Here is a 47046-nt window from a genome sequence, read left to right as displayed (position 1 = left end):
TCGCGCCACCGACACACGGTGGTGGACTGTTCGGTCCCCGACCCGACGTGGGCGTGGCCCGCACCGTCATCGAACCCCCGAAGGGCCCCTCGGTGCCGCTGGCGAAGCTGGCCCCTGAGGCGGCACTGCGGCGCCTGGAACTGACGGTGGTGCGACGCCTGGAGGGCTTCCTGCACGGCGACCACCTGGGCCTGCTGCCCGGCCCCGGCTCCGACACCAACGACGCCCGGGTCTACCAGCCCGGACAGGACGACGTCCGCAAGATGGACTGGGCCGTGACCGCCCGCACCACCGAACCGCACGTGCGTGACACCATGGCCGACCGTGAACTCGAGGTGTGGGCCCTGCTGGACGTCACCCCGTCGATGAACTGGGGCACCGAGGGCATCACCAAGCGTGACCTCGGCATCGCTGCCATCGCCACCATCGGTTTCCTCAGCCAGAAGATGGGCGACCGCTTCGGCGGCATGATCATGCGCCAGGACTCGGTGCGCCGACTGCCGGCCCGGTCGGGACGCACCGCCCTCTACGGGTTGCTGCGCAAGATGCTGGACGAACCGATCGTCCCCGACCACGCTCCCGGTGAGATGACCCTGGAGGCGGGCATCGAGCAGTTGACCCGCACCCAGCGCCGCCGCGGCATGCGGGTGGTCGTCTCCGACTTCCTCACCCCCGGCGACTCCGAACTCGATCCCAACGTCGAACCCGACTGGGAACGGGCCCTGCGCCGCCTGGCCGTGCGCAACCAGGTGCTCGCCATCGAGGTCGTCGACGCCCGTGAGCTTGATTTTCCCGATGTCGGAGAGATGCTTATCAAGGACCCGGAATCGGATTTCTCGCGCTACGTGAACACCTCTGATGCCGCGGCCAGGGCCCGCATGAACGCCGCCAGCATGGCGCAGCGTGAACGCATCAAGGTGGCCCTGCGCCGGGCGGGGGTGGGCCACATCCAGTTGCGCACCGACCAGGACTGGGTCCACGCCATTGCCCGGTTCGTCCTCTCGTACCGGCGCACCGCCAGCATGCTGCACACACCGCCGCAGGGAGTCGCCAAATGATGGTCAACGTAGCGATGATCACCTGGCCCGAGTTCCAGTCACCCGACCGCCTGTGGGTGCTGGCGCTGGTGCCGCTGCTGATCATTGCCTACCTGATCGCCCTGCGGCTGCGCAGCAAGTCGGGCATGCGGTTCACCAACACCGGAATCCTCGGCAAGGTGCTGCCCAAGCAGAGCTCGTGGCGTCGCCACGTGGCCGTGGCCATGACGATCTGCTCGTTGCTGGCGCTATCGCTGGCCTGGGCCCGTCCGATGGGCATCGACAAGGTGCCGCGCGAGCGGGCCACCATCGTGCTGGTCATCGACGTGTCCCTGTCGATGAAGGCCACCGACGTCGCCCCCAACCGGCTCGACGCCGCCAAGAAGGCCGCCATCGAGTTCGTCGGCACACTGCCGGACAGCTACAACGTGGCCGTGGTCGCCCTGTCGGGCAACCCGCAGGTGCGGATGCCCCCCAGCGTCGACCGCGGCGCCATCCAGCGCGCCATCGAGACCCTCGACTACCAGGACTCCACCGCCATCGGTGACGGCATCCAGGCGGCGCTGAACGCCCTCAAGATGGCGCCCACCGGTGAGGGCGAGACGCCCGCCCCCGGCGCGATCGTGATGCTGTCGGACGGCCAGAACACCACCGGCCAGTCGCCGGGACAAATGGCCGAGAAGGCCAAGCAGGCCAAGATCAAGATCTACACGATCGCCTACGGCACCCAGACGGGGTGGGTCGACATCGACGGCAAGCGCGAACGGGTGGCCCCCGACGTCGAACTGCTCAAGAACATTGCCACCCAGACCGACGGCAAGGCCTGGACCGCCGACAGCGCCAAGGAGCTGAGCCAGGTCTACAAGGACGTCCGCGGTGAGGTCGGCTACGAAGAGGTCCGCGTCGAGATCACCGCCCAGTGGGCGTTCTACGCGCTCGCCTTCGCGGTGGTGGCCGCACTGGGTGCGGTGTCGATGGCAGCGAGGTGGCCCTCATGAGCCTGGAGTTCCTGATCCCGTCCCGGCTGTGGTGGCTGCTGGTCGTCCCCGCCATCGGGCTGCTCTACCTGTACCTGAGCTCGCTGCGTCCCCGCTCGCGCAAGCGCCTCACCAACCTCGACCGGGTGCTGCCGCGCGACAAGACCTGGAAGCGGCATCTGGCCGTCGGCATGGCACTGCTGGCGATCGCCGCCCTGGTGGTCGCCTACGCCAAGCCCAAGGACTTCACCGAGGTGCCGCGGGAACGGGCCACCGTCGTGGTCGCCATCGACGTGTCCCGCTCGATGATGGCCGAGGATGTCGCACCCAACCGGATGCAGGCGGCCCAGGCCGCGGCCAAGGAGTTCCTGAAGCTGCTGCCACCCCGGTTCAACGTGGCGCTGGTGGCCTTCTCGGGCACCTCGTCGCTGGTGGTGCCCCCCACCACGGACCGCGGCGCAGTCAGCCGGGCCATCGACAACCTGGAACTGGCGCCCTCGACGGCCATCGGGGACGGCATCTACTCCGGTCTGGACGCGCTGAAGCTGGTGCCGCCCGACCCGCAGGACCCCAACAGCACCGCCCCCGCGGCGATCGTGCTGCTCTCCGACGGCGCCACCAACACCGGACGTCCTTCGGTGCAGGCCGCGCGTGACGCCAAGGCTGCCGGTGTGCCGGTCTACACCATCGCCTACGGCACCGCGACCGGTTACGTCGTGGAGAAGGGCGTGCGCCAGCCGGTGCCGGTGAACCACCGCGAACTCAGCGACGTGGCCAAGGAGTCGGGCGGCAAGAAGCTGTCGGCGGCCAACGACAAGGAGTTGGCCGACGCCTACTCCCAGATCGCGCGTTCCATCGGGTACGAGAAGGTCTACATCGAGGTGACCGAACGCTACGCCGGGTGGGCGCTGCTGTTCGGGATCGCGGCCGCCCTGGCGACGATGTCGCTGGCCGCCCGCTGGCCCTGACCGACCGCCCCGCAGGGTCGTTCAGAGCCAGGTCAGGGCCGGCAGGTCGTCCGGGCTGTCCAACTGCCACAACTCGACGTAGAAGGCGTGCTCGGCCAGCAGCGCCCGCCGCCGCGAGTCCACACCACGGAATCCGTGGCCCTCGCCCTCGAACATCACCATCGCCACCGGCTGGCCGGCATCCTTGACCGCCCGGGCCATCGACTCGGCCTGCGCCGGGGGCACCACCTTGTCCTCGGTGCCCTGCAGGATCAGCATGGGCACCGACAGGGCATCCACGTGGTGGATGGGGGATCGCTCGGTGTAGGTCGCCTCGTCGTCCGGCCAGGCCCCCACCAGCCCGTCCAGATAGCGTGACTCGAACTTGTGGGTGTCGCTGGCCAGCAGGGCCAGGTCGCCAATGCCGTAGCGGCTGACACCGGCGGTGTAGACGTCGGTGGTGACCAGCGACTGAAGCGTGGTGTAGCCGCCGGCGCTGCCACCGGTGATCGCGACCCTGCGTCCGTCCACCCGTCCCCGGGCCACCAGGTCCTCGACGACGGCACGACAGTCGTCCACGTCGACGATGCCCCAGTTGCCCCGCAGCCGGTTGCGGTACTCGCGTCCGAACCCGGTCGAGCCGCCGTAGTTCACGTCGACGACCGCGAACCCGCGGCTGGTCCAGTACTGCACCTTGGACGAGTAGCTCGAGTGACTCATGCCGGTGGGCCCGCCGTGGCTGAGCACGACCAGCGGCGGCAGGTCCCCAGCCGGGGCCTGGATGCCCGGTGCCAGCGGCGGGTAGAACCAGGCCTGCACCTGGCCGTGGGGGCCGTCGGCCGTCAGGCTCTGGGGCACGCTGACCAGGTCTGCGTCGGGAGCCCGGCCGGCGCGGGCCAGGGTGGTGACCTGACCGGTCACCGGGTCCAGGCGCACCACCTCGGGCGGTCGGGTGGTGAACGCCAGGACCGCCCAGCACGCCTCCTCGGAGGCGGCCAGCGACTCGACGGCGGCCAGGTCCGGCACGGCAATGGTGGTCTCCCCGGTGCCGGCGAGGGTCGCGGTGACGATCTCGGCCTGCCCCTGGCGGTAGCGCATGCCGACCACCCGGCTGGGGTCCGACGGTGGCCAGACGGCCCAGCTCTGGTTGCCCAGCGTCCACTGGGGCTCGTCGTGGTCATGCGGGCTGGTGGTGATGCTGCGGGTGCCCTCGGGGCTCGCCAGGTACCAGTTCCAGTAGCCCGACTGGTCGCTGACATGCACCAGTCCGGCGGGGGTCCAGCGCGGGTGCAGCGCCGAGGTGCCCTCGCTGACCACGGTGTGGGCGCCCAGTCCGGCGTCCGGGTCGGGCCACGGCGCGCTGACCAGTTCGGTGAGGTCCCACGGCATGTTCGGGTGCTGCCACTGGCACCAGGCCAGCACCCCGTCGTGGACCCCAGCGACGGGACGGGACAGTTCCGGGTCGGAGTAGAAGTCCGCGCCCTCGACCAGCACCCGTGGCGTCGCCGGCTGCGAGGACCCGGCCGCGGGCAGGTCGAAGGCCACGATCCGGGCCACCGGTTCCCCGGCTGCCCGATGGTCCTCCTGGACGGCCAGGAGCAGCCCGCGGTCGGTGTGCAGGCGCAGGTCGCCGTAGCGCACGTCGCCGACCTCGCTGGAGAGCGGCGTCCAGTGGCCCTCGCGCAGCAGCCACAGCCGGCGCGTCCGATCGTCGCAGGCCACCACGACGTCCCGGTCGACGGCCCAGGCGCCGCCCCCGTACTCCCCGTGGCGGGTGCGGACGTCCAGGTCGGGGCTGAGCTCCACCGCTTCGGAGGCGCCGGGGTCGAGGCGCATGATGGTGCTGCGTCCGTTCTCGGCGGGCCGCACCTCGAGCCACAGCACCGACTCGGCGTCGGTGCGGACCTCGGTGAAGCCCACGGCTGCGGCGAGCACCTCGTCCACGCTGATGGGGCTCGGCCAGGCGCCATGGGGGATCGTCGTCATGGGGCCCACCCTAGACATTCGGACGCCGTGCGGTGGCCCGCCCACCCCGAGGGTGGGGTCGAAGGTGCCGCTTCCGGGCAGGGGTGGTGGCGCCCCGCTAGCGTGGCCGGATGGGTACTTCACCTGGCGGCGTCGGCCGCCGGACGCTGCTCGTGGGCACGCTTGCCGCGGGCCTGGCCGGGTGCAGCGGCTACCCCCGCGACCCGGACGACACCTTGACGCGCATCCTTCGGGAGCGGGTGGTGCGCATCGGCGTGGCACCTGCCGAGCCGTGGACCCTGGTGGGCGAGGCGGCGCTGGACGGCGCCGACGCCGTGGCCGACGCCGACGGGGTGCCGCTGGCGGGCATCGAGGTGGGCCTGGCAGCAGCCTTTGCCGAGCATCTCGAGGTGCAGCCGCAGTGGGTCGTCGATGGCGAGAGCGGCCTGGTCGAACGGGTCGAACTGGGCCAGCTCGACCTGCTCGTGGCCGGGCTGACCAGTGACACCCCGTGGTCGAAGAAGATCGGGGTGACCCGGGGCTACGCGCAGGCGCTGGACGGCCACGGCAAGAAGAAGCAGCACGTGATGGGGGTGCCGCTGGGTGAGAACGCGTTCGTGTCCGAGCTGGAACGCTTCCTCGACTCGCGTCCCGACTCCGAGAAGGGTGGCATCTGATGGGCACCGGGAACGGCCGACAGGTCTCGTTCGGCCGGACCAACCTCGACGCCGAGCAGCAGACTGCGCTGCGCAAGGCCCGACGGCTGGAGTGGATCAGCCTGGTGGTCACCGCCGTCTCGGTGGGCATCATCATGGCGGTGATGGGCAATTCGCAGGCCATGAAGGCGGCCTGGATCGAGGACATGCTGGGCTTCCTGCCCGCGATCGCCTTTCTGGCTGCCACCCGGGCGGCGCTGCGCCAGCCCGACCCGAGCCATCCGTACGGCTACCACCGCTCGGTCTCGGTCGGGCATTTGGTCGCTGCCGTGGCGTTGCTGGTGATGGGCGGCTTCCTCATCGTCGACTCGACGATGACGCTGGTCAGCCGGGAGCACCCCACGGTCGGCACCGTGCAGGTGTTCGGCCACACGTTTTGGCAGGGCTGGCTGATGATGGCCGGACTCGTCGTCACCGCGGTGCCGATGCTCATCCTGGGGCGGCTGAAGATGCGCCTGGCCGAGCCCCTGCACGACAAGATCCTGTACTCCGATGCCAAGATGATGAAGGCGGACTGGCTCACCTCCGGCGGGGCGGTGCTCGGGCTCGGGCTGATTGGCTTCGGCCTCTGGTGGGCCGATGCCGCGGTGGCTGCCCTGATCGGCGTCGACATCCTGCACGACGGCATCAGCAACGTCCGCAACGCGGTCAGGGGTGTCACCGATGCCACGGCCACCACCTACGACAATGAGTCGGCGCACCCGCTGGTGGCCGAGGTCACCCGCGCGGCCAGCCTGGAACCGGCGGTGCACGCGGCGAACGTGCGGATGCGTGACCTGGGGCATGTCTTCCACACCGAGGTCTTCGTCGTCCCTGCCCGCGACATTGGCGCCGAGGAGTTGCATGCCATCCGTGGCCGGTTGGTCGACATCGACTGGAAGTTGGAGGACCTGGTCGTCGTCCCGGTGCCGGAACTGCCGGAGGTCAGCAGCCAACTGCTGTGAGCTCAGATGTTGTGGCGCTGCAGGGCCGGGGGCCGCCAGCCCATGATGGACTCGAACATGCGCACCGCGTCGACCGCCGCCGCGACGTCGTGCATGCGCAGGATCCTGGCGCCGGCCATCAGGCACCAGGTGGCGCTGACCACCGACCCGATGACGCGTTCGCCGCGCGGACGATCGAGCGTCTCGCCGATGAAGTCCTTGTTGGAGACCGCCGCCAGCACGGGATGGCCCAGCTGGGTCAGCGCCCCCAGTTCCCGGGTCAGCTGCAGGGTGTGCACCGTCGACTTGTTGAGGTCATGGCCGGGGTCGATGACGATCTGGTCAGGACGAACTCCTGCCGTCAGCGCATCGGTGACCCGGCCCTGCAGCGTCCGGGCCACCTCGGTGGTGACGTCGTCGTAGTGGGGGTGGTCGAGCCTCTCGAAGGGTGCGGCCAGTGAGTGGGTGATGACCAGGGTGGCACCCGACTCGGCCACCACCGTCGCCATCTGCGGGTCGGCCAGGCAGGAAGTGTCGTTGATCACCCCGGCGCCCGCGTCCAGGGCCCGTCGAGCCACCGACGCGCGGGTGGTGTCGACCGAGACGACCACGTCGCTGGAGGCCACGATGGCCTCGATGACCGGCAGCACCCGATCTGCCTCCTGGGTGGACGAGACGGGCGGGGTCAGCGGCGAGAACGGCACCCCGCCGATGTCGACCCAGTCGGCTCCCTCGTCGACGGCACGCCGACAGGCCTCGACGGCGCGGTGCAGGGCGAACGTCGCTCCCTGGTCGTGGAAGGAATCAGGGGTCCGGTTGACCACGGCCATGACGACCGCGTGCCGGTCGAAGTCGACCTCACGGCTGCCGATCAGGCGCCGGGGGTGGTCGATGACCGGGACGACGAGGGGCAGGGCGGCGGGGGATGGGGTGGACACGCTGTCAGCCTATTGGCCCAGAGCCCGCGGCCGGCCACCGCGGACGGGGGCGAGCACCGGTCCGGGCAGGGTTTCGTAACACCATTGTGGTCGGCGCTGACTATCGGTAGTGTCCGCTGCACTGGGCCCTTCGGCGTGGTGCGGCAATGACGCCGCTCGCCGTCCGGTCCGCCCGCGACACCCCCTGTCGTGGCGCCGTTCCCGTCACCGAGAGCAGAGTCCATGTCCCGCAAACCACTCCTCACGTTCGTCGTCGCCACCCTGGTGGCACTGGGTCTGGTCATCGCGTCCGGGCCCCGTGCTGCCGCCGCCGACCCCGCACCCAACCCCGCCTGGCCGTCCTACTGTGGGTTGAAGCTCGGCATCATCCTCGACTTGTCGGGCTCGCTGTCGGATGCCGACGTCCAGCAGTCCAAGGACGCCTCGGTGGCTGCGGTGCAGGCGCTGGCGGGGACCAACTCGTCGGTCGGGCTGCACACCTATTCGTCCGACTCACCCCACGACGGCGCCACCGGCCCCATCGAGTACCTGCCGGTGAGCGTGGCCTCCCGCACCTCGGCGCAGCCGCTGGTGGACTACATCGCGAACTTCGACCGTGGCTTGGGTGGCAGCACCGACTGGGCTGCGGCGTTCAGCCGGGTGACCACGCTGGCCCTGGACTACGACGCCGTGGTGATGGTCACCGACGGCTACCCGAACGCGCTCGACCCGGCCATTGATGCGGCGAACGTCCTGAAGAATGCTGGCACCCGCGTCGTGGGCGTCGGGGTCGGCGCGGGCGTCGACGATACGGCTATCAGGCAGATCTCCAGCGATGATGCCTACTACCCGGTCACCAGCTTCGACGACCTCGTGGACGCGCTGAAGGAGGCCGCGCTGGAGTCGTGCAAGGGGTCGGTGAACATCACCAAGCTGGTGGACCAGGGCGATGGCACCACTCCGGCGGCCGCCCCCGGGTGGACCTTCACCGGATCCGGGTCGGTCGAGGGCATGGCCACCACCACCGGCTCCGGGGTGGCGACGCTGACCTACACCAGTGACCAGACCCTGGTGACGATCACCGAGCAGGCCCAGCCGAACTTCGCCATCAAGCAGCAGGATGGCTTCAACGCCATCTGCACCATCAACGGTGCCGCGGCGACGGTGGCCAACGTCGTCGGCGGTTTCCAGGTCGGACCCTTCACCGCCTCCGACGTGGTGATCTGCACGGTGGTCAATGTGGTCGTCGACACCGGGAACCAGATCAGGTGGACCAAGACCGACCCGACGGGCACCCTGCTCGGCGGCTCCGAATGGTTGCTGAACGGGCCCGGTACCTTCAGCCTCGCGGTCGTCGACAATGGCACCCATGACGCTGACAGCACCGTCGGCGGGCTGTTGGTGGTGGGTCTGCCTGACGGGGACTACACCCTGGTCGAGACCCGGGCCCCGGCGGGATACCTGGCCGGCACGGTGACCGGCACGGTCACGGTCACTCCCAACTCGCCGCAGGGCACCTTCGGTGGCGTGGTGAACACCCCGGTGACGACGCCACCGGTGACGACGCCGCCAGTGACGACGCCGCCAGTGACCAGCCCGCGGGTGACCAGTCCGCCGCCGGTGCGTCCGCGTCCGCTGCCCGACACCGGGCGCTGAGCACCGTCACTGTCGAGGGCCGGTAAACCCGGCCGCGGACCATGTGGGTCCACGGCCGGGTCGGGCGCGACATGGTGGCGCCGAGGGCACGATGTCCGGTCGATCTCGCTGGGTGGGCCGGCCAAAGTGGCGCCCGGGGCACAATGTCCGGTCCATCCGGTCGCGCGGGCTGTCAATGTGACACCCACGGCACGATGTCCGGTCCATCCGGCGATACGGGCGGCCATTGTGGCGCCGATGGCACGATGTCCGGTCCATCTGGCTGGGCGGGCGGTCAAAGTGGCGGCCGGGGCACAATGTCCGGTCCATCCGGCGATACGAGCGGCCATTGTGGCGCCGAGGGCACAATGTCCGGCCGATGGGCCGGGTGGCCGGACCCAGGGGCTTGGCCGAACGACGATCATGGGGCAGACTGGCCACGTCGTCTCACCGACGTCGGGACCGTGCACGAACGAGATTGCTGGGGAAGGCAGATCTGTTCGTGAGGAGGAACCGTGTCGACCCGTGGGATCGTGTGGATTCATTCGTCGCCGTCGGCGCTGCGCTCCCATGTGGAGTGGGCACTCGGGGGCGTACTTGGCGTACCCACCCACCTGGAGTGGTCGCCGCAGCCCGTGGAGCGGGGCAGCTACCGGGCAGAGCTGTCGTGGAGCCACCATCCCGGCACCGCTGCGGCCATCGCCTCGGCCTTCCAGAAGTGGGGGCGGATGCGCTTCGAGGTCACGGAGGAACCCTCACCCGGCCACGACGGACTGCGCTACAGCTACACCCCGGCCCTGGGCATCTTCCAGGCCGGCATCGGCGTCCATGGCGACCTGCTGATCAACGAGACGCGCCTGCAGAATGCCCTGCTGCAGGGCCCCGAGGGTCTGGACGAGCGACTCGCCGACCTGCTCGGGGCACCCTGGGACGAGGAACTCGAAGCGTTCCGCCACGCCGGTGACAGCACCTCGGTGAGGTGGCTGCACCAGGTGGGCTGACTCAGAAGTTGGCGTGCTGGTTCGTGAGCGCGATGCACACGTTGTGACCGCCGAACCCGAACGAGTTGTTCAACCCGGCCAGGTCGCCGGCGGCCAGGTCGGTGACCTGGGTGGCGACCTTGATGGGCAGGTTCGGCTCGAGGTTGTCGACGTTGATGGTGCCCGGGACCTTGCGGGTCTTCAGGGCCATCAGCGTGGCGAACGTCTCCACCGCACCGGCGCCGCCGAGCAGGTGGCCGGTCATCGACTTGGTGCCGGTCACCCAGATGTCATCGACGGCCTCGCCGAGTGCCGCGTGGATCGAGCTGGCCTCGGCGGTGTCGCCCTGGGGCGTCGAGGTGGCGTGGGCATTGACGTGCTTGACGTCGATGGCCTGCAGCTTGGCGTCCTTGAGCGCCTTGACCATGGCCTTGGCCTGACCGGTGCCGCTGGGGTCGGGCTGGACGATGTCGTGGCTGTCGGCGGTGATGCCGGCCCCGGCCAGGGTGCCGTAGATCTTGGCGCCGCGGGCGGTGGCGTGCTCAAGGGTCTCGATGACCAGCATGGCCGAGCCCTCGCCCAGCACGAAGCCGTCACGGTCGGTGTCCCAGGGCCGCGAGGCGGCGGCCGGGTCATCGGTGCGACGCGAGAGCGCCTGCATCTGGCCGAAGGCAGCCAGCGGCAGCGGATGGATGACAGCCTCGGTGCCACCGACGATGGCGACGTCGGCGCGACCCAGACGCAGCATGTCCAGACCGAACGAGATGGCCTCGTTGGACGAGGCGCAGGCCGAGACAGGAGTGTGGATCGCGGCCCGGGCACCGACCTTCAGACCGATCTCGGCGGCGGGCGCGTTGGCCATCAGCATCGGGATGGTGAACGGGCTGACCCGGCGGTGGCCGCGGTCCTTCTGGGTGTCCCACTGGCCCAGCAGGGTCTGCAACCCGCCGATGCCCGAGCCCGAGCACACGCCGAGGCGGTCACGGTCCAGGTCGTGGTCCAGGGTGAAACCGGCGTCGGCCCAGGCTTCCAGGGCGGCCAGCACGGCCAGTTGCGTCGACCGGTCCCAGCGGCGGGCCTGGACGCGCTCGAGTCGCTCCAGCGGGTCGTAGGTGACCTCGGCGGCGAAGTTGGTGGGCAGGGACTCGGCCCAGTCGTAGGGCAGGGTGTGGACACCGCTGCGTCCGTCGAGCAGCCCTTGCCAGGTGGTGGGGGCGTCGGCGCCGAGCGGCGTGATGGCGCCGACGCCAGTGATGACGACCTCAGTCATGGTGTCCTCCGTGAGATTTTCTGCGCGGGTGTGCGGGTGCAGGTGGGACGAGCGGGGTGTGAGCGAGCCGTTCAGGGGCGGAGGAGGACCTCCGCCCCCGGGGCGGGCTCAGCCCTGGGCGCGCTCGATGAACGCGACGGCGTCGCCGACGGTGTTCAGGTTCTTGGCGTCCTCGTCGGGGATCGACACGCCGAACTTCTCTTCGCAGGCGTAGATGATCTCGACCATCGACAGCGAGTCGACGTCCAGGTCGTCGGTGAAGGACTTGTCCAACTGGACGTCCTCGGCGGCGACGCCGGCGACGTCGTTGACGATCTCGGCGAGGTCTGCGCGGATCTCTTCGGTGCTGGCCATCTGGCCCTCCTTTGTGATGTGTCCAACCTGGTGGCTGGGCTGGGTGCTGCTGGGTGGGATCGTGCGGCTTCGGAGGTTACTGCAACTCAGGGGAGTCGCAGCACCTGACCGGCGTAGACCAGGCCGGCGCCGAAACCAATGGTGAGGGCGATGTCACCGGACTTGGCAGTGCCGTCCTCGAGCAGGGCCTCCATCGCCAGCGGCACCGAGGCCGCCGACGAGTTGCCCATGTTGACGATGTCACGGGCCACCACGACGCTCTCGGGGAGCTTCAGGTGGCGCAGCATCGAGTCGGTGATGCGGTTGTTCGCCTGGTGCGGGACGAAGACCTGCAGGTCCTCGGGCTCCAGGCCGGCGGCGGCGAGCGCCTCGTGGGTCTTGTCGGCGATGGCGGTGGTGGCCCACTTGAAGACGGAGCGGCCCTCCATGGTGATCTTGGGGGTGGCGGTCTGGTTCCAGGCAGGGATGTCGATGACAGCGGCCTGGGATCCGTCCGAACCCCACACCGTCGGGCCGATGGCGGGTTCGTCGGAGGCGCCGATCACCACGGCGCCGGCGCCGTCGCTGAACAGGAAGGCGGTGCCGCGGTCGGTCAGGTCGGTGACCCGACTCAGGGTCTCCACGCCGATCAGCAGGACGTTGCGGGCCAGTCCACCGCGGACCAGGGTGTCGGCCTGGCCGACGCCGTAGCAGAAGCCGGCGCAGGCGGCCGAGATGTCCCAGGCGGCGGGGTCGACGATGCCGAGCCCGTGGGCGACCTCGACGGCCAGCGACGGGGTCTGCTTGAAGTGAGAGACCGTCGAGATGATGACCGCGTCAATGTCGGCCGGGGTGAGCCCGGCGCGCTCGATGGCCTTGGCGCCAGCCTCCAGGGACATGCTCAACGGGGTCTGCTCGTCGGTGGCCCAGCGGCGCTCGGCGATCCCGGTGCGCTGACGGATCCACTCGTCGGAGGAGTCGATCATGGTGCACATCTCGTCGTTGTCGACGACGCGGTTGCCGCGCACGCCGGCGACGCTGAGCAGCTTGGAGTAGGCGGGTCCGGTGGCGATCTTGATGGTGGGCACGTCAGTCCTCGTCGGTGGTGGTGGCAGGGTCCTGGCCGCGGAGCGGTCCCTGGGACGCCTCGGGGCCGGCGCCGCCGTGTTCGGCGACGAAGGCTCGGGCATCGTCGAGCTGGTCGGGGGTGTTCAGGCTGAACAGGGCGACACCCTTGAGGTTCCGCTTGGCGATGCCCGTCAGGGTACCGGCCGGCGGCAGCTCAAGCATGCCGGTGATGCCAAGCTCACCCATGGTCTGCATGCACAGGTCCCAGCGCACCGGGTTGGCGACCTGGTTGACCATCCGCTCCAGGTACTCGACCCCGCTGTCGACGACCTGCCCGTCACGGTTGCTGAGGATCGGCAGGCGCGGGTCGTGTGTCGAGACGGCCCTGGCCAAAGTGCTGAGCCGGTCGACGGCGGGCTGCATGTGCCGGGTGTGGAAGGCACCGGCGACGCTGAGCGGGATGAGGCGGGCGCGCTTCGGCGGGTTCTCGGCCAGTACCGCGAGTTCCTCGACGGTGCCGGCAGCCACGATCTGTCCCGAGCCGTTGTTGTTGGCCGGCGTCAGGCCGGCCGTCTGGATCGCGGCGAGCACCTCGTCCCGGTCACCGCCGATCACCGCGGTCATCGACGTGTGGCGCAGCTTCGCGGCCTCGGCCATCAGGGCGCCCCGCTCACGGACCAGGACCATCGCGGCCTCGACGCTCAGAATGCCGGCACCGGCGGCCGCGGTCAGTTCGCCGACGCTGTGGCCAGCCACCAGGTCGATCCGCCCGAAAGCGCTGGACGGATGCGGGAACATCTCCAGCGCCGCCAGGGCACCGGCGGCGACGAGCAGGGGCTGAGCGATGGCGGTGTCACGAATGGTGTCGGCGTCAGCCTCGGTGCCGTAGTGCACCAGGTCCATGCCGGTCACCGTGCCCAGCCAGTCCAGACGGTTGGCGAAGGAGGGCAGTTCCAGCCAGGGGGTCAGGAAACCCGGAGTCTGGGAGCCCTGACCGGGCGCGACGATTGCAAGCACGCCTCCACTCTGCCCTTTCGAGGCGTCCGGGGAGGGCTCCAACAGTACGAAATCTGAGAGCGGCCGGTTGTGGGGTTCCCACAAGACGCCCGTCTGGCTGGTGCGGGGGGTGGTGGCCACGTTCCTCGCGAAACGCACAAAACCGCTGGTGGCGGACGCCACGGGCGACGCTGCGCGAGGGCGGTTTCTCAGGAACGGCCCCTGCTGAGCCGTCCCAGAGTGATGGCCAGACGCAGGACGTAGGCGTCGCGCGGGTCGGCGGGGGAGTAGGTCGTCACGTCCTGGATGCGCTTGAGGCGGTACCGCACGGTGTTGGCGTGGACGAACAGGGCCCGGGCGCTGGCCTCGACCGAACAGCCGTGGTCGAGGAAGCTGGCGCAGGTCTCCAACAGGTCACCACCGGCCGCGGCCAGGGGCTCGTAGATGTCCTGGGCCAGGATGCGCCGGGCGTGGCCGTCGCCGGACAGGGCGCGTTCGGGCAGCAGGTCCATGGCGGTGATGACGTCGGGGCCCTCGGGCCAGGCCGGCGCCACCCGGTGGCCGGACATGGCCGCACGCGCCGAGAGTGAGGCGTCGACCAGGTCATCGACGACGGGACCGACCACGATCGGGCCGCTGCCGAATCGGGCCTTGAAGCGTCGGGCCAGGGTGACGGCACGTTCCGCCGAGCCGGGACCCACCTCCAGGTCCTTGCTGGACAGGATCACCACCAGTCGTTCCCCCTGGACGGCGGTCAGCGCGTTGACCCGGTGGCGGTCGGCGTCGCGGCGCACGTCCTCGGCGGCGCTGGCGGTGTCCTTGGGGGCTGCGCCGACGACCACGGTGACCGGCGTCCGTGACTGCCAGCCCAGGGTCGAGGCCCGTGAGACGACCGTCTCGTCGGTCTCGGCGCGCATGACCGCGTCGACCACCAGCGCCTCCAGGCGGGCGTCCCAGGTGCCACGCTGCTCGGCGGCCCGGGCATAGACCTCGGCGGCGCTGAACGCAGCCTCGCGGGAGTAGTGGATGATCGCGGTCGACAGCACCGCACGGTCGCCGCGGGGCAGGGCGGTCTGGATCTGCTCCTCAACCACCGCGATGGTGGTGCGCACGAGGTCGACGGTCTGCTGCAGGGTGATCTTGCGGGTCAGGGCGCGGGGGGCCGCGTCGAACATCGAGCCGGCGGCGACAGGGGCGTCGGGCTCGGCGCCGAACCAGTCGACGAAGCCGTCAATGCCCGAGCGGGCCACCACGGTGATCCACGACCGTTCCTGGGCGCCGAGTTCGTTGAACCAGGGCAGCCGCTGTTCCATGGCGTCCAGGGCCGCCGTGGTCATCTGCGAGGTCGCGCTGGCCAGCCGCTTCAACAGGCCGACGCGGGCGCGGGCCGAGGGCACCAGGGCATGGGCCGTCCCGGGAATGGGATCTGCCATGCGGGTCCTCCTCGGGTCGAGCCTCCACCGTGGAACCAGAGCATATCGAGGAAGCAGGCAGTCGAACCCCCCCGGCTGCCGGGTCAGCAGTCCTTGGCGCGATAGACCAGCCAGACGTCTGCCTCGGTGGGGGTGGGTCGATGCCCGACCCTGATGGCTGGCATGGTGATCTCGCAATTTGGATCGCTGCCCTGCTGGACGTGGATGGGTGCGCCGACCTTGCCAATCGTGCTGGAGCCGTTCGGCCAAGGCCCATCCCAGACCCGGCGGGCACGATCCTGGATCTCGACGATATTGCAGGGCACCGTTCCGAGTCGCTCCCCAGGCGTGCCGGGCTCGTCCGTCTGGGTGTAGATCTTGCCGTGCCAGTAGAGCATCGCCGTGTAGGCAGGGATCTCGACGAATCCGGGGGTGGATTTCGGCGACGGGCAGCCTGCGGGGAACGAGGTGGGGGAACCTGCTGACCTGTCGGTTGACGTGCTGGGGTGACTGGTCACAAGCCGGCTCCCGGTGGCGCTGGGGGTGGCCGTGGTCGCAAGGACCGCCTGGTCGCGCACCGGCACCAGTTGGGTTGCCACGGTGAAGGCAGCCACCGCCACCACGGCAGCGGCACCGGCGCCGAAGACCCGGTGACGCAGCAGGCGCCGGCGCCCCGCGTTGGCGACCTCGATCGGGTCAATCGGATCGATGTCGGGAACGAGGTCTCTCAGGATGGGCATGGTTCAGTCCTCCAGCAGGTCAGCAAGCTCGGTGTGGGTCCGCAGCCGCGCCAACGCCCGAGAGCACTGGGTGGTGACGGTCTGCTCACTGCAACCCAGGACGGTGGCCGTCTCCCGCACGGACAGGTCGTCAAGGTGTCTCAGCGCCACGACCGCCCGTTGCTGTTGCGGCAAGGTGGCCAGGGCCGCCGCCAGACTGGCGCGTTCGAGGTGGTGGCCATCGATGGTGGGGCGCTCCGGTGGGTGGTCGGCAGGATGCTCGGGTCGCGGACGTCGTCCCCGCCACAGGTTGAGCATGATCGTGCGCAGGTAGGCACGCGGCGAGTCGGCCTTCTCGACCAGGCGTCGCTTCACAAAGCCCCGGACCAGCGTCTCCTGCGCCAGGTCATGGGCCAGATGGGTGTCGCGGGTGAGCGCCCAGGCCAGCCGCAGCAGGCCGGCCTGCTCACTGCGGACCAGTTCGGCGTAGGCCTCGGGCTCCATGTCCACCCCCTTCACTGAGTATGGACGGGTCCGGGCAGCAGTTTCGTCAACACGACCCGGCGACGACGTCAACACGCCCAGCGGCGCGGCCACCACCTAGGCTGCGGTGATGAGCACCACCCCGGCCACCCTGGCCGCCACCGCCGTCGACCACCTGCGCGAGACCGCATTCTGGATGGAGCGCTCCCGGCAGGAGACCCGCCGCGTCGAGGCCTACCGCAAGGCCGCGGACGCCATCGCCGGACTGGACCCCGAGGACCTCGTCCTGCTGCACGAGTCACCCGGTGGGGTCCAGCAGGTGGCCGGCGTGGGCAAGTCGACGGGTGCGGTGATCACGGCGGCGCTGGACGGGGGAGTGGCCGACACGCTGACGGCCCTGCGCAGTGCCGGCGCGATCCCGCTGGCCACGTCCGACCTGTTCGGTCTGCTGAGGGGTGACCTGCACAGCCACACCCTGTGGTCCGACGGCGGTTCACCCCTGGCCGAGATGGTGGCCGTCGCTGAACGCCTGGGCCGCGAGTACCAGGCCATCACCGACCACTCGCCCCGACTGCGGGTCGCCAACGGCCTCAGCCCCGAACGCCTGCAGCAACAGTGGGCCGAGATCGAGCAGGTGCAGGCCACCCGTCAGGTGCGCATCCTGCGGGGCATTGAGGTCGACATCCTCGACGACGGCACGCTGGACCAGACCCCCGAGCTGCTCGACCAGTTGGACGTGGTGGTGGCCTCGGTGCACTCCAAGCTGAAGATGGACCCCGACGCCATGACCCGCCGGATGGTCACTGCCATCGCCCACCCCCGCACCAACGTGCTGGGCCACTGCACCGGGCGTCTGGTCGAGGGCGGACGCGGCACCCGTGACCAGTCCCGGTTCGACGCGGAACTGGTCTTCCAGGCCTGCATCGACTACTCCGTGGCCGTCGAGATCAACTCCCGGCCCGAGCGCTGCGACCCGCCCGACGACCTGCTGGCGCTGGCTGACGAGATGGGCTGCCTGTTCAGCATCGACACCGACGCCCATGCCCCCGGCCAGCTCGACTTCCTGCAGTACGGGGCTGCCCGCGCCGAGGCCCAGGGCATCGACCCCGACCGGATCATCACCACCTGGCCGCTCGACCGTCTGCTCGAGTTCACCTCCCGCTGAGCACCCGCGTGACGCGAAAGGGTTCACAGCGCCTTGCGCATCTCCAACTCGTCCATGGTCGGGTCCAGGGGGTAGGGGCGCCGCTGGCCGGTCAGTCGCCAGCCAGTGCGCTCATAGAACCTGATCGCTCGCTGGTTGTGCTCATTGACCTCGAGGAAGATCTCGTCGTGGCCGCTTTCACGGGTCCAGTCCTCGGCCAGGCCCACCAGCCGCTCGGCAGCACCGCTGCCACGCACCTCGGGTGCCAGGTAGACGGCACCCAGCCACACCCGCACCGGGCGACTGAACACGTTGACCATGGTGGCAGCCTGCCCGCGCCAGCGTCCCTGCCCGTCGACCGCCACGAAGACGGCGGCAGTGCGCGGCATCGCCAGACGCTCCTGGTGCTGGCGTCGCCACACCTCGTCGGGGGTCGCGGCAGCGTCGTCCCACGTCTGCAGGTAGGCAATGGGGGTGTCGGCCAGCATCTCGAGGCGCAGGTCGCGGGCCTGCTCCCACTCCTCGGCGCGGGCCGGGCGGAACTCCATGGTCGACATGGCAATCAGTGTGGCGGTTTCTCGGGGCGTTGGCACCGCAAAGGACCCCACGGGTAGGCTGAACGGCAGTCACGATGAAAGGACTGCGAGCGTGAGGCAACGCGATGAAGTTGGCCCGATCCTGAACGGCCTCCCGACGAACCTGCCGGACACCGATCCGGAGGAGACCCGGGAATGGATGGATTCGCTCGAGGGCGCCATTGAAAGTGGTGGCCGCAACCGTGCGCGCTACCTGATGCTGCGGCTGCTGGAACGCTCCCGCGAGCGCCAGATCGGTGTCCCGTCGCTGACCAGCACCGATTACGTGAACACCATCGCCCCGGGGCAGGAACCCGAGTACCCCGGCGACGAGGACATGGAACTGCAGGTGCGCAGGATGCTGCGCTGGAACGCCGCCATCATGGTGCACCGCGCCCAGCGCCCCCACATCAGCGTCGGCGGCCACATTTCCACCTACGCCTCGGCGGCCACCCTGTACGAGGTGGGCATGAACCACTTCTGGCGCGGCAAGGACCACCCCGGCGGCGGCGACCAGATCTTCTTCCAGGGCCACGCCAGCCCCGGCATGTACGCCCGCGCCTTCCTCGAGGGTCGCCTCGACGAGAAGCGCATGGACGGCTTCCGCCAGGAGTTCTCGGCGCTCAAGGACGGCAAGCCCTACGGCCTGCCCTCCTACCCGCACCCCCGCCAGATGCCCGACTTCTGGGAGTTCCCCACCGTGTCGATGGGCATCGGCCCCATGAACGCGATCTACCAGGCGCAGTTCAACCGCTACCTGCACAACCGCGGCATCAAGGACACCTCACAGCAGAACGTGTGGGCCTTCCTTGGCGACGGCGAGATGGACGAGCCCGAATCGCGCGGCTTCCTGCAGCTGGCGGCCAACGAGGAACTCGACAACCTGAACTTCGTGATCAACTGCAACCTGCAGCGTCTCGACGGTCCGGTCCGTGGCAACGGCAAGATCATCCAGGAGCTCGAGGCATTCTTCCGCGGCGCCGGCTGGAACGTCATCAAGGTCATCTGGGGTCGCGAGTGGGACGAGCTGCTGTCCCAGGACACCGACGGCGCCCTGGTCAACCTGATGAACGCCACCACCGACGGCGACTACCAGACCTACAAGGCCAACGACGGCGCCTACGTGCGCGAGCACTTCTTCAACCGTGACCCCCGGACTGCTGCCATGGTCCGCGACTGGTCCGACGAGCGCATCTGGCGCCTCTCGCGTGGTGGTCACGACTACCAGAAGGTCTACGCGGCCTACAAGAGCGCCACCGAGTTCACCGGTGCCCCCACCGTGATCCTGGCCCAGACCATCAAGGGCTACATGGTGGGCAAGCACTTCGCCGGACGCAACGCAACCCACCAGATGAAGAAGCTGTCGCTGGAGGACCTGAAGAACTTCCGTGACCGGCTGCGCATCCCGATCAGCGACAAGGTGCTGGAGGAGGATCCGTACGCGGCCCCGTACTACCACCCCGGCAACGACGACCCGCGGATCAAGTTCATGAAGGCGCGCCGCGCCGAACTGGGCGGGAGCCTGCCCGAGCGCCGCGAGAAGCCCAAGCCGATCAAGCTGCCCGAGGACAAGTCCTACGCCAGCGTCAAGAAGGGGTCGGGCAACCAGAAGATTGCCACCACGATGGCCTTCGTCCGGCTGCTGAAGGACCTGATGCGGGACAAGGAGTTCGCCCCGCACGTCGTGCCGATCATTCCTGACGAGGCCCGCACCTTCGGCATGGACTCGTTCTTCCCGACGATCAAGATCTACAACCCGCACGGCCAGAACTACACCCCGGTCGACCACGAGCTGATGCTCGCCTACCGTGAGGCCACCAACGGGCAGATCCTGCACACCGGCATCAACGAGGCTGGTTCGGTCGCGGCCTTCACCGCTGCCGGCTCGGCCTACGCCACCCACGGCGTGCCGATGGTGCCGATCTACATCTTCTACTCGATGTTTGGTTTCCAGCGCACCGCCGACTTCATCTGGGCGGCCGCCGACCAGTTGTCGCGCGGCTTCCTGATCGGTGCCACCGCAGGCAAGACCACCCTGACCGGTGAGGGCACCCAGCACATGGACGGCCACTCGCCGCTGATGGCTGCCACCAACCCGGCGGTGCTGGCCTACGACCCGGCCTTCGGCTACGAGATCGCGCACATCATGCAGGACGGCCTGCGCCGGATGTACGGCGAGAACGCCGAGGACGTCATCTACTACCTGACCATGTACAACGAGCCGATGCAGCAGCCCGCCGAGCCGGAGAACCTGGACGTCGAGGGCCTGCTCAAGGGCATGTACCTGTTCAAGGAGGGCAGCTTCGAGGGTGTCGGTGAGGACGCGCGCCGCGCCCAGCTGCTCGCCTCCGGCGTGGGTCTGCCGTGGGCCCTGGAGGCCCAGGAGCTGCTCAAGCAGGACTTCGGGGTGGTCGCCGACGTCTGGTCGGTCACCAGCTGGTCCGAGCTGCGCCGCGAGGCCATGATCTGCGACGAGCAGGCGTTCCTGCACCCCACCGAGGGGAACCGGGTGCCCTACGTCACCCAGGCGCTGCAGGATCGTCCCGGCCCGGTGCTGGCCGTCAGCGACTACATGCGCCAGGTCCAGGACCAGATCGCCCAGTGGGTGCCCGGCGACTTCGCCTCGTTGGGTGCCGACGGCTTCGGCTTCTCCGACACCCGCGCCGCGGCCCGCCGCCACCTGCACATCGACGGTCCGTCGTTGGCGGTGCGCACCCTGCAGTTGCTCGCCAAGCGCGGCGAGGTCCCTGCCGAGTGGGCGCAGCAGGCGGCCGAGAAGTACAAGCTGCTGGACGTGAACGCCGGCACCTCGGGGACCGCCGGCGGCGACGCCTGAGTCGCTCTGCGCCGATCACCACAGGGTCCGCTCCCTCGGGGGCGGGCCCTGTGGCGTCCCACGGGTTGGTCGGCTGGGCGGCTGGGGTGGACCCCGTCTTTCGCGTCGGGTCCGATCTCTGGCAGTCTGGTTCCCACAATGGATGTCCCTGATCAGCGGGGACGACAGCAGCAGGAGGGTTGGGCACAGGTGGTGGCCGCGACAGAGCGGGAACTTGGAGTTCGGACGGCAATGAGTCTGACTGAAGGAATGGCCGTCCAGGAGCTCGGATGGGATGCCGACGTGGACGAAGGACTTCGGACGGCGGTGATGGACGCCATCGACGACGACCTGGTCGAAGAGGCTGTCGAGGCGGTCGACGCCGTGCTGCTGTGGTGGCGCGACGAGGACGGTGACGTCGCCGACGGTCTGGTCGACTCACTGACCGACCTGTCCACGACGGGGGTGATTTGGTTGATGACCCCGAAGGTGGGGCGTCCCGGCCACGTCAACGCCCAGGACATCGCCGAGGGTGTGAACACCGCCGGGATGGCACTGACCACACCGGTCGACGTGTCCGACCACTGGCAGGCGCAGAAGGTCGTCCGGCCCAAGGCCACGACCCGGCGCTGAGCTACTGCTGAGCCGCGTCCTGGTCGGCGACGAACCGTCCGGCCAGGGCACGCCGGCGCCGCAGGTCCCTGCCGCGCAGCACACCGGTGGCCCGCCACAGCAGCCAGGCCAGGGTGACCGCCACCAGTCCCACGGCAGCCAGCCCCAGCATGACCAGCAGGAAGTCCCAGTCGAGCGTGCCCAGAGCGATCAGTGCGGCGACCTTGGCCACCGGCGCGATGAACACTCCGCCGACGCCGAGCAGCACCGCCACCACCCGCAGCAGTGGGACCACGATGACACCGGAGCCGGCGTCGGTCCGCAGGGCGGGGATGCCGCGGCCGAGTTGGCCGGGCCGCTCGACGGCCCACGCGACCAGCACCTTTTCACGGGCGCGGTCGACATGGGCCTCCACCGCCTCCCGCACGGCCCACAGCAGGCAGGCCAGCGCCAGGCAGGCGGCCGAACCGATCACCAGGACCGACGCCGCCCCCGTGAACCGCCAGCGGCCGGTGAACGGGTTGCGCGCCCCGTCCAGCAGACCCAGCACGATGCCCACACCACCCATCAGCAGGAACCCCCACCCGGTGAGCATGAACAGCGTCGTCAGCACCGTGCCCAGCGTCCGCGCCACCGGGGCGGCGGCGGCCGAGGCCTGCTCGGCCTCGCGCAGTTCGGCGGGTTGGGCGGGGTGGTCGCAGTCAAGGTCGGCCCGACGCTCGGCGCGCAGGGCGGCGGCGGCCCGACCGCGGTCGGTGGTGGCGAAGTAGCGCTCGACCTGCTCGTCGCTCAATGCGCCGATGACCAGGTCGGTGTGGCTGGTGGTGTCGGTGGTGGTGCCGGTCATGGGTCCCTTCACGCTCAACGCAGAATGTCGAAGCTCTGCAGTCGTTTGCGGTCGGCCTTGGTGCCCGATTCCTGCAGGGCGAGCAGTTCGGCGTAGATGCCCCCACTGGCCGCCAGCTCGGCGGGGGTGCCGACCTCGTCGATGCGACCCTCACGCAGGGTGATGATCTGGTCGACGGTGGCGATGGTCGACAGGCGGTGGGCGATGATGACGCTGGTCCGGTTGACCATCAGCTGCTCCAGCCCGGCCTGGACGAGCCGCTCCGACTTGGTGTCCAGGGCGCTGGTGGCCTCGTCCAGCACCAGGATCGGGGCGTCCTTCAGCATGGCCCGGGCCACGGCGATGCGCTGCTTCTGGCCGCCCGACAGCTTCAGGCCGCGTTCCCCGATCAGGGTCTGGTAGCCCTCGGGGAAGCGTTCGATGAAGTCGGCGGCGTTGGCCCGCGCCGCGGCCTCGCGGACCTGCTCGTGGCTGGCCTGCGGGGCACCGTAACGGATGTTGTCCTCGATCGTGCCCGAGAACAGTGAGGCATCCTGGAAGACCACCCCGACGCGGCGGCGCAGGGCGTCCAGCCCGTGCTCGACGTGGGGGGCGCCGAAGACCTCGATGCTGCCCGCACGCGGCGGGAACAGGCCCATCAACAAGTTGATCAGGGTGCTCTTGCCGCCACCGGACTCACCCACCAGCGCGATGCGTTGGCCGGGGTGCACGGTCAGGTTGATGTCGCTGAGCACGTCGGGGCCGTCGTCGTAGCCGAAGCTGACCCGGTGGAAGGCGACCGCCGGGGCACCGGGCACGGGGACCGGCAGCGGGGCGACGGCAACCTGGGGGTCCAGGGTGGCGCCTGGCTCGTCGTCCTCCTCCAACACCGCGAAGTAGTCACGGGAGCCGGCGATCGCACGCTGCGCGGTGTCGACCAGGTAGCTCATGTTCGCCACCGGGGCCTTGGCCATGCCCACCAGTTGGATCAGCATCACCATGGTGCCGATGCTGAAATTGCCCTGCATGGTCTGGATCAGGATGAGCACGTTGATGCCGAAGAAGACCAGGGCCAGGCTGGTGCGCCGCAGCAGGTCCATCTGGTGCCACCAGCGCGACTGCGGACGGGTCAGGTCGATCGTCTGCTCGTACTCGTGGTCGAAGCGGTCGAGTTCGCGGCGCTGGGCCACGAAGCTCTTGACCACACGCATCTGGGCGATCACCTCGGCGAAGGCGCCGCCGGCGATGTCGACGTGCTCGTTCTTCTGCTTCTCATAGCGCTGCCAGCGTCCGCTGGTCAGCGCCGTCAGCCAGGTGTAGAGCGGGAAGATCAGCACCAGCAGCACCGCCAGCGGCCAGTAGTGGTAGCCGGTGACCACCAGCGCTGCACCCAGGGTGAGCAGCATCGGCAGGAAGCTGTTGCTCATCGACTGCAGGAAGTTGGTCAGTTCGGTGATCGACCGGGTCAGCCGGGCAATCACGGTGCCCGACAGGGTGTTGTCGAAGTAGCGCTGCGGCAGCCGCAGCAGCTTGGCGTAGTAGCGCGACGACAGGATGGCGCGCATCCGCATCGACATCACGTCGCCCAGGTAGCCGCCCCAGTTGCTCAGCACGGCGTTGGCCAGTTCGGCGACCAGGATGCCGACGGCGAACCACACGACCACCGAGATCGCCGCGTCCTGGCCCTGCAGGCGGGCGACGACGTGGTCGGTGGCCCCCTGCAGCAGGAACGGGGAGGCCAGCGCGGTGGCGGCCATCAGCACCGACGCCAGGGCGATGAACAGGTAGTAGGAGCGCAGTTCGTCGACGTGCCGAAGCACCTTCCACAGCGAGGACATTGTGCCTTTCCGGTCAGCGGGCGACGTTTCCGGTGGGGAGGGAACCGGCCCAGACCACCCACGACTCTAGTCGCTGCGGTGCCGACGCCGTTCCCGGCCGCGGGCCAACCCGACGCCGGCCAGCACCACCGCGAACAACAACCCCTGCACCAGGGCCATGCCGGCGCTGGTGGCGGCGTCCAGGGCGAAACTGATCCAGAACCCGGCCATGGCGCCGCCGGCCGCGACCGCGGCCGTGACGGCGAGCATGGACCCCAGCCGGTGGGTGACCAGGTGTGCGGTCGCGGCGGGGACGACCACCAGCGCCAGCACCAGGATCGCCCCGGCGGCGTGGAAGGAGGCGGTGACCGTCAGCGAGACCAGGAACATGAAGGCGGTGTTCAGCAGTCCGGTGCGCATCCCCAGGGTGGTGGCGAACTGCGGGTCGAAGGTGGCGAGCTTCAGGCGTCGGTAGGTGAGCCCGATGAAGCCCACCACCAGGGCCAGCACGGCGAGCATCACGTACAGGTAGCGCGGCCCGATGGAGACGCCGTCGACGTAGACCTGGGCGAAGGCGGCCAGGTTCAGGTCGCCCACCAGCACCGCGTGGGTGTCGAGGTGGATGCCGGCGAAGTCGAGGCTGACCAGGATCACCCCGGCACTGAACAGCGCCGGGAAGACCAGGCCCTGCGGGGCGTCACCGGCGAGCAGGCGGGTGCGGGTGAGCCACTCGCTGCCCAGGACGACCACCAGCCCGGCCACGGCGGCGCCGAGGATCAGCAGCGGGGACTCGAGGTCGCGGGTCAGCGCGTAGCCGACGACGATGCCGGGCAGCACCGCATGGCCAATGGCGTCGACCAGCATGGAGTCCTTGCGCAGCACGATGAAGACCCCCGGCAGGGCGCAGGCCAGGGCCGTCACCAGCGCCAGCAGCATGATGCCGACCAGGAAGCTCATCGGGGGTCCTCGGACAGCAGTTCCCGGCGCAGCGCCGAGCGCAGCCGGGCGCGCCCGATCGCCCGGACCAGGATGCTGCGCCGCGGGGCGGCCAGCATCGAGACGGCGAAGATCGTGAACAGCACCACCACCACCAGCGGACCGGTGGGCACGTCGCCGAGCCAGATGGACAGGTAGGCACCGACGCCGCTGCCGATGCCACCGATCGCCGCCGACAGGGCGACCATGGCCGGCAGGGTGCGGGTCCACTGGCGGGCAGCGGCCGGGGGAGTGACCACGAAGGCGACCATCAACACCAGCCCGACCGCCTTCACCCCGATGACGGTGCCCACCACGATGGTGGTGAACATCAGGGCGTCGACCACACGCCGGTTGATGCCCAGCACCGTGGAGTAGGCCGGGTCAAAGGTGCGCAGCGCGAACTCCTTCCAGAACACCAGCATGATCACCAGCGCGGCGGCCCCGACGACGACGCTGGTGACCAGGTCGGCGGTGGTGATCACCGAGGCGTTGCCGAACAGGTAGTCCTGGATGCCGCCCTTGCCGGGGTAGTCGCCGCGGCTGATCAGGCGCAGCAGCAGCATTCCCCCAGCGAAGAAGGTGGTCAGCACCACGGCCATGGCGGTGTCGATCTTGAGCAGCGATCCCTCCGCGATGCCGTTGGCTGCGGCCACCGCCGCGGTGCCGAGCAGCACCGCGCCGACGATCAGGGCCACCATGTTGCGTCCGTCGGTGCCGAGCACGACCACGCAGAACAGGAACGCCACCAGGGTGCCCGGCAGGGAGGCATGGGAGATGACGTCACTGATCAGGGACTGCTTGCGCAGGTAGGCGAACCCTCCCAACGCCCCGGCGACCAGCCCGATCACCGCCGTGCCCAGGAACACCGTTCGATAGGTGTGGTCGGAGAAGAACTCGACGGGGGTCACAGCGCGAACCCCAGAAAGGCGTCGTCCTCGGTGGCCACCTCGTAGGTGGTGCGGATGTTGGCCTTGGTGAACACCTCGTCGACCGGGCCGGCGGCGACGATGCGCCGATTGAGCAGGGTGACCTGGTCGCAGTAGTCCTTCACGGTGGCCAGGTCGTGATGGACGATGACCACGGTGCGGCCCTCGGCGCGCAACCGGTGCAGCACCTCAACGATGGCCTGCTGGCTGCGGGCGTCGATGCCCTGGAAGGGCTCGTCCATGAAGTACAGGTCGGGCTGCTGCGCCAACGCCCGGGCCAGGAAGACGCGTTGGCGCTGCCCCCCGGACAGTTCGCCGATCTGTCGGGTGGCCAGGTCGGCCATGCCGGTCTGGTCCAGGGCGTCGGCGGCCCGCTGACGTTCGGCACGGCCGGGTCGTCGGAACCAGCCCAGACCGCCGTAGGTGCCCATCAGGACCACGTCGGCGACGGTGGTGGGGAAGTCCCAGTCGACGGTGGTGGCCTGAGGCATGTACCCGACCCGGCGGCGCACCGCGTCGAGGCGCTGCCCGAAGAACTCCGAGTGTCCGGTCAGGGGGGTGACCAGGCCGAGCATCGCCTTGAGCAGGGTCGACTTGCCGGCCCCATTGGGCCCGATCACGCCCATCACCACCCCGGCGGGTGCCTCGAAGTCGACCCGGCGCAGCACCGGGTCGCGTCGGTAGGCGACGCTCAGGTTGACGGTGCGGCAGGCCGGCACGGGTGGGTTCATCGGGGTTCCCCCAGGGCTTCGGCGATGGCTCGCGCGTTGTGCAGGAAGACTTCCAGGTGGGTGTCGACCTCGGGTTCGGCGCCCAGGGAGTCGGCGTGCAGTTGCTTGTCGGAGACGCGGACGTCCCACCCCAGGGCATGGACGGCCTCGGTCAGGCTGGTGATCGCCTGCGGGTTGGCCTGGTTGTCCTGGAAGATGACCGGCACCCGGTTCTCGGCGATCACCGTCGCCAGCGCGCTGAGCTGGCGGGCGCTGAGCCTGGCCTCGGTGGACACGAAGTCGGTGGCGCGCACGTCCAGGTCGTAGGTCGCGCCGAAGTAGCCGAAGGCGTCGTGGCCGCTGATCAGCATCCGCGGCGGCCGCACCGTGGCCAGCAGTTCGGACGCCTGCCGGTGCACCTCGTCCAGTTGGCTGCGGTACTGGGCGGCATTGCGGGCGTACTCGGCGGCCCGGCCGGGGTCGATCTCGCTGAGCTTGTCGGCGACGTAGCTGATCACCAGGGACCACGCCCGGGGGCTGTTCCAGACGTGCGGGTCGTGCAGGGGGCGGCCGCTGCTGTCGGTGCTGGGCAGGTCCAGCAGCAGGTCGGCGGGAAGTTGCTCGCCGACCGCCACCTGGCGTCGTCCGAGGCTGCGCAGCTGGTCGTCCATCTGGGCCTCGAGGTGCAGACCGATCCAGAAGACCACGTCGGCGCCGTGGATGGTCGCGATGTCGCGGGTCGAGGGCTGGTAGGTGTGCGGGTCGCCGCCGGGGCCCACCATGGTCGAGACGTGCGCGTTCGGGGCGATGGTGCGCACGGCATCGGCCAGGTGGCCGGTGGTGGCATAGACCTGCAGGCGGCCGTCGTCCGCGGGGGAACTGCATCCCGCCGCCAGCAGCAGCAGGACCAGGCTGATCGTGGCTGCCCACCACCTGCGCGCACCCATCGCGACCCCTCAGCCGGTGATCTCGGGGCGGTGCGAGGCTTCGAGGCGCTGCAGGGCCTGGCGGGGCAGCACCACACCGAGGACGTCCAGGATGGCGCGCAGCGCCTGCATGGTCGCGTCGAACTCGGCGCCGGTCACTGACTTGGCCTTCTCGGCGAGCTTGGCGGCTCGCGCACCCTGCTTGGCGTCACCGAGCGCGGCGGCGCCGTGGCGTTGGGCGTGGTCCAGAGCCCGCTGCCAGGTGGCGCGCAGGTCGGCCACCCAGCCCTCCAGGACGGTGACGTCGATGGTGTCCAGGTCCGAGTGGGCCAGCCGCGCATACGAGGTGTCGAAGGCTGCCGTGGTCGCCACGGTGGCATCGAACAGCGCGTAGTGGTTGATGTAGTCAGCGATGTCGGTGCGCAGGGCCCCGTACTGCTCGGCGACCGAGGTGAAGCCACGGATGGCCGCGGCGCGACGCAACTGCTGCGACTGGGCCGATTCGAGGGCATGCCGCGGTGCGGCGGTGACCTGCTCGGGCTCGGAGCCGATGCCGAGCCAGTCGGCGGCGCGCAGGCCCAGTCGCTTCGCCTCGCCCGGCTTGCTGATCACACGGATGGCGAGGATCACGGCGAGCACGGCCATGATGATCATCATCTGCGCCATGTCATGCTCCTCTGCGTGCGTCGGTGCACGCTCACGGTAGCGCGACGGCACCGACAGTATGGACCATGCGCGTCCGGGTGGCCGCGTGACAGACTGGCACCCGACGAAAGGAATGCCCATGGCAGAGCTCAAGGACCGGCTGAAGGCCGATCTGGTGACCGCGATGAAGGCCAAGGATGTCGCCGCGAAGTCGAACCTGCGCATGGCGATCGCCGCGATCGGCGTCGAGGAGGTGGCCGGCGAGAGCGCCCGTGCCCTGACCAACGACGAGGAGGTCGCCATCGTCACCAAGGAGGTCAGCAAGCGCCGGGACTCGGCCCAGGCCTACACCGACGGCGGCCGCCCCGAGCTGGCCGAGAAGGAGTCGGCCGAGGCCGAGTTCCTGCAGCAGTACCTGCCCGCGCCGTTGACCGAGGACGAGCTGGACGCGATCGTCGCCGAGGAGGTGGCGGCCGCCGAGGCTGCTGCCGGTGAGAAGCCCACCATGAAGCAGATGGGCGGCATCGTGCGGGCGGTCAACGCCCGGGTGGCCGGCCGTGCCCAGGGCGGTGCGGTCGCCGCCAAGGTCAAGGCCTCCCTGGCCTGAGCCGCTGCCCACACCATGAAGATCTCCGACCGGGCCCGGACCGCCGAACCGTTCCACGCCATGGCGTTCACGGCGCAGGCCGCCGACCTGCGGGCCGCCGGCCACGACGTGGTCACGCTCAGCCTGGGGGAGCCCGACTTCGGGGCACCACCGGCGGTGCGGACGGCGATGCGTGAGGTGATGGACGGCCGACCGCTGCCCTACACCCCGGCGATGGGGCTGCCCGCCCTGCGGACGGCGATCGCCGGGTTCTACCGCGACCGGCACGGCGTGGCGGTCGACCCGGGGCGGATCATCATCACCTCGGGTGCCTCGTCCGCCCTGCTGCTGGTGGCCGCCGCCACGACCGAGGCCGGTGACGAGGTGGTGATGGCCGACCCGTCCTATCCGTGCAACCGGCAGTTCATCACCAGTTTCGGCGGGCGCGTGGTCACCGTGCCGACGACTGCTGCGACCCGCTTCCAGTTGGAGGCCGCCGGGGTGGCGGCGGCCTGGACCGAGCGGACCAGTGCCGTGATGGTGGCCACCCCGTCGAACCCGACCGGCACCTCGATCCCGTTCGACGAGCTGGCGGCCATCTGTGACCTGGCCCAGCAGCGCGGCGCCTGGCGGATCGTCGACGAGATCTACCTGGACCTGTCCGACCCGTCCGCCGACGGCACGCCGGCGCGGACCGTCCTGTCGATCGACCCGGACGCCATCGTCGTCAACAGCTTCTCCAAGTACTTCGGCATGACCGGGTGGAGGCTGGGGTGGGCGGTGCTGCCCGAGGCGCTGGTGCCGGTGGTCGAAACCCTGGCTACCAACTACTTCCTGTGCGCCTCAGCCCCGGCGCAGATGGCGGCGCTGGCCGCCTTCACCCCTGAGTCCTTGGCCATCTGTGAGCAGCGACGTGAGGAACTCCTGGCCCGCCGCGAGCTGGTGGTCGCTCGCCTGGCCACCATCGACCTGCCGGTGCCGGTCGTCCCCGATGGAGCGTTCTACGTGTACGTCGACGTCTCGGGCACCGGACTGGACGCCTGGGAGTTCTGCGAGCGGGCCCTGTCCGAGGCGCACGTGGCGCTGACACCCGGACGCGACTTCGGCACCCACACCGGTGAGCGTCACGTCCGGTTGTCCTACGCCGCGTCGCGGCAGGACCTGGAAGAGGGCCTGCGGCGGCTCGGGGTGTTCGTGGCCGGGTTGCCGGGCGAGTCCGGCCGGTGAGGGCGCCCGGTCGGTGCCGGGCTCACCCCACCTGGGCCAACTCGGGTTGGCTCAGGCTGCCGTCAACCATCTCGAGGGTCCGGTCGCAGTGCTCGAGAACGTCCCGGTCGTGGGTGACCATGACCACCGCCACGTCGGAGGCGTGGGCCTGGTCGGCCAGCAGCTGGACGATTTCGTGGCTGCGGCGCCGGTCCAGCGCTGCCGTGGGCTCGTCGACCAGCAACAGGCTGGGGGAGTTGACCAGGGCGCGAGCAATGCCCACCCGCTGACGTTCCCCACCCGACAGCTCACCCGGACGGTGGCCGGCGCGGTGTCCCATGCCGACCGCGTCGAGCAGGGCGTCGGTGTCCACGTGGCGGTTGCCGGCCAGACGCCCGGCCAGGCGCAACTGGTCGGTCGCGGTCAGCGCGGCCAGCAGGTTGCCGGACTGGAACACGAAGCCAATCGTCCGCAGGCGGAATCGGGTGGCGGCCGCCCTGGACAGGGTGCCGAGGTCGGTGCCGTGCACGCGCACGGTGCCCTGGTCGGGGCGGGTGAGGGCGCCGGCGCTGGCCAGCAGTGAGGACTTGCCCGATCCCGAGGGCCCGACGATGGCGACCAGTTCGCCGGGCATGACGGTCAGTGAGACGTCGTCCAGGGCGCGCACGCGCGAGTCGCCGTCGCCGAGCTCCATCACGACGTTGCGGACCTCGAGGGCAGGAACGCGGTCGTTGGTCATCGTTGGCCTCCCAGGGCGCGGATCGGGTCAATGCGGGTAATGCGAAGGACCGCGACGGCAGCGCCGAGCAGGCCGAGCACGATCGTCAGGACCGATGCGATCGCGATGGGTCCTGCCTCCAGGTCGAACGGCATGGCGTCCGGCATCGCTGCTCCCATGCCGACGCCAGCGGCGACGCCGATCACCGTGAACGCGACCAGCAGGATGCCGGCCTGGCTCAGACCGTCGCGCAGCAGGTAGCGGGTGGAGGCGCCGGTGGCGCGCAGCACGGCGATGTCATGGGTGCGCTGGATGGTCCACACGGTGAAGAAGGCGCCCACCACCAGCGCGCAGATGACGTAGAGGAACACCTGGATCATGCTGAGCGTGAGGGTCTCGGCCTCGTAGCCCGGGGAGGCGTTGAAAGACTCCGTGAGTGTCATCGTCGTGGTGTTGGCGGCCGAGTCGACGGCAGCGACGTCGAGATCCGCCCCGTCGGCGGCCTTGAGGGCGACGACGCTCGAGTACGGAAAGTCGAGAGCGTCGACCTGCTGCTGGGTGGGTGCCCCGGGGCTGGCGGCTCCAGCGGCCATGAGCCGCCAGGTGTTGAGGGGAAGGTAGGCCACGTCGACGTGGCCAAAGGTTGCCTGGCCGTCGGTGAAGCCGATCACGGTCAGCTCGAGGCCAATGCGTTCGAGCGTCACGACGGTGCCGATCTGGACTCCGGAATCCTGCAGCGTGGGTGAGACCACGATCCCGTTGAGAGGGCCGAACCCGTCGCCCGACGAGGTCGCGGGCGAGAGGAAACCTCCGGGTTCGATGCCGAACAGGGTGAGGTCGATCTGGGTGCCGTCGTTGGTGGTGGCGTTGACGATGCTGACCCCCATCGGTTCAGCCGCCTGGACACCGGGTGCCTGCTGCCAGGTCGTCAACTGTTTGTCGTCAACGACGGAGCGACTGAAGGCGTTGTCCGTCCGGGTGCCCTCGTCGAAGGCGAATGCGGTGGCCGGCATCGCCTTGAGACCGGAGACGCCGTCGTTGACCAGACCGGAGGACAGACCGGACAGCAGCACGACGAGCACGGAGATCAAGGCGATCACGGTGCCCATCAGCGCAAACCGTCCGCGAGCGAATCTCAGTTCGCGCAGAGCAAGGAACATGGGGGTCCCGCACCGAAGGTGCCGACACGGTGTCGGTAACTTCGATGATGCCACCCCTGGTTCCGTCGGATCAAATCAGGACGTGCCCGTCGTCAGCGCGGCAGCCCGGTGACCAGCAGGGTCAGGACGTCGGCCGCGACGCGCTGGTGGTCGGTCCCGTGTTCCACGAGCTGGACGCCGGCGCCGAGGACGCCCTGGACCAGCATCGTCCAGTGGGCGGGGTCGGGGACGCCCAGCCCCGACAGCACCTGGACGACCGGGCGCAGGAGCGCGTCGTGCAGGGTCATCAAGTCCTCGAAGCGCTGGGGGCTGAGCTGGGCCTCGCGCAAGGTGCCCGCGATCGCGTGCCTGCCGCTGGCGGCCATTGCCATGGTCGCCTCGACCAGGGCGCGCAATGCGGGAAGCCCCGACTCCACCCCGCTGAGGACCTGCTCGAGCTCTGCGTCCCACCTCTCGATGGCGTCGATGGCGATGGCCACCAGCAGGTCGTCCTTGGTGGGGAAGTAGTCGTAGAAGCTCGAGCGACCCAGCCCCACCCGTTCGCAGACCGCTCGCGGCGTCACGCCTGACACGCCCGCCTCGGCGAGGATGGCCTCGCCGGACCGCAGGAGTGCGGTGCGTTGGCTGGCGCGGTGTTCGTCCACGGTGGCAGCAGAGATCTTCGGCATCCGCTCATTATGCGCCTCAGGTCCGTCCCGGGGCGGCGGGTCCGCTGAAGGCCCAGCTCGCTGACGAACAATGCGAGCTGGGCCCTCATGGGGTCTTTCAGCGGTGGCGGCTCGCGGCGAACCAGTACTGCGCGAGGGTCTTCCCGGCGCGGCCCAACGGGCCGACGACCTCCTTGAGGTCCTTCCTGTCCAAGGGGGTCGCCCGCTCCACTGTAGTGACGACTTCGGCGACGGTGGTTGCGGGGGTGGCCAGGCCCAGCAGGTAGGCGGGCACGTTGAGGGCCGGGTCGATCGTGGCCACCAGCGGCACCCCGACCGCGGCAATCTTCGGGAAGACCGACCCGGGGATGCCGACGGCAACCTGCGCGCGGGCAGAGGCCGCGAGCGACCCCTCCTCGGCGATCTCGAACTCGTCCCACAACGTGCGGTCCTCGCGTGGGTGCAGCCCGACCAGCACGTGCCATCCCGCATCTGCCAGGGCGTGGGCGGAGTCCAGCAACAGTTGGGTGCCGGGCGCGGCGCCGCCGGTGGCTGAGGGGTAGGTAACGCTGGTGAGCACTAGCACCGTCTCCGGCTCCGGGTTCCAGGTGGGCAGCGTGTCGAGCTCGGGAATCCCGACGATTCGGATCCTGTTCTGGTCGATTCCCAGGTGCCCGGCGAAGGTCTGCGCCTCGGCCGCCGAGCTGGCCGTGACGCCGATCAGCCGCGGACGAATCACTTCGGCGAAGGGAGCCAACTCGGCCCGCAGGTAGGCCAGTGAACTGGCGACCACCGGCATCCCGGGGAGTGCCTCGGCCACGGTGGCCGGCCACTGGGTCGCCCCATTGACCACGAGCAGGTCGAAGTCCTGCCCACGGGCCTGGTCGAGGGTGAGGACCGGCACCGGGTCGCCAGTTCCGATGGCGCTCAGGTCGGGCACGATCTGCACCAGCGTGCCGCCGCGGGCGATGACATCGTCCAGCACGGGCTTGACGTGGTAGGTGCCGTAGGGCTCGTTGGTGGCCACGGCAACCCGGAAGGTGCTGGCTGGGGCGGCGCTTGCGCGCCCGGACAGTCCTGCGACCGGCACAGCAGCGGCGGCGCCCAGTACGACACGACGGGAAAGGTTGTTGAGGGTCATGCTTTCGACGCTAGCGGCCTGTGCATCGGCTCATCTGGCGCCCTGGTGAACAATTGGCGACGAATGCTGGCCGCTGTGGTTTCGGCCATTGGCTGAGGCGACGTCGACGCACGCCGGACCGTAGCTGAGGAACATCCGCACCGTGCGCACGAAGGAGGCGGTTCCTTGCTGCCACCGAAACGGACAGGCCCGCCTCGGCGACGATGGCCTTGCCGGACCGCAGGAGCGCGGTGCGTCGGAAGGCGCGGTGTTCGTCCACGCTGGCAGCAGAGATCTTCGGCATCCGGGGCGCCTGGTCCGCTGCCAGCGTGCCCGGGTTACTTCCAGACGGTGGCGAGCAGGACGTTGACCACGGTGAGCATTCCGATCATCGGCAGCACCCAGCCGGCGAGCGTCTCGCGCTTGCGGTTGATCCATGCCACCACGATGAGGACGATGAGAACGGCCAGTTTCACCGAGATCTTGGCGTTGTTGACCTCGTTGTCCAGGGGGTACTGAAGGCCGACCAGCGCGATACCGGTGACCAGCATCGTCCACGCCCCGTGCATCATGGCCGGCAGCACGCGGCCGCCGCCGGTGCGCAGATCCTTGCTCTGGTAGATCACCCCGCCCAGGATGGCGGCGACGCCGATGATGTGAAGGGCCAGGACAAGGTTCTTGAGGATTTCCATGGGACCATCTTATCGACACAGTGTCGGCAACCTCGTCATCTGCTCGGTGAAGGCTGAGCGAGCCTTAACCCGCACTGTCAAAGGCGTTGGCCAGCCAGCCACGGACCTCCTCATCAATCTCGTCGACGAGGTTCAACTCGAGGTGGTGCATCCATACCGTGGGGGAGGGGTGCGAGACCTGCTTGAACCGAGGGGAAGCCACCTCATAGGGCAGGGCGATGGACAGCACTGCGGGCACGTCGCTGCGCAGGTACTGGCCTGGACGCCAGAGGTAGGCGAACCGCTTCCGGCGCCCAAACGCGATCTGGCTCTTCGTCACCGTGATGGACACCTCACCGATCGCGCCGACGGCCTGCTCCACTGCTCGATACAGCCTGAGCCCCTCGGGGAGCCCGTTGAAGAACTGCTCTGGTGTCCGCGCGAGCTCACCTGTGCCCATGCGCCAAACCTAGCGCCCAGATGCATGCCGGGGCCTCGCCCACCGAGATGCCTAACGGCTGCCCAAGAGTCCCGCAGCCGGCGCGGCGAGCTGCCGAGACCACGCCTTCCACGTCGCAGTGGTAGGAGCTGGATCGCTCCACGGGAGTCCCCCGGCAGAACTGCCTGGAGTGGGCGCAGAGGGACTCGAACCCCCGACATCCTGCTTGTAAGGCAGGCGCTCTAACCAACTGAGCTATGCGCCCCACAGGCAGCACTGTAGCAAGCCGGGCCGCCGCCTCATTCGGGCGCTCAGGGGGCTCGGCTCAGCGCACCTGCAGGGTGGTCATGCAGGTCGCGTCCTCGTCGGTGACCGCGCTGAAGGCAGCGCTGCCCGACTTGCCATCGGCCGTGGTGATCTGCACGGTCCCGGTCTGTCCGCGGGGCACCCAGTAGCCAATGAAACCGTTGCCGGTGTGGGTGGTGGTCTGCTCGTCGACCAGCACGGTGCCGTCGGCGGCGGTGATCTTCACGGCAATGTCGACGCCCTTGAGTTCCCCGTTGCAGGTCGCCAGTGAGTGGAAGTGGCAGGGATGGGTCCGGGTGACGTAGGGGGCCACGGACAGGTAGAACTCGTCGGCCGGCAGCGGCACCGTCACCTCGCCCTGGTCGTCGGCGAGCATGACGCCGCCGGGACGCACCGAGGCGGAAAAGGCCATCGGGCGTGCATCAGGACTGGTGTCCAACTTCTCGACGATCTGCTTGCCGCTCAGCTCCGCGAACCCGAGCCGGTCCAGCACCGCGCTGTCGCCGGAGGTGCTGGTGGCAGGGCCCGAGGTGGACTCCGCGGAGCAAGCCGAAACGAGCAGCACGCTGAGCAGGGCCAGGACGCAGAACAGTTTTCGCATGCAACCAAGAGTAGGAAGTGGACGCGGTCGTCCCGCGCGCGGGGTGTCGTTATCCCTCGCCGGGCCCGCTGATCGGCGGCAATGGCGGGTGCAGGCGGTAGAGTTGGCCAACGTGGCACTCGTAGATCTTCCAGAAACCATCGCCGAACTCGACCAGAAGCTCAGCTCGATCGAGGCGGTGGCCAATCTCGACGCCAAGCGCGCCGAGATCGTTGAGCTGGGCGAGCAGGTCTCGGCCCCCGACCTGTGGGACGACACCGACAACGCCCAGCGCGTCACCTCGCGCCTCAGCGCCTTGCAGAGCGAGGTCGACCGCGTCGAGGAACTGCGCTCCCGGCTGGACGACGTCGCCATCATGGTCGAGCTGGCCGCCGAGGAGTCCGACGAGGACTCCGCCGCCGAAGCCCTCACCGAGGTCAACTCGCTGTCCAACGACATCTCGGCACTCGAGGTGCGCACCCTGCTGTCCGGCGAGTACGACCAGCGCGAGGCCATGATCACCATCCGCGCCGAGGCCGGTGGTGTCGACGCCTCCGACTTCGCCCAGATGCTGCTGCGCATGTACACCCGCTGGGCCGAGCGCCACCACCACAAGTTCCAGCTCTACGACGTGTCCTACGCCGAGGAGGCCGGCATCAAGTCGGCCACCTTCCAGGTCAACGCCCCCTACGCCTACGGCACGCTGTCGGTCGAGGCCGGCACCCACCGCCTCGTCCGCATCTCGCCCTTCGACAACCAGGGCCGCCGCCAGACCTCCTTCGCCGGCGTCGAGGTGCTGCCGGTCACCGAGGACACCGACCACATCGACATTCCCGAGAACGACATCCGCGTCGACGTCTTCCGCAGCTCCGGGCCCGGCGGCCAGTCGGTCAACACCACCGACTCCGCCGTGCGCCTGACCCACATCCCCACCGGCGTGGTGGTCAGCTGCCAGAACGAGAAGTCGCAGCTGCAGAACAAGGTGGCCGCGATGAAGGTGCTGCAGTCGCGCCTGCTGGAGCGAGCCCGCCAGGAGAAGCTGGCCGAGATGAAGGAACTCAAGGGCGACGGCGGCAACTCGTGGGGCTCGCAGATGCGCTCCTACGTGCTGCACCCCTACCAGATGGTCAAGGACCTGCGCACCGACCACGAGGTGGGCAACCCCGACAACGTCTTCGACGGAGACATTGACGGGTTCATCGACGCAGGCATTAGGTGGCGCCGCACCGAGCAAGACGCCTGACACGCAGGCGGGGTTGCACCACGGGGTGGAAGCGCTCGCCTAGACTGGCGCAGAGCCGGCTGAGGAAATCTCAGGAAACTTCCCCCCATTGTCCACCCCGGTGAGGATGCAGTGTGATCACGTTCGAGAACGTCAGCAAGATGTATGACGGTGGCACCAGACCAGCACTGAAGAACGTCAGCGTCGAGATCGACAAGGGGGAGTTCGTCTTCCTCGTCGGCCAGTCCGGCTCGGGCAAGTCGACCTTCATCCGGCTGATTCTTCGGGAGTACCGTCCCACCACCGGCGCGATCTACGTCGCCGGCCAGGACCTCAACAAGCTGAGCACCTGGAAGGTGCCGGGACTGCGCCGCCAGATCGGCACCGTCTTCCAGGACTTCCGCCTGCTGCCCGGCAAGACGGTCCACGAGAACGTCGCCTTCGCCCTGCAGGTGATCGGCAAGCGCACCTCGGAGATCAAGCAGATCGTGCCCGAGACCCTGGAGACCGTCGGGCTGACCGGCAAGGCGGACCGCCTGCCCGAGGAGCTCTCCGGCGGTGAGCAGCAGCGCGTGGCCATCGCCCGTGCCTTCGTGAACCGTCCGAAGATCCTGATCGCCGACGAGCCCACCGGCAACCTCGACCCGTCCACCAGCGTCGGCATCATGAAGCTGCTGGACCGGATCAACAAGACCGGCACGACCGTCATCATGGCCACCCACGACTCGACCATCGTCGACCAGATGCGGCGACGCGTCATCGAACTGGACAAGGGCCAGGTCATCCGCGACCAGTTGAAGGGCGTCTACGGCACCGCCTGAGCGGACGCCGGGACGAGGGAGGCAACATTTCATGCGACACACACTGCGCGAAACCTGGTCGGGGCTGCGACGCAACCTGACGATGACCCTGTCGGTGATCGTCACCATCTGGGTCTCGCTGACCCTGTTCGGCGCCGGCCTGATGGCCGCCCAGCAGATCGACCTGGTCAAGGGCCGCTGGTACGACAAGATCGAACTGTCGGTCTTCCTGTGCGTGCCCGACTCCTCGGGCGGCAACTGCCAGCCCGGTGCCGGCACCACCGAGGACCAGCGCACCCAGATCGAGGCCGCACTCAAGGCCAACCCCGAGGTGGAGCAGGTCTACTACGTCACCAAGCAGGAGGCCTACGACGAGTACCGCGAGGTCTTCAAGGATTCGCCGCTGCTGGAGACGGTGTCGGTCGAGCAGATGCAGGACTCGTTCAAGATCAAGCTGGTCAACCCCGAGAACTACCAGGGGGTGGTGACCGAGGCGTTGGGGCTGGACGGAGTGCAGAACGTGGTCGACATGCACACCGTGCTCGACCCGATTTTCCGCTGGCTGAATGCCGTCCAATGGGGCGCAATCGGCATGTCGGTGCTGCTGCTGGTGGCCGCCTCATTGCAGATCGCCAACTCCATTCGCATTGCCGCCTTCTCGCGTCGACGCGAGCTCGGCATCATGCGATTCGTCGGGGCCTCGAACTTCTACATCATGGCTCCCTTCCTGCTGGAGAGCCTGATCACCGGGCTGGTGGGGGCCGTGATGGCCTGCGCCACGCTGGCACTGGGCTTCGAGCTGATCGTGCAGCGAAACGCTCAAGTCTCGATCCAGAGTTTGCAATGGATTGACTGGTCCCACGCGGGGATTGCCATGGGAGCGGTTGCTTTGGTTGCCATCGCGCTGTCTATCATTCCCACAATTCTTGCAACCAGGAAGTACCTGAGGGTCTAGCCCTTGGCGGTACTGGATTGGGGTAACACTGTGAACCGGGACCTTCCCCCCGCTAACGACAGCAGCCCGCGAAACAGCTTCATCGACGTCTTCAGAGTCCGCCGTGTCTGGCGCACCGTGGTGGTGGGACTCACCGTCCTGCTCCTGGGTCTGGTCACCCCCTTGGCCCACGCCGACAAGCTCGACGACCGGAAGAAGGAGATCGAGACCCAGCTCGCGCAGTCCAAGCAGGACCTGCACGACCGCAACGAGTCGGCCGCCAAGGCCGCCGCCGCGCTGCAGGCCTCGCAGACCCAGCTGAGCCAGGCCGAGGGCCAACTCGCCGCGGCCGAGCAGGCCGAGGCCGCCGCCGCAGCCAAGGACAGCGCCGCCGCAGCCGCCCTGGTCGTGGCCCAGCAGCAGCTGGCTGCCGCCAAGGCCGAGGCCGCCAAAGCCGAGGCCGCCGTCCAGGAGTGGATGAAGACCGTCGGACGCACCGTGGTGCAGACTCAGCAGCAGCGCACCGACCTGCTCGGCCTGGCCGTGCTCACCAGCAACTCCGACATGGCCAGCCTCAACCAGCGGGTGCAGTGGTCGAAAACCCTGATGGACTCCACCCAGGCCAAGCTCGACCGCCTGCGCGCCCTGCAATTCGCCGCCGACGCCGCCGAGCAGAAGGCCACCGACGCCGAGGCCGAGGTCGCCGCCAAGCGCCAGGCCGCCAAGCAGGCCTACGACGAGTCCGCCGCGGCCCGTGCGGCCAGCCAGGGGGCCCGCGACGCGAAGGCGTCGGCGGTGGCCGCCAATGAGCAGGCCAAGTCGGCCGCTGATGCCGCTGTCGCCGCCGAGCAGCAGAACCAGGCCCAGCTCGAGGCCGAGGGCAAGACGGTCGCCAAGCGCATCGCCGACCGCATCGCCGCCCAGAAGGCCGCCGAGGCCCGGGCGAAGGCCGAGGCCGAGGCACGCGCCAGGGCTGCCGCGGAGCGCGCCAAGGAGGCTGAGCGCAAGGCCGCCGCTGCCCGCGCAGCCGCTGCCAAGGCGTCGGCCGCCAAGAAGGCCGCCGCCAACGCTGCCGCCGCCAAGGCCGAGGCCGAAGCCGTGGTCGCCAAGAAGCAGGCCAGCACCTCCAGCGGGTCAAAGGCGACGACGACCTCGCGTCCCTCACGCTCGTTCATCTACCCGTCGGGTGCGGTCATCACCTCCTCCTACGGCCAGCGATTCCACCCCATCCTGCGGTACTGGAAGCTGCACGACGGCACCGACTTCGGTGCGGCCTGTGGCGCGCCCATCAAGGCAGCAGCCGCCGGCGTCGTCGAGGAGAAGTACTTCAACAGCGGCTACGGCAACCGGCTGATCATCGACCACGGCAGCATCGGCGGTCGCTACGTCACCACCTCCTACAACCACGCCACCCGCTACATCGTCAGCGTGGGACAGCGGGTCAGTCAGGGCCAGGTCGTCGGCTACGTCGGTTCCACCGGCTACTCCACCGGCTGCCACCTGCACTTCATGGCGTGGGCCAACGGCAGCCTGGTCAACCCGATGAGCCTGTACTGAGCACTGCCCACCCCCTCCGGGCCACCTACGCGCCTCGCATCCCCCGGGATGCGGGGCGCGCGTGCGTTCCGGGGGTTTCGGCTGGCGCGCCAGAAATGCAGTGCTCCGGTGTCGGGCCCGGTTGCTAGTCTTGAGCCGATCGCTTCAGGGAAGGGGCAACGGGTGCCGCGCGAAAAGGGCCGCAAGCTGGTCGCACAGAACAAGAAGGCGTCACACGACTACCACCTGGGCGACCGCTTCGAAGCGGGGATGGTGCTGACCGGCACCGAGGTCAAGTCGCTGCGTCTGGGACGGGCGTCGCTGGCCGACGCCTTCGCCACGGTCGACGACGGCGAGGTGTGGCTGCGCAACGCCCACATCCCTGAGTACGCCTTCGGCACCTGGACGAACCACGCCACCCGTCGCACCCGCAAGCTGCTGTTGAACCGCCGCGAGATCGACAAGTTGGCCCGTGAGACCGACAACTCGGGCCGCACGCTGATTCCGCTGGCCATCTACTTCTCCGACGGCTACGCCAAGTGCGAGATCGCCGTCGCGACCGGCAAGAAGGCCTGGGACAAGCGCCAGGCCATCGCGGCCCGGGACATGGATCGCGACGCGCAGCGCGAACTGGCCGAACGCCAACGTCGTCGGGGCTGAACCGTGCGCCCTGCTCCGCCAGCGGTGGTCGGCCCGCTGGGCCGCGTGCTCAGGCTGCTCGCCGCCCTGGCGCTCACCGTGGCGATGTTCGTCGGCCTGCCGGCGCATCCCGCCCAGGCCGCGGGCGACACCGTGGACTCCTGGCGCTTCACCATCCAGGTCGACGATCAGGGCCTCGTCCACGTCACCGAGACCCTCACCTACCGCTTCGGGTCCAACTCGGGACGCCACGGGATCATCCGCAGCCTGGTGACCCGCGAGCCGTGGGACGACGAGCAGGACGCGGTCTACACCATCAGCGACATCACCGTCAGTTCTCCCGACGCCTCCGAGGAGTTCCGCACCAGCCAGGACAGCCGCGGCCGCAACCGCCTGCTGAGCATCCGCATCGGGTCACAGGACCGCACCATCGCCGCCGACACCGCCACGTACACGATCAGCTACACCGTCCGCGGGGCCATGCGAAGCTTCGCCGACTACGACGAGTTCTCGTGGGACCTGCTCTCGGGTGAGGCGCCCTCGACGAAGGTGGTGAGCGCCTCGGTCGAGGTGCCCGGGGGAGCCCGACAAGTGGCCTGCTCCAGCGGGCCGGCCGGCGGCACCAACGACTGCACCAGTGCCACCATCGTCGGCACAAAGGCGCTGTTCACCGAGCAGAACCGGGTCAGTGGTGACGTCACCACCATCGCCGTGAAACTGGCCAGCGGGCAGGTGGCCAACCCGCTGCCGGACCTGCAGCCGAAGGCGTCGACCAGCACCCGCATCGACACCGCCGTCCCGGGCGCAGCAGCGGCCGCGCTGCCGCTGGCGGCCACCGCCGCCGCCGGTGCGGTCGGGGCGGTCGTCGTGCGTCGCAAGGGACGAGACCTGCGCTTCCAGGGGGTGCCGCCCGGTGTGGTCCCGCCGGCCCACAGCCACGTCCCGGTCAGGTTGAGCGACCCCATCGAGGTGCCGGTCGCCTTCTCGCCACCTCGGATACCGGTGGCCGAGGCCGGACTGCTGGTGGACGGACAGGTGGACGTGCGCGAGACCACCGCGACCCTGGTCGACCTGGCCGTGCGGGGAGTCCTCGAGATGCGTCAGGGACGCGGCAGCGACCTGTACCTGCGGCTGGTGGACGCCGCCAAGGTGCGGGCACCGCACGAGAGTGTCCTGATCAGGGCGGTGTTCGCCGACGCCCCGCCCGGCGGATGGGTGCAACTGTCCGCCCGAGGGTCCATGGAGGCAGCCCACCGCGCCATGGTCACCTCGGTCACCAACCAGGTCAGCAGCCGGGGCTGGTTCACCGACGTGCCGCGCACCAAGGCCCTGTCCGGCTGCGGGGGACTGTTCGGCGTTCTGTTCTTCCTCATCCCGGCCGCCGGCGCCAGCCTGATGACCCTGTGGCCGTTGCTGGCGACCGTCGCCGGGATGGTCCTGGTCGTGGGGGTGGTCAGCAGACGGCTGCGGCGGGGTCAGCGCACCGCCGTCGGACGAGCCGTCACCGACCAGATCGAGGGCTTCGAGCTGTACCTCACCACGGCCGAGACCGAACAGCTGCAATTCGAGGAGGGGGAGGACATCTTCTCCAAGTACCTGCCCTGGGCCATCATCTTCGACGTCGCCGACCGCTGGGTGGAGGTGTGCACGCCGTTGGTCGAGTCCGGCCGGATGCCGGCTCCCACCTGGTCGGGCGCGACGCTGAGCGACCTGTACCTGATCAGCAGCATGCTGAACTCGCTCAACACCGTCGCTGCGCCGGCGCCGAGTTCCGGCGGTGGACTGTCCGGCACCGGCTTCGGTGGTGGATCCAGCTTCGGTGGCGGCGGCATCTCCTCCGGCGGCGGCGGTGGCGGGGGGTCAGCCAGTTCCTGGTGAGCGCTGCGACCCCTGCGGCCCGTGGGACTCCCGCATCGGGCATGGAAACGGGGCCGCCGAAGCGGCCCCGTCGGGTGGAACGGTGACGAGCGAAACGGCCTCAGCGCACCGCGACCAGGTCGCAGACGAAGATCAGCGTCTCGCCGGGTCCGATGACGCCGCCGGCGCCGCGGTCGCCGTAGGCCAGGTGCGGCGGGATGACCAGCTGGCGTCGTCCGCCGACCTTCATGCCCTGCACACCCTGGTCCCAGCCCTGGATGACGCGGCCGGCTCCGAGCGGGAACGACAACGGGGCGCCACGGTTGTAGCTGGCGTCGAACTCCTCGCCGGTGGAATAGGCGACACCCACGTAGTGGACGTCGACGGTCTGTCCGGCCTGGGCCTCGTCGCCGGTGCCCTCGATGAGGTCGGTGATCTGCAGTTCGGTGGGCGCGGGACCCTCGGGGAAGTCGATTTCGGGCTTGTCAGTCATGGCCCCGAGCCTAGCCGCCACCGCCGCCGTCGCGCCGGATCGGGGGCCGGTCAGGGTGGTGCCCGATGGCTGGCGCCACCCACGATGGAGGAGAATGGTGGACATGAACGCGACCTATGCCCGCTCCAACTTCGAACATCCCTCCCTGAACCTGTTGGTCACCGACGCCCAGCGTGACCGCGCCATCAACTACCTCCAAGAAGCCTATGCGGACGGTCGACTGACCGAGACCGAGTTCGACATGCGGGTCGAGCAGGCACTCAACGCGCGCAACCGGCGTGACCTCAACGGCGCCTTCGAGGGTCTGGTGCGCACCACCCCCACCCAGCAGGCGCTGGCGACCCACCCGGCCTACCTGCCGGTGGTCAACCAGAACGCCGACGGTGCCAGCGGACGGTTGGTCGCTGGACTCGCCCACTGGTCCTCCATCCCGGCGCCGCTGCTGGGCCCCGGCATCTTCTACGCCGTCTCCGAAAAGGGCTCCTTCGCCCGCAGCCAGGCCGCCAAGGCGTTCAACTTCCAACTGTTCGCGCTCATCGCCGCCGCAGCCCTGGGCATCGTCACCGGCATCCTCGACATCGGCTTCCTCAGCGGGCTGTGGATGATGGCCTGGTTCGTGCTGACCGTCATCGGCGGCATCAAGGCCTTCTCGGGCGAGAACTGGAGCAACCCGGTGATGAGCAAGGTGCCGTTCAGGGTCCTGGACGAGACCACCCGCCGCGGCATCGGCCGCTGAGCACTCCAGCCCTCGGGCCAGGACCCACCCACCACGTCGCGTTCTGGGGAATCGGTTGGTGGGTCTGCCCGGGGAGCGGCTAGACTTGCAGAACACCGTCGGCTCAGGTTGACGGACAACTCAACAGGGGGTGACTGGTTTCGACTTGGGACGGTAGTCCCAGGGGAAGCGGGCCGAGAATCCAGAGTCAACTCGTAAATGTCCTCTGGAAACCTATAACTGCCGAAAACAATCGCGCAGACTTCGCTCTCGCTGCCTGAGCAGTGACCGAAGGGTCAGACCGGATGTAGCCTTCCGTCCGGACCCTGGCCTCATCAAGAAGGCTTGCTGATCATCCTGCGTCGCAGGGGCTGATCGGGACTTTACTGTGACTGGGCCTGTCTGCACATGCCGATGTGAGTGCAGGGGCCAAGTAGAACGTAACGTCGGATGCGCCCGGAGAAGCCCTGGTTCGCCTCTCGAGGACGCGGGTTCAATTCCCGCCACCTCCACGCACACAACCTGCTGAGTGTCACTGCCCCGGATCCCCACGGATCCGGGGCAGTGTCGTTTCCGTTCACGTTCACAGGTCCCTCGGTGATCCGGAGGACGTGGAAAGATGGGGCATGTGACGATGCCAGCCGGACCCAGCGCAGGAGAACTGCTGGTGGCCACAGCCGCACACGGCGGTGGCTACTTCAAGCAGTCCGTGATCTATCTGCTCGACGCAGACGAGAGCGGAGCCCTGGGCGTGGTCCTGAACCGGCTGGCACCGGCAGACCTGGAGGAGGTGCTGCCCCAGTGGAGTGAACTGGTCAGCCCCCCGCGGGTGTTGTTCGCCGGGGGACCGGTCTCACCCAACGGTGCGGTCTGCGTCGCCCGTCTGCTGAACCCCCATGAGGACCCGCCGGGCTGGCGCCGCGTCCGCGGTGACATTGGCCTGCTGCACCTGGACACCCCCGTCGAGATCGCCGAGGGCGCCTACTCCGACCTGCGGATCTTCGCCGGCTACGCCGGCTGGGAGGCCGGACAGCTCGAGGGCGAAATGTTGCAGGGCTCCTGGCACCGCTTCCCCTCCACGGAGGCGGACGTGTTCGGCTCCGACCAGGAGGACCTGTGGCGCCGCGTGCTGCGGCGCCAGGGCGGGGAGACCGCCTGGTACTCCACCTGGACCGAAGACCCTGAACTGAACTGAGCCCGCAGCGTGGGAACCGGTGTGCCGCCAGCGGCGTCCGACGACCGTTGCCGTGACCCGCAGGTTTGCTTAGATGGTCCACATGCTCAGACGGAAGGTGTCGAGTGACGAGTTGGAGGGAGGTCGCCGATTTGAACCTCGATGACGAGTTCGACGAGCTGGATCCGATGACCGCGCCGAGTGCGAGCTTCGGTGAGGAAGAGCCCGAAGAGGCGGATGCGCTCGAACACACCGGTCCCTGGACAGCGGCCCGCGGGTTCAGCGACCCGCACGGAGCAGTCAGGGTGTGGGTCGACGAGACGGTCACCATCAACAAGGTGCGGATGAGCCCCAGTTGGCGTGATCGCGTCGGGAAGCAGGGCCTCGAAGCGGCCTTCGGCCTGGTGTTCCTGCAGATCAACAACTACTTCCGTGACCTGCTGCCCGCCGAGTCACTGGCAGCAGACGACCGGACCGCGAAGCGTCCGCTGCACTGGGACACCATGTGGGAACTGTGCCAACGCAACGAGCGGATTCGATCGCAACTGGCCCAACTCGGCCCCGAGTCCGACGGCCGGTGGGTCGGCCAGTCGGCCACCGGTGTCGCCCCCGACCGGTCCGTCGCCATCACGCTGAACGTCCACGGACAGCTGGAACGCATCGAGTTCGGCAAGCAGTGGCTCGAGGCAGCCCGCATCCGGCAGATCAGCGACGCGGTCGTCCGGGCACACCAGGACGCCAAGGCCCAGTTCGTCCCGCCCACCTACGAGCCCGGCGAACGTGACCGACTGCAGCACGAAATGAGTGACAACCGACACGAGCTGCTGGCCATGATGCGCCGCGGCTTCAAGTGAGGAAAGGGATCTGATGAGCAGTCACCCCGACGACCAGGAACAGCAGCTGCGACGCGCCCAGATGAGTGGGGTCGAGGGCTACCGTGCCGACTCCGACGACGAGCTCGGCGATCTCGACATCTACGAAGCGCTCCTTGACCCCAACGGCACCGCCGGCGGCAAGAACAAGGGCGGCGGTGGGGGATCGCCGATGATGATGCCGCCGATGGGCATGGCAGGTGGCGCCGGCGGCGGAGGGGCCGCGGGTCGTATGGGGCTCGGTCCCGGCGGGGTCGCCCCAGCCGGCGGTATGGGCATCGGTGGTGGCCCGGTTGGCGTTGCCGGAGGTGTCGTGCCCGCCGGTGGCGGCGGTGGCGGCGGTGTCGGCGGACTCGGCGGTGGGATTGGTGGCGGCGGTCTCGGTGCCGGGGGCGGCGGTCTAGGTGCCGGCGGGCTCGGTGGCGGAACCTTCGCTGCCGGTTCCGGTGGTGGGCTGGGCGGCGTCGACACCGACGGTGACGGCATCGCCGACACCTTCGCCGGTGGCGGCATTGACACCGACGGTGACGGCATTCCCGACACCTGGCCCAGCTCGGAGTCCGACGCTGATGGTGACGGCATTCCTGATCATCTGGATGCGACCCCGAATGGCTACCAGCCCGACGCTGATGGTGACGGGATTCCTGATCACCTGGATGCGACACCGAACGGCTACCAGCCCGACGCTGATGGTGACGGCATTCCTGATCACCTGGATGCGACCCCGAATGGCTACCAGCCCGACGCTGACGGTGACGGCATTCCCGACCACCTCGACTCGACCCCGAATGGCTACCAGCCCGACGCTGACGGTGACGGCATTCCCGACCACCTCGACTCGACCCCGAACGGTCCCGGCTCGAGTTCGTTCACCGGTGTCGACCCCAACACCGGGACCACCCCGAGCTTCACCAGCCCGAGCGGCTCCGGTCTGAGTGCCGGTGGCCCGGGCTCCGGCGGCGGTGGCGGTTTCGGCACCGGTGGCGGCACCTCTTATACACAGCTGACACTGCCGACGA

Annotated in this window: 47 protein-coding genes, 1 tRNA gene and 1 other RNA gene; 23 read left to right on the top strand and 26 right to left on the bottom strand. The window is 69.1% G+C overall.

Features of this window, described 5'->3' with window-relative positions; translation table 11 throughout:
• The first annotated feature begins 26 nt into the window (after nucleotides 1-26).
• The 3 genes from IPV09_RS09900 to IPV09_RS09890 are packed head-to-tail and all read left to right on the top strand — an operon-like array spanning nucleotide 27 to nucleotide 2982.
• The gene (locus IPV09_RS09900) at nucleotides 27-1058 is read left to right on the top strand and encodes a DUF58 domain-containing protein (RefSeq protein ID WP_242681477.1); all 1032 of its coding nucleotides are present in this window, start codon (nucleotides 27-29) and stop codon (nucleotides 1056-1058) included.
• A complete protein-coding gene (locus IPV09_RS09895) occupies nucleotides 1058-2035 on the top strand; it encodes a VWA domain-containing protein (protein WP_242681476.1) in 978 nt (325 codons plus the stop codon). Before IPV09_RS09900 ends, IPV09_RS09895 begins: the two co-directional genes overlap by 1 nt.
• Nucleotides 2023-2982, top strand: coding sequence for a VWA domain-containing protein (locus tag IPV09_RS09890; protein ID WP_207475078.1), 960 nt, complete (start codon nucleotides 2023-2025; stop codon nucleotides 2980-2982). The genes IPV09_RS09895 and IPV09_RS09890 overlap by 13 nt, the downstream gene beginning before the upstream one ends.
• A 21-nt stretch (nucleotides 2983-3003) precedes the next feature.
• Here IPV09_RS09890 and IPV09_RS09885 read toward each other — a convergent pair whose 3' ends face one another.
• Nucleotides 3004-4947: a prolyl oligopeptidase family serine peptidase gene (locus IPV09_RS09885; protein WP_207475077.1), complete on the bottom strand. Its 1944-nt coding sequence runs from the start codon at nucleotides 4945-4947 to the stop codon at nucleotides 3004-3006.
• Nucleotides 4948-5057: 110 nt separating this feature from the next.
• On the opposite strand from IPV09_RS09885, the gene IPV09_RS09880 reads away from it, so the two are divergent.
• Nucleotides 5058-5603 carry an ABC transporter substrate-binding protein gene (locus IPV09_RS09880; protein WP_207475076.1) on the top strand — a complete coding sequence of 182 codons (546 nt, stop codon included), beginning with the start codon at nucleotides 5058-5060 and terminating at the stop codon, nucleotides 5601-5603.
• Nucleotides 5603-6586 carry a cation diffusion facilitator family transporter gene (locus tag IPV09_RS09875; protein ID WP_207475075.1) on the top strand — a complete coding sequence of 328 codons (984 nt, stop codon included), beginning with the start codon at nucleotides 5603-5605 and terminating at the stop codon, nucleotides 6584-6586. The genes IPV09_RS09880 and IPV09_RS09875 overlap by 1 nt, the downstream gene beginning before the upstream one ends.
• Nucleotides 6587-6588: 2 nt before the next feature.
• Here the strand turns inward: IPV09_RS09875 and folP are convergent, their stop codons facing one another.
• Complete coding sequence (gene folP, locus IPV09_RS09870; RefSeq protein WP_370590278.1) at nucleotides 6589-7503, bottom strand: dihydropteroate synthase; 915 nt, start codon at nucleotides 7501-7503, stop codon at nucleotides 6589-6591.
• Nucleotides 7504-7725: 222 nt separating this feature from the next.
• Between folP and IPV09_RS09865 the strand changes: the two genes are divergently transcribed.
• Both IPV09_RS09865 and IPV09_RS09860 read left to right on the top strand, forming a co-directional pair.
• Nucleotides 7726-9138 (top strand): VWA domain-containing protein, encoded by a 1413-nt coding sequence (locus IPV09_RS09865; RefSeq protein WP_207475074.1) that lies wholly within the window; start codon nucleotides 7726-7728, stop codon nucleotides 9136-9138.
• 494 nt (nucleotides 9139-9632) lie between these two features.
• Complete coding sequence (locus IPV09_RS09860) at nucleotides 9633-10118, top strand: DUF3145 domain-containing protein (RefSeq protein ID WP_207475073.1); 486 nt, start codon at nucleotides 9633-9635, stop codon at nucleotides 10116-10118.
• A gap of 1 nt (nucleotide 10119) precedes the next feature.
• Here IPV09_RS09860 and IPV09_RS09855 read toward each other — a convergent pair whose 3' ends face one another.
• The 7 genes from IPV09_RS09855 to IPV09_RS09825 form a co-directional block, all read right to left on the bottom strand.
• Nucleotides 10120-11367 carry a beta-ketoacyl synthase gene (locus tag IPV09_RS09855; RefSeq protein ID WP_207475072.1) on the bottom strand — a complete coding sequence of 416 codons (1248 nt, stop codon included), beginning with the start codon at nucleotides 11365-11367 and terminating at the stop codon, nucleotides 10120-10122.
• A gap of 108 nt (nucleotides 11368-11475) precedes the next feature.
• Nucleotides 11476-11721 carry an acyl carrier protein gene (locus tag IPV09_RS09850; protein ID WP_207475071.1) on the bottom strand — a complete coding sequence of 82 codons (246 nt, stop codon included), beginning with the start codon at nucleotides 11719-11721 and terminating at the stop codon, nucleotides 11476-11478.
• 86 nt (nucleotides 11722-11807) lie between these two features.
• Entirely contained in the window at nucleotides 11808-12788 is a 981-nt protein-coding gene (locus IPV09_RS09845; protein ID WP_370590277.1) for a beta-ketoacyl-ACP synthase III, read from the bottom strand.
• 1 nt (nucleotide 12789) lies between these two features.
• A complete protein-coding gene (locus IPV09_RS09840) occupies nucleotides 12790-13785 on the bottom strand; it encodes an ACP S-malonyltransferase (protein ID WP_207475069.1) in 996 nt (331 codons plus the stop codon).
• A 188-nt stretch (nucleotides 13786-13973) separates the two neighbouring features.
• Entirely contained in the window at nucleotides 13974-15101 is a 1128-nt protein-coding gene (locus IPV09_RS09835; protein WP_242681471.1) for a CdaR family transcriptional regulator, read from the bottom strand.
• Nucleotides 15102-15280: 179 nt separating this feature from the next.
• Nucleotides 15281-15916 carry a hypothetical protein gene (locus IPV09_RS09830; protein WP_207475067.1) on the bottom strand — a complete coding sequence of 212 codons (636 nt, stop codon included), beginning with the start codon at nucleotides 15914-15916 and terminating at the stop codon, nucleotides 15281-15283.
• A gap of 3 nt (nucleotides 15917-15919) precedes the next feature.
• Entirely contained in the window at nucleotides 15920-16399 is a 480-nt protein-coding gene (locus IPV09_RS09825; RefSeq protein ID WP_207475066.1) for a sigma-70 family RNA polymerase sigma factor, read from the bottom strand.
• Between the two features lie 109 nt (nucleotides 16400-16508).
• Between IPV09_RS09825 and IPV09_RS09820 the strand changes: the two genes are divergently transcribed.
• Nucleotides 16509-17543, top strand: a complete 1035-nt coding sequence (locus IPV09_RS09820; RefSeq protein ID WP_207475065.1) for a PHP domain-containing protein — start codon at nucleotides 16509-16511, stop codon at nucleotides 17541-17543.
• A gap of 23 nt (nucleotides 17544-17566) precedes the next feature.
• Here the strand turns inward: IPV09_RS09820 and IPV09_RS09815 are convergent, their stop codons facing one another.
• Nucleotides 17567-18079, bottom strand: a complete 513-nt coding sequence (locus IPV09_RS09815) for a GNAT family N-acetyltransferase (RefSeq protein WP_207475064.1) — start codon at nucleotides 18077-18079, stop codon at nucleotides 17567-17569.
• A gap of 91 nt (nucleotides 18080-18170) precedes the next feature.
• Here IPV09_RS09815 and aceE point away from each other — a divergent pair, with 91 nt between their 5' ends.
• Together aceE and IPV09_RS09805 are read left to right on the top strand one after the other, a co-directional pair.
• Complete coding sequence (gene aceE, locus IPV09_RS09810; protein WP_370590276.1) at nucleotides 18171-20933, top strand: pyruvate dehydrogenase (acetyl-transferring), homodimeric type; 2763 nt, start codon at nucleotides 18171-18173, stop codon at nucleotides 20931-20933.
• Nucleotides 20934-21164: 231 nt separating this feature from the next.
• A complete protein-coding gene (locus IPV09_RS09805; protein WP_207475062.1) occupies nucleotides 21165-21545 on the top strand; it encodes a DUF3052 domain-containing protein in 381 nt (126 codons plus the stop codon).
• A 1-nt stretch (nucleotide 21546) separates the two neighbouring features.
• Here the strand turns inward: IPV09_RS09805 and IPV09_RS09800 are convergent, their stop codons facing one another.
• The 7 genes from IPV09_RS09800 to IPV09_RS09770 all read right to left on the bottom strand — a co-directional run bounded on the left by IPV09_RS09800 (nucleotide 21547) and on the right by IPV09_RS09770 (nucleotide 28373).
• The gene (locus IPV09_RS09800) at nucleotides 21547-22371 is read right to left on the bottom strand and encodes a hypothetical protein (RefSeq protein WP_207475061.1); all 825 of its coding nucleotides are present in this window, start codon (nucleotides 22369-22371) and stop codon (nucleotides 21547-21549) included.
• Nucleotides 22372-22385: 14 nt separating this feature from the next.
• Nucleotides 22386-24188, bottom strand: coding sequence for an ABC transporter ATP-binding protein (locus IPV09_RS09795; protein WP_207475060.1), 1803 nt, complete (start codon nucleotides 24186-24188; stop codon nucleotides 22386-22388).
• A gap of 66 nt (nucleotides 24189-24254) precedes the next feature.
• Complete coding sequence (locus IPV09_RS09790) at nucleotides 24255-25124, bottom strand: metal ABC transporter permease (protein ID WP_207475059.1); 870 nt, start codon at nucleotides 25122-25124, stop codon at nucleotides 24255-24257.
• Nucleotides 25121-26053 (bottom strand): metal ABC transporter permease, encoded by a 933-nt coding sequence (locus IPV09_RS09785; RefSeq protein ID WP_207475058.1) that lies wholly within the window; start codon nucleotides 26051-26053, stop codon nucleotides 25121-25123. The genes IPV09_RS09790 and IPV09_RS09785 overlap by 4 nt, the downstream gene beginning before the upstream one ends.
• Complete coding sequence (locus IPV09_RS09780) at nucleotides 26050-26802, bottom strand: metal ABC transporter ATP-binding protein (RefSeq protein ID WP_207475057.1); 753 nt, start codon at nucleotides 26800-26802, stop codon at nucleotides 26050-26052. The genes IPV09_RS09785 and IPV09_RS09780 overlap by 4 nt, the downstream gene beginning before the upstream one ends.
• The gene (locus IPV09_RS09775; protein WP_207475056.1) at nucleotides 26799-27728 is read right to left on the bottom strand and encodes a metal ABC transporter substrate-binding protein; all 930 of its coding nucleotides are present in this window, start codon (nucleotides 27726-27728) and stop codon (nucleotides 26799-26801) included. Before IPV09_RS09775 ends, IPV09_RS09780 begins: the two co-directional genes overlap by 4 nt.
• Before the next feature lie 9 nt (nucleotides 27729-27737).
• The gene (locus IPV09_RS09770; protein WP_207475055.1) at nucleotides 27738-28373 is read right to left on the bottom strand and encodes a hypothetical protein; all 636 of its coding nucleotides are present in this window, start codon (nucleotides 28371-28373) and stop codon (nucleotides 27738-27740) included.
• Nucleotides 28374-28491: 118 nt separating this feature from the next.
• On the opposite strand from IPV09_RS09770, the gene IPV09_RS09765 reads away from it, so the two are divergent.
• Both IPV09_RS09765 and IPV09_RS09760 read left to right on the top strand, forming a co-directional pair.
• Complete coding sequence (locus IPV09_RS09765) at nucleotides 28492-28959, top strand: GatB/YqeY domain-containing protein (RefSeq protein WP_207475054.1); 468 nt, start codon at nucleotides 28492-28494, stop codon at nucleotides 28957-28959.
• Nucleotides 28960-28974: 15 nt separating this feature from the next.
• On the top strand, nucleotides 28975-30165 hold the full coding sequence (locus tag IPV09_RS09760) for an aminotransferase class I/II-fold pyridoxal phosphate-dependent enzyme (RefSeq protein ID WP_207475053.1): 1191 nt from the start codon (nucleotides 28975-28977) through the stop codon (nucleotides 30163-30165).
• A gap of 22 nt (nucleotides 30166-30187) precedes the next feature.
• On the opposite strand, the gene IPV09_RS09755 is transcribed toward IPV09_RS09760, so the two are convergent.
• The 8 genes from IPV09_RS09755 to IPV09_RS09720 form a co-directional block, all read right to left on the bottom strand.
• Nucleotides 30188-30883, bottom strand: a complete 696-nt coding sequence (locus IPV09_RS09755; protein WP_207475052.1) for an ABC transporter ATP-binding protein — start codon at nucleotides 30881-30883, stop codon at nucleotides 30188-30190.
• Entirely contained in the window at nucleotides 30880-32022 is a 1143-nt protein-coding gene (locus IPV09_RS09750) for an ABC transporter permease (RefSeq protein WP_207475051.1), read from the bottom strand. Before IPV09_RS09750 ends, IPV09_RS09755 begins: the two co-directional genes overlap by 4 nt.
• A 92-nt stretch (nucleotides 32023-32114) precedes the next feature.
• The gene (locus tag IPV09_RS09745) at nucleotides 32115-32690 is read right to left on the bottom strand and encodes a TetR/AcrR family transcriptional regulator (protein ID WP_207475050.1); all 576 of its coding nucleotides are present in this window, start codon (nucleotides 32688-32690) and stop codon (nucleotides 32115-32117) included.
• 97 nt (nucleotides 32691-32787) lie between these two features.
• Nucleotides 32788-33810 (bottom strand): hypothetical protein, encoded by a 1023-nt coding sequence (locus tag IPV09_RS09740; protein WP_207475049.1) that lies wholly within the window; start codon nucleotides 33808-33810, stop codon nucleotides 32788-32790.
• A 317-nt stretch (nucleotides 33811-34127) separates the two neighbouring features.
• Nucleotides 34128-34481 (bottom strand): hypothetical protein, encoded by a 354-nt coding sequence (locus tag IPV09_RS09735; protein WP_207475048.1) that lies wholly within the window; start codon nucleotides 34479-34481, stop codon nucleotides 34128-34130.
• A gap of 64 nt (nucleotides 34482-34545) precedes the next feature.
• Nucleotides 34546-34920 carry a DUF5655 domain-containing protein gene (locus tag IPV09_RS09730; RefSeq protein ID WP_207475047.1) on the bottom strand — a complete coding sequence of 125 codons (375 nt, stop codon included), beginning with the start codon at nucleotides 34918-34920 and terminating at the stop codon, nucleotides 34546-34548.
• A 170-nt stretch (nucleotides 34921-35090) separates the two neighbouring features.
• Nucleotides 35091-35164 (bottom strand) — tRNA-Val (locus IPV09_RS09725).
• A gap of 60 nt (nucleotides 35165-35224) precedes the next feature.
• A complete protein-coding gene (locus IPV09_RS09720) occupies nucleotides 35225-35806 on the bottom strand; it encodes a CueP family metal-binding protein (protein WP_207475046.1) in 582 nt (193 codons plus the stop codon).
• Between the two features lie 112 nt (nucleotides 35807-35918).
• Between IPV09_RS09720 and prfB the strand changes: the two genes are divergently transcribed.
• The 6 genes from prfB to IPV09_RS09690 all read left to right on the top strand — a co-directional run bounded on the left by prfB (nucleotide 35919) and on the right by IPV09_RS09690 (nucleotide 42794).
• Complete coding sequence (gene prfB / locus IPV09_RS09715) at nucleotides 35919-37028, top strand: peptide chain release factor 2 (RefSeq protein WP_207475045.1); 1110 nt, start codon at nucleotides 35919-35921, stop codon at nucleotides 37026-37028.
• Nucleotides 37029-37141: 113 nt separating this feature from the next.
• The gene (gene ftsE, locus IPV09_RS09710; RefSeq protein ID WP_207475044.1) at nucleotides 37142-37828 is read left to right on the top strand and encodes a cell division ATP-binding protein FtsE; all 687 of its coding nucleotides are present in this window, start codon (nucleotides 37142-37144) and stop codon (nucleotides 37826-37828) included.
• A gap of 31 nt (nucleotides 37829-37859) precedes the next feature.
• Nucleotides 37860-38762 carry a permease-like cell division protein FtsX gene (ftsX, locus tag IPV09_RS09705; RefSeq protein WP_207475043.1) on the top strand — a complete coding sequence of 301 codons (903 nt, stop codon included), beginning with the start codon at nucleotides 37860-37862 and terminating at the stop codon, nucleotides 38760-38762.
• Between the two features lie 120 nt (nucleotides 38763-38882).
• Nucleotides 38883-40298: a M23 family metallopeptidase gene (locus tag IPV09_RS14420; RefSeq protein WP_207475042.1), complete on the top strand. Its 1416-nt coding sequence runs from the start codon at nucleotides 38883-38885 to the stop codon at nucleotides 40296-40298.
• A 162-nt stretch (nucleotides 40299-40460) separates the two neighbouring features.
• On the top strand, nucleotides 40461-40937 hold the full coding sequence (gene smpB, locus IPV09_RS09695; protein WP_207475041.1) for an SsrA-binding protein SmpB: 477 nt from the start codon (nucleotides 40461-40463) through the stop codon (nucleotides 40935-40937).
• 3 nt (nucleotides 40938-40940) lie between these two features.
• Nucleotides 40941-42794, top strand: coding sequence for a DUF2207 domain-containing protein (locus IPV09_RS09690; RefSeq protein WP_207475040.1), 1854 nt, complete (start codon nucleotides 40941-40943; stop codon nucleotides 42792-42794).
• Between the two features lie 100 nt (nucleotides 42795-42894).
• On the opposite strand, the gene IPV09_RS09685 is transcribed toward IPV09_RS09690, so the two are convergent.
• Nucleotides 42895-43266, bottom strand: coding sequence for an FKBP-type peptidyl-prolyl cis-trans isomerase (locus tag IPV09_RS09685; RefSeq protein WP_207475039.1), 372 nt, complete (start codon nucleotides 43264-43266; stop codon nucleotides 42895-42897).
• A 103-nt stretch (nucleotides 43267-43369) separates the two neighbouring features.
• Between IPV09_RS09685 and IPV09_RS09680 the strand changes: the two genes are divergently transcribed.
• The 5 genes from IPV09_RS09680 to IPV09_RS14415 form a co-directional block, all read left to right on the top strand.
• Nucleotides 43370-44002, top strand: a complete 633-nt coding sequence (locus IPV09_RS09680) for a DUF1707 and DUF4870 domain-containing protein (protein ID WP_207475038.1) — start codon at nucleotides 43370-43372, stop codon at nucleotides 44000-44002.
• Nucleotides 44003-44128: 126 nt separating this feature from the next.
• Nucleotides 44129-44496: a transfer-messenger RNA gene (gene ssrA / locus IPV09_RS09675) on the top strand.
• A 104-nt stretch (nucleotides 44497-44600) separates the two neighbouring features.
• Nucleotides 44601-45176 carry a YqgE/AlgH family protein gene (locus tag IPV09_RS09670; RefSeq protein ID WP_207475037.1) on the top strand — a complete coding sequence of 192 codons (576 nt, stop codon included), beginning with the start codon at nucleotides 44601-44603 and terminating at the stop codon, nucleotides 45174-45176.
• Nucleotides 45177-45280: 104 nt separating this feature from the next.
• A complete protein-coding gene (locus IPV09_RS09665; RefSeq protein WP_207475036.1) occupies nucleotides 45281-46009 on the top strand; it encodes a YbaB/EbfC family nucleoid-associated protein in 729 nt (242 codons plus the stop codon).
• A 13-nt stretch (nucleotides 46010-46022) separates the two neighbouring features.
• A partial coding sequence (locus IPV09_RS14415) for a thrombospondin type 3 repeat-containing protein (protein WP_207475035.1) occupies nucleotides 46023-47046 on the top strand: 1024 nt, incomplete at its 3' end.

This window comes from Tessaracoccus sp. SD287, assembly GCF_017355265.1.
In the GTDB taxonomy this organism is placed as follows: domain Bacteria; phylum Actinomycetota; class Actinomycetes; order Propionibacteriales; family Propionibacteriaceae; genus Aestuariimicrobium.
This window is presented reverse-complemented; position numbering and strand designations above follow the sequence as displayed.

Excerpts from the sequence above, each read along its gene's own strand:
- IPV09_RS09740 (WP_207475049.1), bottom strand. The coding sequence starts at position 33,810 with ATGACCCTCAACAACCTTTCCCGTCGTGTCGTACTGGGCGCCGCCGCT.
- IPV09_RS09750 (WP_207475051.1), bottom strand. The coding sequence starts at position 32,022 with ATGTTCCTTGCTCTGCGCGAACTGAGATTCGCTCGCGGACGGTTTGCG.
- IPV09_RS09745 (WP_207475050.1), bottom strand. The coding sequence starts at position 32,690 with ATGCCGAAGATCTCTGCTGCCACCGTGGACGAACACCGCGCCAGCCAA.
- IPV09_RS09800 (WP_207475061.1), bottom strand. The coding sequence starts at position 22,371 with ATGACCGGCACCACCACCGACACCACCAGCCACACCGACCTGGTCATC.
- IPV09_RS09680 (WP_207475038.1), top strand. The coding sequence starts at position 43,370 with ATGAACGCGACCTATGCCCGCTCCAACTTCGAACATCCCTCCCTGAAC.
- IPV09_RS09770 (WP_207475055.1), bottom strand. The coding sequence starts at position 28,373 with ATGGCGCAGATGATGATCATCATGGCCGTGCTCGCCGTGATCCTCGCC.
- IPV09_RS09765 (WP_207475054.1), top strand. The coding sequence starts at position 28,492 with ATGGCAGAGCTCAAGGACCGGCTGAAGGCCGATCTGGTGACCGCGATG.
- ftsX (WP_207475043.1), top strand. The coding sequence starts at position 37,860 with ATGCGACACACACTGCGCGAAACCTGGTCGGGGCTGCGACGCAACCTG.
- IPV09_RS09735 (WP_207475048.1), bottom strand. The coding sequence starts at position 34,481 with ATGGAAATCCTCAAGAACCTTGTCCTGGCCCTTCACATCATCGGCGTC.
- IPV09_RS09670 (WP_207475037.1), top strand. The coding sequence starts at position 44,601 with ATGGGGCATGTGACGATGCCAGCCGGACCCAGCGCAGGAGAACTGCTG.
- IPV09_RS09820 (WP_207475065.1), top strand. The coding sequence starts at position 16,509 with ATGAGCACCACCCCGGCCACCCTGGCCGCCACCGCCGTCGACCACCTG.
- IPV09_RS09865 (WP_207475074.1), top strand. The coding sequence starts at position 7,726 with ATGTCCCGCAAACCACTCCTCACGTTCGTCGTCGCCACCCTGGTGGCA.
- IPV09_RS09815 (WP_207475064.1), bottom strand. The coding sequence starts at position 18,079 with ATGTCGACCATGGAGTTCCGCCCGGCCCGCGCCGAGGAGTGGGAGCAG.
- IPV09_RS09775 (WP_207475056.1), bottom strand. The coding sequence starts at position 27,728 with ATGGGTGCGCGCAGGTGGTGGGCAGCCACGATCAGCCTGGTCCTGCTG.
- IPV09_RS09780 (WP_207475057.1), bottom strand. The coding sequence starts at position 26,802 with ATGAACCCACCCGTGCCGGCCTGCCGCACCGTCAACCTGAGCGTCGCC.
- IPV09_RS09730 (WP_207475047.1), bottom strand. The coding sequence starts at position 34,920 with ATGGGCACAGGTGAGCTCGCGCGGACACCAGAGCAGTTCTTCAACGGG.
- IPV09_RS09885 (WP_207475077.1), bottom strand. The coding sequence starts at position 4,947 with ATGACGACGATCCCCCATGGCGCCTGGCCGAGCCCCATCAGCGTGGAC.
- IPV09_RS09895 (WP_242681476.1), top strand. The coding sequence starts at position 1,058 with ATGGTCAACGTAGCGATGATCACCTGGCCCGAGTTCCAGTCACCCGAC.
- IPV09_RS09795 (WP_207475060.1), bottom strand. The coding sequence starts at position 24,188 with ATGTCCTCGCTGTGGAAGGTGCTTCGGCACGTCGACGAACTGCGCTCC.
- IPV09_RS09850 (WP_207475071.1), bottom strand. The coding sequence starts at position 11,721 with ATGGCCAGCACCGAAGAGATCCGCGCAGACCTCGCCGAGATCGTCAAC.
- IPV09_RS09685 (WP_207475039.1), bottom strand. The coding sequence starts at position 43,266 with ATGACTGACAAGCCCGAAATCGACTTCCCCGAGGGTCCCGCGCCCACC.
- IPV09_RS09855 (WP_207475072.1), bottom strand. The coding sequence starts at position 11,367 with ATGACTGAGGTCGTCATCACTGGCGTCGGCGCCATCACGCCGCTCGGC.
- IPV09_RS09830 (WP_207475067.1), bottom strand. The coding sequence starts at position 15,916 with ATGCCCATCCTGAGAGACCTCGTTCCCGACATCGATCCGATTGACCCG.
- IPV09_RS09880 (WP_207475076.1), top strand. The coding sequence starts at position 5,058 with ATGGGTACTTCACCTGGCGGCGTCGGCCGCCGGACGCTGCTCGTGGGC.
- IPV09_RS09825 (WP_207475066.1), bottom strand. The coding sequence starts at position 16,399 with ATGGAGCCCGAGGCCTACGCCGAACTGGTCCGCAGTGAGCAGGCCGGC.
- IPV09_RS09875 (WP_207475075.1), top strand. The coding sequence starts at position 5,603 with ATGGGCACCGGGAACGGCCGACAGGTCTCGTTCGGCCGGACCAACCTC.
- IPV09_RS09760 (WP_207475053.1), top strand. The coding sequence starts at position 28,975 with ATGAAGATCTCCGACCGGGCCCGGACCGCCGAACCGTTCCACGCCATG.
- IPV09_RS09790 (WP_207475059.1), bottom strand. The coding sequence starts at position 25,124 with ATGAGCTTCCTGGTCGGCATCATGCTGCTGGCGCTGGTGACGGCCCTG.
- IPV09_RS09755 (WP_207475052.1), bottom strand. The coding sequence starts at position 30,883 with ATGACCAACGACCGCGTTCCTGCCCTCGAGGTCCGCAACGTCGTGATG.
- IPV09_RS09835 (WP_242681471.1), bottom strand. The coding sequence starts at position 15,101 with ATGACCACGGCGGCCCTGGACGCCATGGAACAGCGGCTGCCCTGGTTC.
- IPV09_RS09720 (WP_207475046.1), bottom strand. The coding sequence starts at position 35,806 with ATGCGAAAACTGTTCTGCGTCCTGGCCCTGCTCAGCGTGCTGCTCGTT.
- IPV09_RS09805 (WP_207475062.1), top strand. The coding sequence starts at position 21,165 with ATGAGTCTGACTGAAGGAATGGCCGTCCAGGAGCTCGGATGGGATGCC.